This is a genomic window from Actinoplanes flavus (assembly GCF_017592555.1).
GTDB classification, from domain to species: Bacteria; Actinomycetota; Actinomycetes; order Mycobacteriales; family Micromonosporaceae; genus Actinoplanes; species Actinoplanes flavus.
Genome location: NZ_JAGFNS010000017.1, coordinates 44,529 through 101,511 on the forward strand (window position 1 = coordinate 44,529; position 56,983 = coordinate 101,511).

The following is a 56,983-nucleotide window of genomic DNA, read 5'->3' on the forward strand; positions in this document are numbered from 1 at the left end:
GGGGGCCCCGCGGCCCCCCCGCTTTTCTGGGGGGGGGCGGGGGGGGCGGGCCCCCCCGCCCCCCCCCCCCCGCCCAGCAGACTCACCGCCCCGTCGACGGCCCGGCGCCGCAGCACCCGGGCCATCGAGAAGTCGCCCTGGCAGAACCGGGTGAAAGCGCGCCAGCCCAGCGGACTGGCCAGCACCGCGTGGACCAACCCCGGATGGCGGCCGAACAGGCTCAACAGGCGGCGCCCGGCCGCCATCTCCGGGGCGAGATCCGTACCGATCAGGCGGTCGTACTCGCTCAGGTCACCGCCGCCGGCCGCGACCGTGCCGGCCCAGGTGCCCGAGCGCAGCGCGTAACTGATGCCCTCCCGGGTCCACGGTTCCAGCAGACCGGCCGCGTCCCCGGCGACCAGCACCCGGCCCCGGCGCACCGGGGAGGAGGCGCTACGGCAGCGGGTCAGGTGGCCGGAATCGCGCAACACCACACGGTCGGCCAGACCCAGCCGGGCGACGAACTCACGCAGGTAGCGCTTGGTCTCGGCGCCACGGCCCCTCGCCATGATCACACCCACGGTGAGCTGGTCATCCTTGGGGAAGAGCCAGCCGTACGAACCGGGCACCCGGCCCCAGTCGAGCAGCAGCCGGCCCCGCCAGCGGCGCCGGTCGGTCTCGCTCGCGGCCAGTTCCACCTCCAACCCGAGGTCCTGCTGGTCGAAGACGACCCCCACGTGCCGGGCGGTCACCCCGGCCGAACCGTCCGCGCCGATCACCACCCGCGCCGTCACGGTGCTGTCGTCGGCGAGGGTCACCGTGGCCGTACCGTCGTCCTGGGACACGGCCCGGACCAGGGCGTTCTCCCGTACGGTCGCTCCGGCACCCACCGCGGCCCGGCACCAGGCGTGATCGAAGTCATCGCGCTGGACCATGGTCACCACCGGCCCGTCCGCGGAGCGGCGGGTGAAACCCCGGCGCCCGTCATGGGTGAAGGTCACCGCGTGGATCCGATCCCGGGCCGGCACGTCGAGCCGGGGCGCGCTCAAGCGCATCGAGACGCCGAGCAGCCCACCGCCGCACGTCTTGTAGCGCGGGTGCTCGGCCCGCTCCAGCACGATCACCCGGGCCCCTGCGGACGCCGCCGCGTGCGCCGCGGACAACCCCGCCGGACCTGATCCCACCACCGCGACGTCCCATTCCGGCCCCTGCTGCACAGTCCGAAGTTTAGATAACGTGGCTCGTGAGAACGTTTTCACGATCACACGGGGTCATCGCTTGAGCACGATCGAGACGTCAGAACCACGGGTCAGCACCCGCTCCGTCTACATCACCTTCATCTTCCTCGGCGTCGCCATGGCGACCTTCGCCTCCCGGATCCCGCAGATCCGCGACCACCTGGGGCTCACCCCGTCGGAACTCGGGCTGGTCCTGCTCGCCATCGCGGCCGGCTCCATCACGTCGCTGCCGCTGGCCGGTCACCTGGTCCACCGGTTCGGGTCGCGGGCCATGGTCGGCACCATGGCGGTCATGCTGGGCGCGTCGCTGGCGGCCGCGGCGATCGGCTACCACTTCGGGGTCGTCCCGGTCGTCGTGGCGCTCTACCTCTACGGCTTCTCCACCGGCGCCTGGGACGTCGCCATGAACGTCCAGGCCGCCGTCGTGGAACGCAAGATCGGCCGCTCCGTCATGTCCCGGTTCCACGCCGGGTACAGCGTCGGCACGGTCGCCGGCGCGCTGGCCGGCGCCGCGGTCGTCAAGGCCGGCATCGGGGTCACCTGGCATGTGGTCCTCACCTGCGTGCTGGTGACCGGGGCGGTCGTCGTCTCGGTCCGCGGATTCGTGCCGGACGAGACCGAACCCGAACCCGGCGGCGGCTCGTTCCGCGCCCTGGCCGCCTGGCGAGAGCCGCGCACCCTGCTGATCGGCGTGTTCGTGCTGGCCTTCGCGCTCACCGAAGGCGCCGGCATCGACTGGATCACCATCGCCCTGATCGACGACTACGGCACCTCGGCGGCCACCGGCACGCTGGCCTTCGCGCTGTTCCTCGCCGCCATGACGGTCGGCCGCTGGTACGGCCCCAACCTGCTGGACCGCTACGGCCGGGTGCCGGTCCTGCGGGCGCTCGCCGTGATCGGCCTGGGCGGGCTGCTGATCTTCGTCTTCGGGCCGTCCACCCCGGTCGCCTTCGCCGGCGCCCTGCTCTGGGGCCTGGGCGCGTCCCTCGGCTTCCCGGTCGGGATGAGCGCCGCCGCCGACGAGCCGGCCCGCGCCCCGGCCCGGGTCGGGGTGGTCGCCTCGATCGGCTACTGCGCCTTCCTCGGCGGGCCACCTCTGATCGGCTTCCTCGGCGACCACTACACGGTCTCGCGAGGGCTGCTCGCGGTGGCGATGCTGCTGGTGCTTTCGATCGTGCTGACCCCGGCGCTGCGAGAACCCGATCGGGCGGCCGGCGCCGCACCGGTCTAGCGGCCGGACCTCGACCTGATCTCAGACCATCCTTCGGACCACCGAGAGCGGCAGCACGCGCATGGCCACGCCGATCGGCGCCCACGGCCACGCCGGGACGTACGCCCTGGCGCGGCGTTTCTCGATGGCGGCGACCATGGCCCGTACGCCGGTCTCGGTGTCCACCATGAAGCGGGTTCTCTGCTGGACGTGCGCGTTCATCTCCGACCGGATGTAGCCCGGGTAGACGACCGAGACGTCGAGCCCGGGAATCCGCTCCGAACGCAGGCCCTCGGCCAGGGCGGCGACACCGGCCTTCGTGGCGGCGTACGTGGTCATCGACTTCCGCATGCCGCGCAGCGCCGACATCGACGACACGATCACCAGATGGCCGCGCCGCTGGGCGCGGAAGATCTCGCAAGCCGCCTCCATCTGCGTCAGCGCCCCGAGGAAGTTGACCCGGGCGGTGTCCCGGTTCGCGTCCGGGCGGCCGGTGCCCAGCGGGGCACCCTTGCCCAGCCCGGCGTTCACGATCACCCGGTCGATGCCGCCGAACTCGGCGGCGAACTCCCGGAACACCGCGAAGACCGCCTCGTCGTCGGTCACGTCCAGCGCCTTCACGCCGACCCTGGTTCCGGACAGTTCGGCACGCAACGCCTCCAGGCGATCCACTCGCCGGGCACAGAGCGCCAGGTCATAATCGAGCGCGGCGAACTGCCGGGCCATCTCCTCGCCCAGGCCGGCGCTCGCACCGGTGATGAGCACGACACCACGACTCGACTCCATGCACACACCGTAGGGAACACATCGGTCACCGACTTGATCCAGGACGACACGACGCCGCCGGGGTGAGGGTGAGTGGGCAGCTCAGCCCGGCGGGCGCGGCACCGGGCGCGAGTGGGCAGCGGCTCGCGTGGAGCCGGCGGGGCGGGCAGGATTCGGTGGGGCGGTGTTCGCGCGTACCCCCTGATGTTTTTTCAGTTGATCCTGATGGGCGGCTCGATGCCGTGTGCGGTCAGCGGGGTGGCCGGACGCAGCCAAGGCGCGTGCGGCTCGCCATCGGGGTCGGCGACCCAGTCGTGACAGACCCTGTCGACGCCGATCGGGTGGATGGTGAGCGCGCCGTCGGGTGTGATGTGCATGCGCAGGAAGCTCTTGGCGTCCTCGATGCCCTGGCCGGCGAAGAGTTCGTTGAGGTTCACGTCGAAGTTGGCGGCGACCAGGAGGTACAGCGCCACCACCTGGCTGGAGACGATCGCGATCAGCGGGCCGTAGACGAAGGCGGCGACCGCCAGCGGGCCCGGCCACGGCCAGTCGCGGAACGGGAGCTGCAACCACACCCACGTGCCACCGATCGCCACGGCGATCTGGACCAGGCCGTGTGCCACCCCGAGGACCCAGTGCCGGGCATGCCCGTCCGGTTTCGCGAAGGCGATGGTTCCGGCCATGATCAGTACGAGCATGAGCACCAGCGGGATGCTGAACAGGCGCTGGATGTTGCCACCCTGACTGGCCGCGCCCGCCATGGCCAGCATGGTCAGCGTGTGGATGATGCCGAGCAGGTTGGCGAAATTGGCATTGCGCCGCGGGATCCGGTGGAAGACGCCCCAGCCCATCCGCCGTGAGGTCGGCGCGTCCGGGAAGGTGCCGCGCAGGTCGTACCGGAGGCTGCGACTCCGGCTGCGGGTCAGTGTCTCCTTCGGCGGCACCATGATGTGGTCCGGCAGGTTCTGGGTGCCCAGCGTGTACGCGCCACCGCCCCCGCACGTGATCAGCTCGCGGTCCTCCCCGGAGAACCGCGCGTAGTGGTGCAGATCCCCGGACACCAGCACCCGCACCTGGGCCTGCGTCGGCGCCAGAATGGTCCGGATGAAGTAGTCGACGGCGTCGTACGCGTGCGGGTTGTCCTGCGCCTTCACCCACGTCGGCGACGGCGTCATGATGATGACCCGGTCGTCCGGGCCGACCTGCTCGGCGGCCTTCTCGAAATACAGCAGCTGCGGGTCGTCGATGTAGGCCCCGAACTGCTCGTCCACCGCGAACAGCCACCAGTTGGCGGGCAGCTTCACCGCGAAATACGACCGGCGCTGCTCGGTCCGCCAGCCGCCGATGTGCCCGTCCTTACGCCGGGCGAACAGGCGCAGGAAGGCGGTGAGCCCGTCGTACCAGTCGTGGTTGCCGGGCAGCGCGAACAGGGTCGGCCGCGGCACACCGGCCGGCGCCTCCGGAAGAGCCGCACGGTACGGGCCCTTCATCCGGTTCTCGTAGCCGTCGCCGCTGGCCAGCGGATACACCTGATCGCCGCCCATCAGCAGCAGCCGGCCGCGGGGCAGCCGCTCGCCGTCGACCTCCAGCTCCTCCTGCGACAACAGGTACGCCACCGAGTATGTGGCGTCGAACCCGTCCCCCAGGTCGGCCACGTAGTCCAGCCACAACTCGCCGGTCGCCGTGGTGGAATGGTCGAAGACGTCGCCGTCCAGCGCGTTCTGCAGCTCACGCTTGTCCAGGTACGCACCGAAGAACAGATGCAGCACCGCCCGCAACCCGGTGCTGAGCAGGAGCAACGGCGCCAGCCAGCCGATCGGCCCTTTCCGGGTGAAGCCGAGTTCCTGTGGATCGAGGCTGCGTGGCCGGTTCGGCACATTCGTCTCGGGCCGGGCAGGATGCTGTCGAGGAACGATGGCCACCGAACGATCCTCCCCCGATGAGCGGGTGTCCGTCTATGCAGTAGGATGACTAACAGTTGCCGCCTTAGCTCAGTCGGCTAGAGCGACGCACTCGTAATGCGTAGGTCGTCGGTTCGATTCCGACAGGCGGCTCCACGAGAAACCCCAGGTCATCGACCTGGGGTTCTTCTTTTGAACATGTCGATCACGGTGACCGGAGAGCTCGCGGTCCGCAGATGGTCCGCATGCCCGGTAGCGCTCTGGTCGAGACCGTCCTCGAAGAGGACCGCGCTTCTGTACAAGCGCGGCGCGGCTGACGCACCTCGACCTGCCGGCGGCCTCCGGCGGGCACGACGGTGACTCCGGCGCGGATGCTCAGGCACCGGGATGGGCATCGGCCGTCCAGGGCGGCTCGTGGTGGCAGGATGCTCAGGGTGGTCGACATCTATGAGTTGCTGCCTCGCGAGCGCACGCCGGTCGACTACCGCAACCTCGTCAGTGATCCACGGATCGATCAAGACGGCTTGCGGCAGCTCGGGCAGAACCCGTTTCCCTTCGTCCGCAGCGCTGTCGCCCGATCCCCCATAGCCAACGCAGCGACTCTGGCCGCCGTCTCGCTCGACGGGCTGGATCGATGGACGCGCAACAGCATCTTGATCGCGATAGCACGGCATCCCAACGCGGATCGGTCCACGCTGTTGGGCGTGCTGATCGAGACCCGCGCGCTGCTCAACCAGCCGAACGAACGTCCTTTCGCAGCGGCATTGGCGCTGGCCCGACGAGCAGAGCTCAGCGAATCCGAGGTGCTCGGCCTCATCGAGCAGCCCAACGCCTCGCGGAGGATGGCTCGTGGTGTCCGTCGCGCGCTGGCTGAGCGAGAGCCCCGTTAGCTGGAGCAGTCGCTGCTTGACGCCTGCCGAGGGGGCGTCGGCGCGTGCGGGATCGGCGACTTCGCCGCGCGTATCGCACGTCGGCGTCGATGGCGTTGCCGCGCTCGGTGTTGGGCAGTGGATATCCAGAGCCACTAATCAGACACTCCGGGCTAATCATGACAGAGCTTAGCGAGCTTCCAAACTGAGTCCAGCCAGTCGCTTCGCGGAGGTCAGGAGTCGGGTGATGCGTCGGCTGCGAGTAGTGCGGCGCCGAAGCGGTCGGCGAGGTGTTCAAGCCATCCCGGTTCCTCGTAGACCAAGTCATCGCCCTGCGCTTCTCGGAGCCCTCGGAGAAGGTCTCGAACTCGGTTCTCCGGTGTGCGTTTGCCGGCCTTGATGCGTCGGTCCGAGGTTGTCCACCGGCGTACCGCGGTGTCGATGTAGCCCGACGGCTCGTGCGGCTGCCAATACTCCGCGACCTGGACCTTCCGGAGTATCGCGGTCAACGCGGCCGCCCGCTCCTCCCGCGATTGCCGAACGTTCATGAAGAGATCATGCCGCGAGCGGACTGCGCGGTGCACCCGAGTTGTCGCCGTCCCGGCGCGACGCCACGCTCAAGATCGAGTAGTCCACACGAGGTCCGCAGAGACAGCGAACGCTGTCAGATCTTGACGAGTGTCGGCCGGGACCGGTGTCCGGCGGACGGCTGCATGCCTCACGCTCTTCGACATGGAGGAAGAAGCGTGTCCGCAGTGTGGTGGGGAGCTTCGGCTCCTCGGGTTCTTTCTGTGTCTGCGGGCGGAAGATCAGCGCCGGGTGTGCCGGACCCCGTTTCGGTGCCTCGACTGCCGGCGGGTGTGGAGCCGGTGGGCGGACCGGGCCGACCCACTGGAACTGGATGAACTGCTGCCGCCCGGGCGGTGAGGCCGCTACTCGGCGTTGTAGTGGGCGTCGTGGGCCTGGCGGGGAGCGCAGACCGAGGCGCGGCTGCACGAGCAGCGGGAGCCGTCGGCGTCCATGCGGACCACGACCGCGTCCTTGGGGACGCTGTGGGCCACCACCCGGCCGTCGCCCTCGGGCGTGGTCACGCGGGAGCCGATGGCCGGGGCTGAGGCCTGGAACTGCTGGTAGAGAGGGTGTTCGTACTTCAGGCAGCACATCAGGCGGCCGCACGCGCCGGAGATCCGCAGCGGATTCAGGGGGAGGTCCTGGTCCTTCGCCATGCGGATGGTGACCGGCTCGAAATCGGTCAGGAAGGTGGCACAGCAGAGATCGCGGCCGCATGAGCCGATGCCGCCCTGGACCCGGGCCGAATCGCGGGCCGACAGCTGGCGCAGCTCCACCCGGCAGTGCAGGGTGGCGCCCAGGTCGCGGACCAGGGAACGGAAGTCGACCCGGTGCGGGGCGGTGAAGTAGATCGTCGTGCGGGCGCCGCCGTTGCCGGGCTGGTCGAGCACGTGGTCGACGGCCACGACCTTCATCGGCAGCTCGTGAGCCTTGATCAGCTTCTTGGCGGCGACCTTGGCCTCGGCTTTGCGTTTGCGGAGTTGCTCGTCGCGGCGCAGGTCACGGTCGTCCGCCAGGCCGGCCACCTTCGGAAAGCCCGAGGTGTCCTCGTCGACCCATTGCGGCGCCCAGACGCACTCCGCCACCTCGGGACCGTCGTCGGTCGGGACCAGGACGCGGTCACCGACGGCCGGGGTGAAGCCGGCTGGATCGAGGTAGTAGAGGCGGCCGTACCGGTTGAAACTGACCGCGCACAGCATGCCCATGCGATCAACCCTACGACGGTTCGCACGCCGTACCAAATGCCGGTTTTGAACTACCCGCGAGGGTTGTCGCATAGATGCTGCGCAACCTGCCCAATCGACCATCGTTGGCCAGTCCCGTAGACGCTGAACGCCTCGAGAGGACTCGCCATGAACCCCGCCAGGCCGGTGGCCGCAAGTGTCGTCATGTTCGGGTTCCTGACCGCCCCGACACCGGCGTTCGGTGCGCCGGTCACCTGCGCTCAGCCCGCACGGTACGCCGCGCAGTCGGCGGCGGAACTGCTGCGGATCGATCGGCTCGAGCTCGGCATCGCCGAGCGGGGCGGGCGTGCGGAAAACGACGGCTCGCACGGCCGGGCCGGCCGGCCGGGAACGGACGGGACCGGGTCGAAGCCGAACGACCGGGGCGCTTCGGGCACCGGCGGCTCGGGCGGTGCGGTCCCGCTGGGCAAGCTGAACAGAACGGTCCCGCTGGGCGGACCGGACGGCGCGGGCCCGTTGGCCGGGCCGGGCGATGCGGGCCCGAAAGCCGGGCCAGACGGAGCAGGCCCGCTGGGCGGGCCCGATGGTGCGGGTCCGCTGGGCGGGCCGGATGGTGCCGGTCCGCTGGGCGGGCCGGATGGTGCCGATCCGCTGGGCGGGCCGGATGGTGCCGATCCGCTGGGCGGGCCGGGTGTGGCTGGCGGTCCGGCCGATGGGCCGGGGAACGGGTCCGACCGGGCGGGTGGCGTGGGCCGGACTTCGCCTGGCAAGCCGTCGGGCGGCAGCCGGAATTCCGCCATCGGGGGTGTCGGATTCGGTGAGACGCGCAGCGTGCTCATCGCCGACGGGCCGGTCAAGTCGGCGGGCGCGGCGCGGATCCTCGACGGGCAGGTCGGCCGGGGCGGCGCCGGCGATTTCGTGGTGCAGCAGGCTCCGCCGGTCAAATCAAAGGCCGACGAACGGGGTACGGGGGCCGAGCAGCTCGGTCCGGTTCGAGTCGGGGCCGGGCGGCTCCGGGCACGGGCGGTGTGGGCGGCCGGGATGGAGTGCGGCGCCACCGAGGGTGACGTGTCCTCGTCGGCGGCCGAGATCAGCCGGATGACGGTCACCGGTGGGGGAAGTGCGGCGCTGGTGCGCGTACCGGAAATGGTCTCCAGCCGCACCGGGACCGCGCTGCGGCAGCACGCTGGAGGCGCGCAGACCGTCGCGTCGGCGACGATCACCGCTGGGCGGATCAGTCTGGTTGACGACGAGGTTCGAATTCGGGTGGTGCGGGCGCCGGAACTGCGGGCCAGCATGACCGCGGGCGGCGAAGGGCGGGTCGACTACCGGCCCGCCGTCGTCGAGGTCACCGCCCGAAACGGTGAGCGGACTCGGCTGGCTACCTCGGGTGATCACGTTGACATCACGTTGCGTCAGGAGCCGCGTTCGCTGGAGTCGCTTCCGGCCCGGCTGACTCCGACCGGTGGGCTGCCGCTGCCGAAGGTGCCGGGAATTCCCGGGCTCGGCGAGCCGGAGTCGAGCTCCGCACCGATCGGTGGGTCCGGTCTGACGCTGCGCGTCGCCCTCGGTGAGGTACGGCAGGCGAGCTCGAAGGACGCGATCGCCGCCCGCGCCACCGCGATCCGGGTGACCCTGGTCTGCGACGAAGACGATGAGCGGGGCGCGCCCGGTTACGGTTCGTCCGGTGTGGTCGCTGATCTGGGCATCGGCATGCTCGAAGCGGCCGCGGTGGCCCCGGAGAACGATCCCCGTCAGGGCGTTCCGGGCGGCTCCGCCGGAGGCGACGGCTCGAGCGGAGTGGGACTGCCGATCACGGGACCGAAGGTCGTCTTCCTGTTCATCGCGGGTGCAGCCATGGTGCTCGGCGGCCTCGCCGCGGTGTTCCTCACGTCACGTCGCCGCCGCAGCGACTCCTGACCTCTCCGCGCGGGCTCTCCGACACGGCGCGGAGGGCTCGCGCGGAGGGCCACGCTCGGAGAAAATACGCGGAGTGCCCGCCCGGAGGCTCCGAGGCGCGGTGGGTCCGCGGAGGCGCCAGGGGCGGTGGGCTCGCGCGGGGGCACACGTGGAGAGCCACGCGCGGGGGCACACGTGGAGAGCCACGCGCGGGGAAATACGGGAAAGCCCGCTCGGCGGCCCCAGGCCCGGGAGGACCCGCGCGGTGGGCTCTCGCGGAGGCCCACGTGAAGGGCCACGCGCAGGGGATACGGGGAAGCCCGCTCGGCGGCCCCCGGTGCGGAGGATCCGCGCGGGGGCACACGGGGAGAGCCACGCGCGGGGAAATACGAGGAAGCCCGCTCGGCGGCCCCAAGCGCGGAGGATCCGCGCGGACGGCTCACGCTTGGTGGGCACACGCGGATAGCCTCGCGCGGACGCCCCAGGCGCCAGAGAGCTCGCCCGAAGGGCGCACGTGAAGGGCCACGCGTGGAGAGCCCGCCCGGAGAGCGCCAGGCACGGAGGGCTTCCCCGGAGGGCTCCCGTGGAAAGGTCTGCGGAGAACGCTTGTGCGGAGTGGCCGCTTCGGGGGCCGCCCGGCGGAAGGCCTGGTCAGACCAGTAGGGGGGTCTGAAGGGCGGTGGAGTCGTCGAGCAGGTCCTCGGCTCGGTCGTAGGAGTCGGCGATGGTGCGCAGCAGGACGGCGCCGAGGGTGGCGGCGGCGGTGGCCTGGGTGTCGGGGGGATGGTCGCCGCCGGTGAGGGTGATCGCCTCGGTGGAGAGGGACGCCTCGGCCAGGGTGACGGCCAGGTCGTCGCGGGTGCGGATCATCCAGTCGGTGAGGGCGTCGGCCAGGTCGGCGGTCGCCTCCATGCGGCTGGCCAGACTGTCGGGGCCGCCGTTGAGGTGCTCGGCCGCGCGGCGGCGGGCCGCCTCGTACGCTTCCGCGGCCTCGCCCGACCAGCTCCCGGCCAGGGGTAGCGCGTCGGCCAGGTCGGCGTAGGCCCGGGCGTCGGCGCGCAGCTCGGGGACGGCGTCCAGGATGGACGCCGGGTGCAGGGCGGCGACAGCCCGCGCCGCGTCGCCGGGCAGGAGCCGGACGCGGCGCAGCTCGGCCCAGACGCCGTGGCCCTCCGGCGCGCCGATGGTGGCGAGCACCTCGTCGACCCGGCTGAGCAGCGGGGCCGCCGCGTCGAGCAGTCGGTCGAGCCGGTCCATCACTGCTGGCCTCGCAGGATGCGGCGCCGGACGGTCTCGTCGGTGTCGGCGTAGTGCCGGGCGCCGGAACGCACGGCACCCGCCATCGCGGAGAGGCGGTCGGCGGTGTCGGCGGCCTCGCGCGCCCGCGCGGCCAGCACGGCCGTCCAGCCGGCGTAGAGGGCACGCCCGATCCGCCCTGGGCGGCCGGCGTCGTCGGCGCCGAAGGCGGCCGCTGCCGGGGCCAGGTGGGGCATCCGGCGGTCGATGGTCGTCAGAGCGGCCGCCGCATGGTCGATCTGATCGGCGAGTCGATCCATGTCAGTGCCCCTCCAGCGTGCGGAACTGTCCGAAAACCTCGGCATGCAGCTTCTCCCGGGCCCAGCGGGCGGCCTCGGCCGCACTGGTCACGACGGCGCGCATCTCACGGGCGAACTCGGCCGGCTCGCGATGACGCAGCGCGCCGTGCATTCGAACGTCCACGATGTCGCCCGCGGCGGTCACGACCACCTCGATCGACTGGTCCGGCGAATGCACCGAGACGGTGTGAGCGGACACGGCCTTGTCGAAGTCGGCACGCAGCTCTTCGAAGCGCCGATATCGGTCGATCGCCTCGTCGATCCACGCCTCGTCGATCTCGCGGGCCATCCATGGCTCCTCACCGCGCGTCATGTCGCCGTCGCGTTCCGGGTTGAGACCGTACCCGCTCGGGCGACCGTCCCGCTACGTCGCCGCGTCCTTTGTGGATAACTTCGAGCAGCACAACGCAGCGTGACACGGCATGAACCGGAGGCGACGTCGCGTAATCGACTCGATCCGGTGGCGCTTTTCGTCGTACCGGCGAAATACCATCGTCGGGTGAGTCCGCATGATGTCTTCTCCGAGCTGGTGGGCCAGGACGAGCCGGTCGTGACGCTGCGCCGGGCCGCCGCCGCGGCCGCCCGGATCGTGGCGGGCGAGCCGGATTCCGGTGGCATGACGCACGCCTGGATCTTCACCGGCCCGCCCGGCGCGCGGCGCACGGTCGCGGCACGGGTGTTCGCGGCCGCGCTCCAGTGCGAGCGGGACGGCACCGGCTGCGGTGAGTGCCACGGTTGCCACACGGCGCTCGGCGGCACCCACGCGGACGTGCAGGTCGTGACGACCGAGGGTCTGACCATCAAGACCGAGGAGACCAGGGCCGTGGTGCTGCGGGCGGCGAGCGCGCCGACCGGCGGCCGCTGGCAGGTGGTGATCATCGAGGCGGCCGACCGGCTCCACGAGCGGGCCAGCAACGCGCTGCTCAAGGCGATCGAGGAGCCGTCTCCACGGACCGTCTTCCTGCTGTGTACGCCGTCGGTGCACCCGGACGACATCCTGGTGACGATCCGGTCCCGGTGCCGCCTGGTGTCGCTGCGCCAGCCACCGGCGGCCGCGGTGGCCGAGGTCCTCGTGCGGCGCCACGACATCGCACCGGATCAGGCGGCATGGGCCGCGGCGGCGTCACAGGGCGACGTGGAGCGGGCCCGGCAGCTGGCCGCCGATCCGGAGGCCCGGGGGCGGCGTGACGACGTGCTCTCCGTTCCGCGCAAGCTGACCAGCATCGGCGCCTGTTTCGACGCGGCGGCGCGGCTGGAGGCGGCCTCGAAGCAGGAGGCGGCGATCGCGGTGGCGGAGCTCGACGTGGCCGAGCGAGCGGCACTGGAGCGGGCGCTCGGCGCGGGTGGCACCGGCCGGGGGGCGACGACGGCGATGCGCGGCGCCGCCGGCCAGTTGAAGGAGCTGGAGCGCAACCAGAAGCTGCGGGCCACCCGGGCCCAGCGGGACGCCCTGGACCGGGCGCTCCAGGATCTGATCGGCTTCTACCGGGACGTGCTGGTCACCTCGATGCGCGCGCCCGTCCCGGTGGTGCACGGTGACCTGGCGGCGGTGTCGGCGGCGGCGGCCGGGAAGTGGACGCCGGAGAGCACACTGCGCCGCCTGGAGGCGGTGTTGACCTGCCGCGACGCGATCGACCGCAACGTGAAGCCACAGGTCGCGCTGGAGGCCATGATGGTCAGCCTCTGGCAGGGCTGAGGGTCCACCCGACGGCAGGACTGGGCGCCCGCTCGAAAGCAGGGCTGAGGGGCTCGGAAGCAGGCTGAAGGGCTCGGAAGCAGGCTGAAGGGCTCGGAAGCAGGCTGAAGGGCTCGGAAGCAGGCTGAAGGGCCCGAAAGCAGGGCTGAGCATCCAACCGCGAACAGGGCTGAGCGTTCATCGAGAAGATGGGGCCGAGCGCCCACCGGAAAGGCAGGGCTCAGTCGCCCGCCGAAGAACAAGGCCTAACGCCCGCCGAAAGAGCGCCTGCCGGAAGAAGCGGGGCTGACAGAGTTTCGGAACGGCCGTGTGGCCCGCGCCGGCAAGACCCCGGCACGGGCCACACGGTTCCCGGGGCCCGGATTCAGTGCAATGCGCTGGCTCCCCAAGCCGGACTCCCGAAACTTCCGAATCCTTGCCGAAACGTTAGGCCGATTTGCCGCCGCCGTCAACCTTGACGCATAGATATTGATCGCTTTACGTTACGAGCGTCCGACCGCCCGGTTTCCGAAAGTTTCGGAGTGCTCATGTCGACTCGACGCGAGGTACTGGCCCTGGCATCCGGCGCCGCGCTCACCGCCGCCGCCCTTCCCGGCCCGGCCACCGCGGCCGGCCGCGCCGACGGGTGGGTCGCCACCTGGGCGGCCGCGCCGACCACGGTGCCACCCGGCGACCCGCTGATCCTCAATGGCCAGACCGTCCGGCAGGTGGTGCACACCAGCGTGGGCGGCGAGCGGCTGCGGATCCGGCTGACCAACGAGTTCGGCGCCACCCCGCTGCGGATCGGCGAGGTGCGGGTCGCGATCCGGTCCGGCGACGGCGCGAGCACCGACGCGGTGCCCGGCACCGACCGGCGGGTGACCTTCGGCGGGCGGGAGGCGGTCACCGTGCCGGCTGGCGCCCCACTGGTCAGCGATCCGGTGCGCCTGGGCCTGCCGCCCGGCGCCGATCTGGTGATCAGCGTCTTCCTGCCGGAGCGCACGCCGGTGACCACGCTGGCCGCCTTCGCCTTCCAAGACAACGTGATCGCCACCGGCAACGTGACCGGCGCGGCACGAATCACCCCGACCAGCACGATCGGGCAGTACCTGTTCCTGTCCGGGGTCAGCGTGCAGGCCGGCGACGGCACCGGGATCGGCGTGCAGGGCGGCGGCGACGGCACCGGGGTCGCCGTGCGGGGCGGCGGCGGTGACGGGGCGGTGGTCACGCTCGGGGACTCGATCACCAACGGGGCGAACACCGTGACCAACGCCAACCACCGCTGGCCGGACCTGCTGGCCGCGCGGTTCCGGTCGGCCCGGATCCGGCTCGGGGTGGCGAACGTGGGCATCTCCGGCAACCGGCTGCTGCACGACCCGAACCCGCCGGCGGGCAGCGGGGCCGAGGCGTTCGCGGCGTTCTTCGGGCACAGCGGGCTGCGCCGGTTCGACCGGGACGTGGTGGCGCAGCCGGGCGTCACGCATCTCGTGGTGCTGCTCGGGGTGAACGATCTCGGTCATCCGGGCACGGTGGCGCCGCCCGGGGAGGTGGTCACGGCGGACGACCTGATCGCGGGGCACCGCCAGTTGATCGCACGGGCGCGGCTGGCCGGGCTGCGGGTGTACGGCGCGACGATCCTGCCGTTCAAGGACGACACGCTCGGCTTCTACACGGTGGAGAACGAACGTAAGCGGGCCGCGCTGAACGCCTGGATCCGGACCTCCGGCGAGTACGACGCGGTGATCGACTTCGACGCGGCGGTCCGCGACCCGGCCGATCCGCTGCGGCTCGCCGCCCGGTACGACAGCGGCGACCACCTGCACCCGAACGACGCCGGCATGGCGGCGATGGCGGCCGCCGTGCCTATCCGCCTGTTCCGGCCGGGACCGGGCTGAGCAGCGACGACAGCCGGGCCTCGACCGCCGCGGCGATCTCGTCGACCGGCCGGGCGGCGTCCAGCACCAGGTAGCGCTTGGGGTCGGCGGCCGCCAGGTCGAGGAACGCGTACCGGACCCGCTCGTGGAAGGCCCGGGACTCGCTCTCCAGCCGGTCGGCGGCCTCGCCCCGGGACTCGACCCGGGTCAGGCCGACGCCGGGGTCGACGTCCAGCAGGACCACCAGGTCGGGCTTGAGGCCGCCGGTGGCCCACGCCGACAGCCAGGAGATCTCCTGGACCGGCAGGGTCCGGCCGGCGCCCTGGTAGGCCAGGGACGAGTCCACGTACCGGTCGCTGATCACGACGGCCCCGCGGCTGAGCGCCGGCCGGACCACCGTGGCGACGTGGTGCGCCCGGTCGGCGGCGTAGAGGAGGGCCTCGGCCCGGGCGGACGGCGTCTCGGCCCGGTCCAGGACTAGCCCGCGGATCCGGGCGCCGATGTCGGTGGCGCCCGGCTCACGGGTGACCACCACGTCGCGCCCGTCCGCCTTGAGCGCCTCGGCGAGCCGGGTGACCTGGGTGGACTTGCCGGCGCCCTCGCCGCCTTCGAAGACCACGAAGACGCCGGCGCGGGGGAACGACTCGGGCGGTGACAGCGGCCGCCCGCGCAGTGACCCGATCAGGTCGGGCAGCACCGGGACGCCGGGCTTGTCGTCCATCTGCCGGAACGCGCCGATGCCGACCCAGATGCCGATCGCGCCGGCCACCACGAGCAGGACCCGGGTGGCCGAGATGTCGATGTGGAAGAGGCCGAGGTCGACGCGGCGGGAGCTACCGAGGCCGACCAGGATGCCGGAGAGCGTGATGGCCAGCAGCAGGACGGTGCGGACGCCGATCTGCACCACGGCGAAGGTGCGACCGCGGAGTTCGTCGGCGATCTCCCCGTACAGAAGGGTGGTGCCGGACAGGAACGCCATGCCGGCGCCGGCGCCGACCATGATGGCGCCGAAGAGCGCCATGGAGAGGTGGATGGAGATGCCGAGGAACATCACCGAGCCGCTGGCCAGCACGATGCTCATGCCGAACCAGCGTTTGCGGGACAGTTCCTTGACGATCATCGGGCCCAGGCCGATGCCGATCGCGAGGCCCATGAAGATGGTGCCGAAGAGCAGGTAGAAGGCGGCCTGGCCGGCGCCGAGCGACTTGGCGAACTTCTCCGCCGCGCCGATCACCACGCCGCCGGCCCCGAACGCGCCGAAGATGCCGAGGACCAGGCCGCGCACCAGCGGGGTGTGGCCGATGAACTTCCACCCGTCCAGGAACTGGCGGGTCATGCTCTGCTCGGCGGCCTTCTCCCGGGCGGCGCTCTTGCCGCCGATCTCCTTGATGCCGAAGAAGACGACGAGCGCGGTGGCGAGCCGGGCGAACGCGTTGATGTAGAGCGCCAGCTGGATGGGCTGGGCCCAGTCGGGCAGGGAGGCGCCGGACTGCTGGAGGCCGGCGGTGAGCGCGGCGAGCGACAGCGCGGCCAGGATCGGCGTGATCCCGTACGTCGTGATCAGGGTCAGCTGGTTGGAGACCTCGATCTGCGATTTCGGGATGAGGTTGGGGACCGCGGCCTCCTTGGCCGGGATCCAGATCAGGGTGATCGTCTCGCCGATGAAGGTGGCGATGGTGGCCCAGGCGACGGTCTGCGCCGGGGTCCCGCCGAGCAGCGGGACGAGCGGGATGGAGAAGTAGATGACGAACCGCAGCAGGTCGACGATCACCATGGTGTAGCGGCGGTCGAACCGGTCGGCGAAGACGCCGGCGATCGGGCCGAGCAGGAGAGCGGGGATCAGGCGTACGGCGATGGTGCCGCCGAACGCGGCGCCCTGGGCTGCCGGGTTCTCGAACTGGGCGGAGGCGAACAGTGCGGTGGCGAGCAGGCCGACCCAGTCACCGAAGGAGGCGGCGGCGAGCACCAGCCAGAGCCGCCGGAAGCCGCGACGCCGCAGCACCGAGCGCAGCGCCGCTATGCCCGATAGGTCGACGGGCCCCGGGTCCTGTTGCGTTTCCGTGTTGATGGCCCCTACCTCCCGTGGTCACTGCTCGGAGCACTGTAACCGCCCGGTCCATGGGTCGCGGGGCAACCACGATCGGGTGGAGCAGAGATGAATGTCTTTCGCGTTACCCATCTCACGGGATACCGTGCTGGCGTGCTGACCGACCGCGCCGCCCTTCACCAGCGACTCGACAGGGCCACGGGCCACCTGGAGACCCCGGTCGCGGTGGTGGATCTGGCCGCCTTCGACGACAACGCCGAGCGGCTGAGCGGGCGCTCCGGCGGCAAGCCGATCCGGGTGGCCAGCAAGTCGGTGCGCTGCCGGGCGCTGCTGGAACGGGTGCTGGCCCGGCCCGGCTGGCACGGGGTGATGGCCTACACCCTGCCCGAGGCGATCTGGCTGGTGCGCACCGGCGTGACCGATGACGTCCTGGTGGCCTATCCCACCGTGGACCGCACGGCGCTGGGCGAGCTGGCCGCCGACCCGGAACTGGCCGCCGCGATCACGATCATGGTCGACCACCCGTCCCAGCTCGACCTGATCGATGCCGTCGCCGCTCCGGGTGGGCGCTCACCCGTACGCCTATGTATCGATCTTGATGCTTCCTGGCGTCCCGCCGGGTCGTTGCACATCGGGGTGCGCAGGTCGCCGGTGCATTCGGCCGCGCAAGCGGGCGATCTGGCCGCGACCATCGCCGGGCGCGAGGGATTCCGCCTGGTCGGGCTGATGTGTTACGAGGCGCACATCGCCGGCGTCGGCGACAACCCGCCCGGTCAGGCGCTGCGGGCGCGGGCCATCCGGATGATGCAGAGCCGCGCGCTCCCGGAGTTGCGGGAGCGGCGCGCCGCGGCGGTGAAGGCGGTCCGCGAGCACGCCGATCTCGAGTTCGTGAACGGCGGCGGCACCGGCAGTGTCGCCGCGACCAGCGCCGATCCCGCGGTCACCGAGGTCACCGCGGGGTCCGGCCTGTACGGCCCCACGCTTTTCGACACCTACCGGAACTGGCAGCCCACTCCGGCGGCGTTCTTCGCCCTCTCCGTGGTCCGCCGGCCGGCGCCCCGGATCGCCACCGTGCTGGGCGGCGGCTGGATCGCCTCGGGCGCGCCCGAACCGTCCCGTCTGCCGGTCCCGTGGCTGCCCGAGGGCCTGCGGTTCAAGGCCGACGAGGGCGCCGGTGAGGTGCAGACGCCGTTGCTGGGCGCGGCCGCCGAGCGGCTGGTTCCCGGCGACCGGGTGTGGTTCCGCCACGCCAAGGCCGGCGAGCTGTGTGAACACGTCAACGAGCTACAGCTGATCGACGGCGAGACAGCGACGCCGGCCCCCACCTACCGAGGAGAAGGCCGTGCCTTCCTGGGCTGAAAATGGCTCAGGCCGACACGTGGCGGTGCAGGTATTCCCTTATCAACGCCTTGGCCTCGGTCAGCACCTCTTCGTCCCCGGACGCGTCCCGGCGGAAGGCCAGCTTGATCAGCGCGTCCGCCGCCTCGACCGAGATCTGCAGGGCGAACCGCAGACGGGACCGGTCGGCCAGGTCGAACTGCTCGATCAGCAGCTCGGCCAGGCGCTCGGCGATGACCGCGTTGTTGTCCCGGTCCGAGTCCAGCAGGTGCAGGTCGACCACGTCACCGAAGTGCAGCGTCCGGAAGCCCGGCACACTGCGGTGCATGTGGATGTAGGCGTCGATGGCGCCGTCGACCGCGTCCCACCAATGGGTGAAGGTCTCGCTGGCGAACCGGTCCGACAGACTCTGCAAATACGCGTCCATGTTGCGCAGCGCGAGGGCCTGGACGATGGCCCGTTTGTCCGGGAAGAACTGGTAGACCGAGCCGATGGCGACTTCGGCGCGCTCGGCGAGCAGCGTCGTGGTCAAGCCCTCATAGCCCACCTCGTCCACCAGCTCGGCGCAGGCGTCGAGCATGCGCTGTACCCGGGCAACGCTTCTGCCCTGCACCGGAACCCGCCGCAGCGGGCCGGTGCTGACGGTTGGTGTCGACACGCGTCGCCACTCCCTCTCAGCAGTGAGATCCATCCACAACCGTCTCTACTGTCATGAATAAATCTCATCGTTAAATCGAACGTTACTCGGATCAACGAGCGAGCCGCATCGACGGGACGCCGTATGCCGGTGTCCGCTCGGACGGAGGACAAAGCCCGGAATGACTAGCGTCAACTCCCGCCGCTGGAGCAACTGGGGGCGCAACCAGGAATCGATCGCTGAGGTGCTGCTCCCCGGCGGCGTCGATGAGGTCGCCAGTCAAGTGAAGCAGGCCGCGCAAAGCGGGCGGCGGATCAAGGTGGTCGGCAGCGGCCACTCGTTCACGCCCATCGCCGTCGCCGAGGACCAGCGGATGTTCGTGCACCGGCTCGACGGGCTGGTGGCGGTCGACGGGCCACTGGTGACGGTGCAGGCCGGAATGCCGCTGTCCGCACTCAACGAGGTGCTGGCCGGACACCGGCTGGCCATGCCGAACCTGGGCGACATCGACGCGCAGACGGTCGCCGGGGCCATCTCCACGGGCACGCACGGCACCGGGATCGCCTACTCCACCCTGGCGTCCTGCGTCGAAGCCGTGACCATGGTGACCGGCGACGGGACGGTGCGGCAGTTCGCGGACGGCGATCCCGAGTTCCCGGCGGCGCGGCTCGGGCTCGGCGCGCTCGGTGTGCTGGTCGACGTGACGCTGCGGTGCGTTCCGGCGTTCACGCTGCTCGCCGACGAGCGGCCGATGGCACTCGCCGACATCATGGCCGGGCTGGACGAGTGGATCGCGAGCGACGACCACGTCGAGTTCTTCTGGTATCCGTACACCGACCGGGCCCAGCTCAAACGCAACCGCCGGGTGGAGGCCGACGACCGGCCGCTGTCACGGTTCCGCGGCTGGCTCGACGACGACTTCCTGTCCAACACCGTCTGGCAGGGCGCCTGCGCCGTCGGCCGGCGCTTCCCGGCCACGGTGCCGGCGATCAGCGCGGTCTCCGCCCGCGCGCTCAGCCCGCGGACCTACACCGGCCGGTCCGACCGCGTCTTCTGCTCACCCCGGCGGGTCAGATTCACCGAGATGGAGTACGAGGTCCCGCGCGCCGCCCTGCCCGAGGTGATCTCCGCGCTCCCGAAACTGCTGGACGCGCTGCCGTTCCGGGTGCAGTTCCCGGTCGAGGTGCGGTTCACCGGGCCGGACGACGTGTGGCTGTCGCACGGGTACGGCCGGGAGTCCGCCTACATCGCCGTGCACCAGTTCATCGGCAGCCCGTACGAGCCGTACTTCCGGGCCTTCGAGGACCTGTGCACGCCGCTGGGCGGCCGGCCGCACTGGGGCAAGCTGCACTACCGGGACGCGGCGTCGCTGCGGACCGCGTACCCCCGCTTCGACGACTTCCTGGCCGTGCGCGACCGGCTGGACCCCCACCGGGTCTTCTCCAACGACTACCTGGTGAGGGTCCTCGGCGGCTAGCTCACTCGGCGGAGGTGGCCGCCTTGCGCGGGGCGGCCTTCTTGGCGGGGGCCGCCTTCTTGGCCGCCGTGGTCTTCTTGGCGGCCGTGGCCCGCTTCGCCGGCGCCTTCTTGGCCGGCGTCTCGCCCTCGGCCGCCGCCTTCTTGGCCGGGGCCTTCTTGGCGGCCGCCTTCTTCCGCGGCGCCGCCGGGCCCTTGGCGCGCTTCTCGGCGAGCATCTCGGACGCCTGCTCCGGGGTCAGCTCCTCCGGGGTCTGCCCGCGGCGCAGGGTGGCGTTGGTCTCGCCGTCGGTCACGTACGGCCCGAACCGGCCGTCCTTGACCACCATCGGCTTCTCGGTCACCGGGTCCGGGCCCAGCTCACGCAGCGGCGGCTTGGGCGCACCCCGCTGCCCACGGACCTTCGGCGCGGCCAGCAGGGCGAGCGCCTCGTCCAGCGTGACGGTGAAGAGCCGGTCCTCGCTCTCCAGCGAGCGGGAGTCCTTCAGCCGCGAGATGTACGGCCCGTACCGGCCGTTGCGCGCGACGATCTCGTTGCCCTCGGCGTCCTTGCCGACCACCCGGGGCAGGGTGAGCAGCTGGAGCGCCTGCTCCAGGGTGAGCGTCTGCGGCGAGTGCGAGGCGAACAGGGACGAGCTGCGCTCGCCGCTCTGCACATACGCCCCGTACCGGCCGGACTTGACCACCACCGGCTCGCCGGTCACCGGGTCGTCGCCCAGCGTACGGTCGCCGTTGCCGGCCAGGAACAGCTCGGCCACCTTCTCCGGGGTCAGCTCGTCGGGGGCGATGCCCTCCGGGAGCGAGGCCTTGTCCTCGGGCGCGTCCTCGCCGCCGTCCACCAGCCGGCGCTGCAGGTAGGGGCCGAACTTGCCGACCCGGACGACGACCCGCCGGTTCTCCTCGTCGACGAAGAGCGGGATCGAGTTGACCTCGCGGGCGTCGATCGCGCTGAGGTTCTCGGTGACCATCTTCTTCAGGCCGCCGGCCTTGGCGATCTCCTCGTCCGCCCCGGACTCCGAGCTGCCGAAGTAGAAGGAGGTGAGGAAGGCGAGCTGGGTTCCGTCGCCGGCCGCGATGTCGTCGAGCTGGCCCTCCATGGCGGCCGTGAAGTTGTAGTCCACCAGCCGCGGGTAGTGCCCCTCGAGCAGGCCGATCACCGCGAACGCCAGGAACGACGGGATCATCGCCTGGCCGCGCTTCTCCACGTAGCCGCGGTCCTGGATGGTCTGCATGATCGACGAGTACGTCGAGGGCCGGCCGATGCCCAGCTCCTCCAGCGCCTTGACCAGCGACGCCTCGGTGTAGCGGGCGGGCGGCGTGGTGTTGTGCCCGGTCGCGGCCAGCCGGTCGGCGGTGAGCGGCTGGTCCTTCACCAGGTTCGGCAGGCGCCGCTCCGCGTCCTCGGCCTCGGCGTTCTCGTCGTCCGAGGACTCCACATACGCCCGAAGGAAACCGGGGTCGGTGATGGTCTTGCCGGAGGCGGCGAAATCGGCCTCCTCGTTCGACGTCGAGACGGCGCGGATCCGGATGCTCACCGAGTTGCCGACGGCGTCGGTCATCTGGGAGGCGATGGTCCGGCGCCAGATCAGCTCGTAGAGCTTGAACTCGGCGCTGGTCAGCTCCTTGGCGACCTCACCGGGGGTGCGGAAGTTGTCGCCGGCCGGGCGGATCGCCTCGTGCGCCTCCTGCGCGCCCTTGGCCTTCGTCGTGTACTTGCGCGGCTGCGGCGGCACGTTGTTCGCCCCGTACAGCTCGGCGATCTGCCGGCGGGCGGCGGCCACGGCGGTCTCGGAGAGGTTCACCGAGTCCGTACGCATATAGGTGATATAGCCCTTTTCGTACAGGCTCTGTGCCGTGCGCATCGTCTCCTTCGAGGAGGACCGCAGCTTACGGGCGGCCTCCTGCTGGAGCGTCGACGTGATGAACGGCGCGTACGGCCGGCGGCGGTACGGCTTCTCCTCGACCCGGGTGACGGTGAACGGGCGGCCCTCCAGACGGGCGGCCAGCCCGCGGGCGCCGTCACCGTCCAGCTGCACCGCGGTGGAGCCGGCCTTGAGCTGCCCGGTGGTGGGCTCGAAGTCCTTGCCGGTGGCGATGCGGTCGCCGTCCAGCGCGATCAGGGTGGCCTGGAACGTGCGCGGGCCCTCGACCTGCCCCTGCACCGCCAGCTGGGCCAGGATGTCCCAGTACTCCGCGGTCCGGAAGGCCATCCGCTGCCGCTCGCGCTCGACGACGATGCGGGTGGCGACGGACTGCACACGGCCCGCCGAGAGACCGCGCATCACCTTCTTCCACAGGACCGGGCTGACCTCGTAGCCGTACAGCCGGTCCAGGATGCGGCGGGCCTCCTGAGCATCCACCAGGGAACGGTCGATGTCCCGCGGGTTCGCCACGGCGGCCTGGATGGCCGGCTTGGTGATCTCGTGGAAGACCATCCGCTTGATCGGCACCTTGGGCTGGATCGTCTCGACCAGGTGCCAGGCAATGGCCTCGCCCTCGCGGTCCTCATCGGTGGCGAGGAAGATCTCGTCGACCTCCCGGGCCAGGCGCTTGAGCTTGGCCACCTGCTGCTTGCGGCTCTCGGAGATCACATAGAGGGCCTGGAAGCCGTTGTCGACGTCGACGCCGAGCCGCGCCCAAGGCTGCCCCTTGAACGCCTCGGGCACCTCGTCGGCGTTCTTCGGCAGGTCGCGGATATGGCCGACGGAGGCCTCGACCAGATAGTCGGGGCCCAGGTAACCGGCGATCGTCTTGGCCTTCGACGGGGACTCGACGATGACCAGACGGGTCGTCCTGGTGTCACTCGGCACGGCACTCCTTATTGACCTTCAGCGCTCCCTGCTCCGTCCGGCGGAGCACAGACGTTCAACGTAACGCGCCGGACAAGACTGCATTCCCAGGGAACCCCGCAGTCGGATGGTAACGGTCCGGCCACCGCATGCGTCTGACCGCGACACCGTACACCGGGAAGACACTGTTATGTCGGACACAATCCCGGAAGATCATGCGACCACACCGCCCGGCCAGAACTCGTCCGGAGCGGATGAAGGACGCTCCCCGACCAGCTCACGGAGCCGGCGCAGACGCCTGCGACCGGTGATCACCCAGTGTCCTCCATCATCCGCCACGCGACCGGACAGACCGGCCCGGACCAGCGCCGCCGCCACCCCGTGCGGGTCCTTCGCCGGGTCCAGACCCAGGGCGAACCCACCCGGGCGCGGCTCACCGGCCGCCGCCACCCAGAGCCGCATCCGCGGCCCGGAGAGAAAGAGCTGCGCGGATGCCTCCGGCCAGGCGCGGGCAAGACCATTCAACCTCCGGGAGTACGCGGTACGCACCTCGAAGATCGGGCGGGGCGGATCCTCCGGCTCGGGTGTGTCGATCGCCTCTTCCGTGGATTCGGGGCGCTCACCTCGTACCCCATCGTCGGGAACGGGAGCCCAGGTGGCACTCAGGCCGCGCGCGGCCAGCTCGGTGACCAGGACGTGGACCCGCCAGGCGGCGTCGACCCGGACCGAGACGCGGGCCGTGCCCCCCATCCGGCCGAGTCGGCCGGGCCCGGCCAGCAGGCCGGCCAGATCGGCGGGTGACGGCTCGGTGGTCTCGGCGCTGAACATCGACAGCTGGCGCCCACCCGGCTCGCCGGGTGCGCCACGCCGCATGGGCCTCCGCTCCACCGGAATCGGTGGGGGCAGCTCCTCGCGCGGGATCAGCGGCCAGCCGGTCTCGGACATCCGGTCACTGGCATTCGGGCAGGGAGTCGAAGGCCTGTCTCAGCTCCACCGACTCCAGACTCGTGGTGTCCAGGCTGCTCCGCTCGTAGTCCGAGGTGAGCTTCTCGACGACCCGGGCGACCTCGGTGTAGAAGGTCTTGGCCGGGCTGGTGGCCAGCGCCTCGATGCCGGTGCGGGCGGTGCCGTAGGCGTCCCGGATGCCGGCGAGCGAGCCCAGGAAGCCGTCGGCGATCTCCTCGCCGTTCGTCACGTCGGGGACGCCGGCCCGCTGCACGCCGGCCCGCGCCTCCTCGCTGGCGCTCTCCGCGCCGTCGAAGAGACGGGCCAGGTTCTCCTTCGCCTGGGCCGGCGTGGTCTCGGCCGTCATCTGCTGTCGAGTCCGGCTGGTGAGGGTGTCGATCTCGCTGCGCCACGGGCCCAGAGCGGTGCACACCAGCGCCGCCCAGGCCTGCGGCCCGGGCCGGCTGGAGCACCCGGCCAGAGGTGCGGCGAGCACGAGGACGAGGGCCAGGGTGATCGGTCGGACCGCGCGCATGGAAGCAGGGTACGACTAGGGCCGGACACTCCACACACCTCGATCGAGTCAAGGACGAAAGGCACCCGGGCGAGCCGGGTGCCTTTCGTCCTGTCGGACCTGGTTCAGGAGACGTTGTCCTTGACCCGGGACGACTCCGTGGCGCGGGCCTCCTGGACGGCCTTGGCCGTGTCGGCGGCACCGACAGCGGCGGCAGCCGTGGCCGCGGAGGGCTCGTCGCCCATCGTGACCGGCTTGCGCTTGCTCCAGAACACCGCGGTCGCCACGATCACGACCGCCACGACCGCGACGCCGACCCGCAGGGCGGTGTTCGCGTCCGCCCCGTAGCTCCAGGTCACCACGGCCGGAGCGATCAGCAGCGAGACCAGGTTCATCACCTTGATCAGCGGGTTGATCGCCGGGCCGGCGGTGTCCTTGAACGGGTCGCCGACGGTGTCGCCGATGACCGTGGCGGCGTGCGCCTCGGAACCCTTGCCACCGAAGGCGCCGTCCTCCACCAGCTTCTTCGCGTTGTCCCACGCGCCGCCGGAGTTGGACAGGAAGACCGCCATCAGGGTGCCGGTGCCGATCGCGCCGGCCAGGTACGCCGCGAGCGCGCCCGGGCCGAGGCCGAAGCCCACCGCGATCGGCGCGGTGATCGCCAGCAGACCGGGAGTGAGCAGCTCACGCTGCGCGTCCCGGGTGCAGATGTCGACGACCCGGCCGTACTCCGGACGCTGTGTGCCGTCCATGATGCCCGGGAAGTCGCGGAACTGGCGGCGGACCTCCATCACGACCGCGCCGGCCGAGCGGGAGACCGCGTTGATGGCCAGACCGGAGAAGAGGAACACCACCGCCGCACCGACCAGCAGGCCGACCAGCGCCCGCGGGTTGGAGATGTTCAGCTGGGCCAGGATCTCGGCGCCGACGTTCGTCACCCCGGCCTCGGTCAGCGCGCTGGCCAGGCTGTTGGTGTACGACCCGAACAGCGCCGTGGCCGCGAGCACCGCGGTCGCGATCGCGATGCCCTTGGTGATCGCCTTCGTGGTGTTGCCGACCGCGTCCAGCTCGGTGAGGATCTGGGCGCCCCGCTCGTCGATGTCACCGGACATCTCGGCGATGCCCTGCGCGTTGTCCGAGATCGGGCCGAAGGTGTCCATCGCCACGATGACGCCGACCGTGGTGAGCAGGCCGGTGCCGGCCAGCGCCACGGCGAACAGCGACAGCGTCAGCGACGAGCCGCCCAGCAGGTAGGCGCCGAAGACGCCCGCGCCGAGCAGCAGCGCCGAGTAGACCGCCGACTCCAGGCCGACGCTGATGCCGGCCAGGACCACGGTGGCCGGGCCGGTCTGCGACGACTTGCCGATGTCCTGCACCGGGCGCCGGTCCGTCTCGGTGAAGTAGCCGGTCAGCGCCTGGATGGCGGCGGCCAGCACGATGCCGATCACGACCGCGCCGACCGCGACCAGCTGCGGGTTGCGGCCGCTGTTCAGGATGTCCTCGGCGATGCCCGCGTCACCGAACCCGGCGAAGGAGTCCGGCAGGTAGACGAAGCTCACCACGGCCACCGCGATCGCGGAGATCGCGGCCGAGATGTAGAACGCCCGGTTGATCGCGGTGAGACCGTTGCGGTCGCTGGCCCGCAGCCGGGTGATGAAGACACCGACGATCGCGATCAGCACACCGATCGTGGAGACGATCAGCGGGAAGATCAGGCCGTCCTGACCGAACGCGGCCGAACCCAGGATCAGGGCGGCCACCAGGGTCACGGCGTACGACTCGAACAGGTCGGCGGCCATGCCGGCGCAGTCGCCGACGTTGTCGCCCACGTTGTCGGCGATGGTCGCGGCGTTGCGCGGGTCGTCCTCCGGAATACCCTGCTCGACCTTGCCGACCAGGTCGGCGCCGACGTCCGCGGCCTTGGTGAAGATGCCGCCGCCGACCCGCATGAACATGGCCAGCAGCGCGGCACCGAAGCCGAAGCCCTCCAGCACGGTGGGCGCGTCGCCGCGGAAGATCAGCACGACCAGCGCGCCGCCGAACAGGCCGAGACCGACGGTGAGGAAGCCCACCACACCACCGGTACGGAAGGCGATGCCCATCGCCTTCTCCCGGCCGCCCTGCTCCCCGGCCGCCGCGGCGACCCGCAGGTTGGCCCGGGTGGCCAGCGCCATGCCGGCGCCGCCGATGAACGAGCTGAACACCGCGCCGACGATGAAGAACAGCGAGCGGCCGATCTTGACCCAGGTCTCGTTGTCCGTCTCGTGCACCGGCAGGAGGAACAGCAGGACGACCGCGATGACGACGAAGATGCCGAGGGTCTTGAACTGCCGGAACAGGTACGCCGAGGCGCCCTCCTGCACGGCGCCCGCGATCTCCTGCATCTTCGGGGTGCCGCGTTCGGTCTTCAGCACCGATTGGACGAACGCGGCGGCGAAGCCCAGGGCCACCAGGGCGAACACCAGGGCGACGATGACGAATGTGACGTTTGATCCGCTCAGGGACACTCCACCGCCATCAGCGGCGAGGTCTATCGAGGTCCCGGACATCCTTGTCCTCCTACACCGATGGCGCCCGGACGGCGGACGAAGCCTTCCGAGCGCATTCCCCGGGGAGCCCGGGGAACGACCGACCAGACCCGCGGACGCGGGCCAGCAGTAGCTGATAACTCGCGTACTGTATAGGGCTTACGTGTTGGTCGTCACATGTGGCACCAGGCGTGTTCCGGCGATGATCACCGTTGTGTTAGGCCGGTGTCGATCTCGAGTTTAACCCCGCCCGACTTTAACCGCTATTTGCTGAAATTTCGCCCATAGGCGGACATAGCGGCCAAGCGTGTCGCGTCAGCGGCGGGTGACCGGCCAGACCATGCGGACCTCGGTGCCCGGGCCGTCGTCCACCGGGCGCACCTGCAGGTCGTCGACGAAACCGGCGAGCAGCGCGAAACCCACACCGGTGGTGAGCGCGTCGTCGGTGAGATTCTCCGCGGCCAGCTCGTCCGGCGGCAGCTTGGTCAGGCCCACGCTCGCCTCGATCGGGGCGTGGTCGATCACCCGGACCGTGTAGGAGTCCGAGTCGGACATCTCCATCGTGACGAGATCGGTGAGGCCGTACTGGCGGTGCAGGGTGACCGCCCGGGTGCAGGCCTCACCGATGGCGAGCCGGACCTCGTCGAGCAGCTCCTCCGCCACGCCGGCACGCCGGGCCACGGCGACGCCGACGAGCCGGGCGGTGCGCACGTGCACCGGGGCCGGAGAGAAGGAGAGCCGAACGGTTGCCATCACGAAGTAGGACCGCTGCCGTCGCGCTCGGTGGCCGCATCGACCGTTGGGAAGATCGGGAAGACCTGGTCCAGAGCGGTGATCCGGAAAATCTTGAGAAGCGGCTCCTTGGCGCAGACCAGACCGAAGGTCCCGTGCGCGGTACGCAGCCGCTTCAGCGCACCGACCAGGACACCCAGGCCGGTCGAGTCGAGGAAGTCGACCCGCTCCAGATCGACGACCACGTCACGGGCGCCCGCGTCCACCAGCTCGATGAGCCGCTCGCGCAGTCGGGGGGCGGTGTAAACATCCACCTCACCGCCGACCTCGAGCACGGTGTGCTCGGCGACGGTCCGGGTCGTGAGTGACAGCTCCATCGGTCCTCCTCCCTGATCTCTCCCCCCGCGAAATCTAACCACCGACCGATCGGGGCTGACGCTTGGCACCCACCGTCCTACCCGTTTGAGGTTCGGGCCATACCGGTGTCACAGTGCAATGCGTGACCTCCACCGCCTTCGGTCCTGCTGAACTGCTGCACCGGCTGCGGGCCCGCACCACCGGCACAGCGGTTTCGCCGGTCACCCACATCGAGCGGGTCCCCGCTCGCGAGGGCCGTCCGGCACCGTGGCCCTCCTGGACCGACCCCGCGGTGCGCGACGCCCTCGTCGCGCAGGGGATCGCCGCCCCGTGGGAGCACCAGGTGGCCGCGGCCACCCTCGCCCGGGAGGGCACGCATGTCGTTCTGGCCACCGGCACGGCATCGGGCAAATCGCTCGCCTACCAACTGCCGGCACTCAGCACGCTCGCCACGGACCCTAAGGCGACGGTGCTCTATCTGTCACCCACCAAGGCGCTCGCCGCCGATCAGCTGCGCGGTCTGGTGCGGCTCGGGCTGGACGGGGTGCGTCCGGCCACCTACGACGGCGACACCCCACGCGAGGAACGGGAGTGGATCCGGCAGCACTCGCGCTTCCTGCTCACCAACCCCGACATGCTGCATCACAGCCTGCTGCCGGGCCACAGCCGGTGGGGGGTCTTCCTCCGACGGCTTCGGTACGTGGTGATCGACGAATGTCACACCTACCGCGGAGTGTTCGGCTCGCACGTGGCGCACGTGCTGCGACGGCTGCGCCGGGCGGCGGCCCGGTACGGCGCCTCGCCGACATTCGTGCTGGCCTCCGCCACCTCCGGGGATCCGGCCGGGTCGGCGTCGAGACTGACCGGGCTGCCGGTGACCGCGGTGACCGACGACGCCTCCCCGCGCGGCGCCGTGACGTTCGCCCTGTGGGAGCCGCCGCTGCTCCCCACCTTCGAGGACTCGGCCGAGGAGGCGCCCCCCATCCGGCGGTCCGCCCTGCGGGAGACGGCCGACCTGCTCACCGACGCGGTCGTGGCCGGCACCCGCACGCTGGCCTTCGTCCGGTCCCGTCGCGGAGCCGAGGTCGTCGCCGCACTGACCCGGCAGTCGCTGGACGAGGCGGTGCCCGGACTCGGTGACCGGGTCGCCGCCTACCGGGCCGGCTATCTGCGGGAGGACCGGCGGGCCATCGAACGGGCGCTGCTCTCCGGGGAACTGCTCGGGCTGGCCTCCACCAACGCACTGGAGCTCGGGGTCGACCTGGCCGGGCTGGACGCCGTACTGATCTGCGGTTATCCCGGCACCCGGGCGTCGCTGTGGCAGCAGGCGGGCCGGGCCGGGCGGGCCGGCGGGGAGGCGCTCGCCGTGCTGGTGGCCCGGGACGATCCGCTCGACACCTACCTGGTGCACCATCCGGAGGCGGTGTTCGGGCGGCCGGTCGAGGCGACCGTGCTCGACCCGGCGAACCCGTACGTGCTCGGTCCGCAACTGTGCTGTGCCGCGTCCGAGGCGCCCCTCACCGACGCCGACCTGGCACTCTTCGGCGACGCGGCGGCCGGGATCGTGCAGCGGCTGGTCGCCGAGGGGGTGCTACGGCGGCGGCCGTCCGGGTGGTACTGGATCCATCGCGGCCGGCCGGAGGTCGACCTGCGCGGCACCGGCGGGGCTCCGGTGGCGGTCGTCGAGTCGTCGACCGGGCGGCTGCTCGGCACGGTCGACCCCGGTTCGTCGCACGTCATGCTCCACCCGGGTGCGGTCTACCTGCATCAGGGCGTGTCCTTTGTGGTGGACGACCTGGATCTGGAGGACGCGATCGCGCTGGTCCACCAGGAGGAACCGGACTGGACCACGCACGCCCGGGACGTCACCGACCTCTCGGTGGTGAACGTCCGGTCGTACGTGGACGCCGGCCCGGTCGGCCTGTTCCTCGGCGAGGTGGACGTGACCAACCAGGTGGTGTCCTACCAGCGGCGACGGATCGGCAGCGGCCAGGTCATCGACACCCGCCCGCTCGACCTGCCGGCCCGCGAACTGCGAACGGTGGCCGTCTGGTTCACCGTCTCGCCGCAGGCGCTGGTCGCCGCCGGGGTGGAGCCGAGCGAGTTCCCGGGCGCGCTGCACGCCGCCGAGCACGCCGGGATCGGCCTGCTGCCGCTGATCGCCACCTGCGACCGGTGGGACATCGGCGGGTTGTCCACCGCCGGCCACGCCGACACCGAGGCGCCGACCGTCTTCGTCTACGACGGGCATCCCGGGGGTGCCGGGTTCGCCGAGCGGGCCTACGGAACGGCGGCGGAGTGGCTGCGGGCCACCCGGGAAGCGATCGCGTCGTGCGTGTGCGAGGCCGGATGCCCGTCCTGCGTGCAGTCGCCGAAGTGCGGGAACGGCAACAACCCGCTGAACAAGGAGGACGCCGTGAAGGTGCTCGACGTCGTCCTCGGCGCGCTTCCGGAGACCTGCTGACCGGTCATGTGGGAATAGTCACATCGGAGACGGGGCCGGCCCGGGAGGCGGCTTCCGCGCCGGCCGGAGCGAACCGGAACCGGACCTCGGCCCGCACCACGATCTCCAGCCCCGAGACGGCGCAGCCGGACATGCTCGCTCCGTTGGCCTCGACGTAGCGCCGTGCCACCGCGCAGGCCGCCGACTCACCCTCGATGGCGTGCGCTCCCCCGGCCAGCGCCCCGAAGTCGGCCGCCACCTTGGCCTGGTGCCGGGCCACCCGTGCGGCGCCGACGGTGGCCAGGCCGGCGGCCAGCACGACCAGCACCGATCCGGCGGCCGCCACCAGAATCGACGCCGAGCCCCGGTCCCGGGCTCGCTGCCAGCGCTCGACACCGGGCCCCGCGTCCCGCACCGGACAACCACCCTCTCCCACTCGCGGGCCGCGATCGGCACTCGGTCCCGCGGCCCTCACGGGGCGGCCGGCCCGTCCGGCTCGCGGGCCGCGGACGCGCTGGCCTGGACGGTCATCCCCGGCAGATCCGACCCGAGGATCCGGACCGGCGCCGACACCTCCGCCGTGACCGTCTCCCCACCCTCCGACACCCGGATGGCGGCGCCCTCCGGAGCCATCCGGACCGCCGCCGTGGACGGCTCGCCCCGGGCGGCGGACAGCGCGGCCTCCCGGGCCGCGTCCAGGCACTGCATCCGGGTCGCCACCGCTGTGACGGCCGTGATGCCGGCGCTGAGCAGCACCATGAGCGCCGGCAGCCCGGCCGCGAACTCCGCGGTGAACGAACCCCGGTCCCGGCCGGGCCACCGGCGCCGTCTCACTTCAGCGCCCGGGCGATGAGCGCGCTCAACGCCGACTGCACGGTCCCGCTCGTGATGACCTTGAGCAGGACGCCGGCGAAGGCGACCGCGGCGATCGTGCCCACGGCGTATTCGGCGGTGCTCATCCCGGCGTCCCCGGCTTCCGCCTGGAGCCGCCGGTAGTGGGCGATGAGTTTGTGCACTGGACCTCCTCGGTCGGTCGGGTACGGCGCCGGACACGCCGTACCGGGTTTCACAGCACGTCGCGGAGGATCGCGACCATCGCCGGCACCAGGCCGGCGAGTACGAAGGCCGGCAGGAAGCACAGCCCGAGTGGAAGGACGATGAGGACACTCGCCCGTTGGGCGGCGGCCTCGTTCTCGACGGCACGCTCGGCCCGCAGGTCACCGGCGAACCGTTCCAGCGCACCGGCCAGCGCACCGCCGCTCGCGCTGGACCGGACGGCCGCGGCGACCAGCCGCTCGCTCTGCGGCACCCCGGCCAGATGCGCCCACGCCTCGGCCGGGCTCGCGCCGAGCCGCAGCGACCGGGCGACCCGCTGGAGCCGGTCACCGAGCGGGCCGCCCAGGGCGTCGGCCACCGCGGCGATCGACCGGTCCACCGAGGTGCCGCCCTGCAACGCGGCCGCCAGCAGGTCCGCGCCGAGCGGCAGGTCGGCCAGGGTCTCGCCGCGTTCCCGGCGGATCTCGGCAGGCTCCCGGCCGCGCAGGAAGCGCTCGGTCCCGAGGCCGGCCGCCAGCCCGAGCGGGATGCCCCACCGCCCGCCGATGAGGCCGGCGACGGCGAGCCCGGCCAGCACCGCCAGCAGCACCCGGGTCCGCCGCCCGCCCGGTCGCCCGGTGCGGGGGCGTGGCAGCCGCCGCCGGCCCGCCGGGAGCAACAGCAGCCCGGCGGCCAGCGCCGCGCAGCCCGCCACCACGATCACGGTCATCGCGCCACCTCGGCCGGCTGCCCGCGGTCACCCTCCGACCCGGTCACCCGCCGAACAGGCGGCCCGGCAACGGCGTCCGCGCCCGCCGGGAATGCCGACCGCGCGGCGGCACCCTCCGGGCCGGGCGAGCGCGGGGAACCGGCCGCCCGCGCCGCATCGCGTTTCGATCCGGCCGGTCGTGCCGCGGCGCACGCCGAGCTCTCGCCGCCCGCTCCGACCAGTGCCGCCGCGCAGCACTCCCGCAACGGCACCCGGACCGGTCCACCCGGGCGCAGCAACTCGGCCACGCCGCACACCGGCGTCATCGCAGCACCCGCTCGCCGATGCGCTGCGCCCACTTCAGCCCGCAGCACTGGAGGATCAGCGCCCCGACCGCGCACCCGGCACCGCCCGGCGTACGCAGCAGCACGTCCATTGGGTCACCGCCCAGCACGTACCCGGCGCCGATCCCGGCGAACGGCAGCACCGCCAGCAGCCCGGCCGTCACCTGAGCACCGGCCGCCTGCGCGCCCGCCTTCCGGGCGAGACGCCCGCTCTCCCGCGCGTCCGACTCGATCCGTTCGAGCAGGTCGGCGGCGGGTGCCCCGGTGTGCTCGGCGAGCCGCCACACCGCACCGGTCAGCCGCTGGATCCGCTCGTCCCCGGCCAGCCGGGCCCCGCTCGCCGAGGCAGCCGCCACCACGGCCGCCGGAATGCCCGCCCGCAGGTCCGCCACCAGGGAGGTCAGCTCGTCGAGGGCCGCCATCCGCCGGGCCGTGCCACGTTTCCGACGGTCCAGGCGGCGCCACTCGTGGACCGCCAGACCCGCGTACCCGCTCGCCACGACCGCCGCGACCGGGCCGCCGGCCGATCCGGCGGCCACCCCGGCGACGGCCGCGGCGCCGAGGGCGAGCCGCCAGACCGGCCCACCGAGCAGGGCGGCGAGCACCCGCCGCACCCGGGTGAGGTCCAGCCGGGCCCGCCGGACGGCCAGCCGGTCCCGTGCGCCACGCTCCGGCCCGGCGACCAGGAGCACCCCGGCCACCAGCAACGTCACGAGCACCCAGGTCACGACCGCAGCACCTCGGGGACCGTGATCCCCCGCTCGGCGAGCAGCCGGGCCAGCACCGTGGCGCCCGGGCCGGATCCGCGGTCGCGCTGCCAGGCCGGCACCACGGTCGCCAGCCGCTCCTCCCCCGCCGGCAGCAGCACGCTGATCGACTCCAGGACCCGGCCCGCACCGGTCCGCCGAACCTGCAACACCACCTGGAGCGCCGCCACCACCTGGGCGTGCAGCGCGGCCCGGGGCAGGCCGCCGAGCAGACCGAGCGCCTCGAGCCGGGCCGGTACGTCCCCGGGCGCGTTGGCGTGCAGCGTCCCGGCGCCCCCGTCGTGGCCGGTGTTGAGCGCGCCGAGCAGGTCGACGATCTCGGCGCCCCGGCATTCCCCGATGACGAGCCGGTCGGGCCGCATCCGCAGCGCCTGCCGGACCAGGTCGGTCAACCCGACGGCGCCGGCGCCCTCCACATTGGCGGTACGCGCTTGGAGCGCCACCACGTGCGGATGCACCGGGCGAAGCTCGGCGGCGTCCTCGACGAGCACGATGCGCTCGGTCGCCGGCACCAGCCCGAGCAGCGTGGCGAGCAGCGTGGTCTTGCCGCTGCCGGTGCCTCCGGTCACCAGGTACGCCAGCCGCCCCGCCACCACGGCCGCCAGCACCTCGGCGGCGGCCGCCGGCACGGTGCCGTGCCGGACCAGGTCGTCGAGGCTGAACGGCCGCTGCCGGAAGGTCCGCAACGACAGGTACGGCCCGTCCGTGGCGACCGGCGGCAGCACCGCGTGCAGCCGGGTGCCGTCCGGGAGGCGGGCGTCCGCGAACGGCTGCCCGTCGTCGAGCCGTCGCCCGCAGGCCGCGACCAGCCGCTGGGCCAGCCGCCGCACCTCGTCGCCGTCACCGAACCGGATCGCCGCCCGCTCCAGCCCGGCGCCCCGGTCCACCCACACGTTCAGCCGGTTGACCAGCACGTCGGTGACGGCGGGGTCGGCCAGCAGGGGCGCCAGCGGGCCGGCCCCGATCAGCTCGTCACGCACCCGCCCGGCCAACCGCAGCACGGCCGTGTCACCGAGCACCGCGGTCTCCTGCCGGACGGCGCTCACCACGGCGGCCGGTGTCGCCTCCACCCCCTCGTACGCGAACCGTTGCCGCACCCGATCCGTGACCCGGTCGCTCATTGCGCCGCCTCCGCCGCGCCCCGGTGTCGCCACGAGTTCATGGCCGAGCTGAATGACTCGCTCATGCGGCCGCCTTGGTGGCCGTGCCCATCAGTTCACCGATCAGCCGCTTGCAGAGGTCGGCGAGCGGCCCCTTCCCGTCGGCCGTCGGCGCCGTACCGCGTTCGATGCCCTGGCAGACACCGGGTTCCGGCCGCAGGGTCCCGGCCAGCGGCAGCCCGAGTGCCCGTGCGATGTCCCGCGCCTTGAGCCGGCCGGGCGCCGGGCCGCGCACCACCACCGCCACGTCTTCACAGTGGACGGACACGGTGGCCGCGATCCGGGCCGCCGACGCGGTGGCCCGCAACTCGGCCGGCACCACGAGCAGCGCACGCTCGGCCGCCTGGAGCGCGAGCACGGCCGCGTCGTCGAGTTGCCGGGGCAGGTCGGCGACGATCACGTCGCGGCCGCGGCGGGCCGCGTCGAGGGCCGCCGCCATCGCCTCGACCGGCACTCCGGGCAGCTCGTCCCGGTCGAAGGAGAGCAGCACCAGGTCGCCGCGGTGCGGTAGGGCGCCGAGCAGGGTGGGCGGGTCGACCCGGCCGTCCGCTCCGGCGAGGGCCGGCCAGCGCATTCCGTCCACCTGCTCCCAGCCGAGCACCAGGTCGAGGCCACCGCCGAGCGGGTCGGCGTCGACCAGCAGGGTGCGATGGCCGGCGCGGACCGCGGTGGTGGCCAGCCCGGTGGCGAGGATGCTCGCCCCGGCGCCGCCGCGGCCGCCGATCACCGCGAGGGTCCGCGAGGTGGCGGGCGGGTCGCTACGCCCGGCGAACTGGTCGACCACCCAGGGGTCGGCCTCCGGCAGGACCGCCACGTTGTCGGCGCCGATGAGGTCGGCCACCTGGAAGGCCGGCCGCATCGTCTCCGGGTGGCCGACCAGGATGATCCGGGACCGCCGGGGCAGCCGGGCCCGTAGGCAGGCGCCCGCCTGGTCGGCGCCGACCAGCACCATGGGCGCGCCGGTCCAGCGGGCCCGGGCGGTGGCCGGGTCGGGCGCCACCTCGACCTCGCATCCGCCGGCCGCGGCGAGGCGCAGCAGGTCGTCGAGCAGGTCCTGGTCGGCGGTCATGATGAGGGGACGACGCGGAGCGGGCATCGGGTCTCCAGCGGGGGTCGGCGGGGTTGGGCGCCCACCGTCGCCGAGCCCGTCCGGCCGCGACAACCACCACCCGCCCCGGCTGTGGACAACCACGGGACTGTGGACAACCGCTACGCACGGCGATGATCTGATATGCCGCCCGGCATGCGCGTGACCGAGTTGGGTATCTTCGAGAACCACACGGACCGATGGAGTTGGCATGGAGTACTCGATCCGGACCACGCCCGCCGATGACGGGTCGGTCACGGTCACGGTGCTGGGGGAGATCGACTTCGCCAACTGCGACATGGTCGCCAAGGGCATCCACGACGCGATCACCGACTGGTCGCCCACGGCCGTCCGGGTGGATCTGCGCGACGCCACCTTCATCGACTCGACCGGGCTCGGCGCGCTGATCGAGGGCTACCGCACCGCCGAGGCCAAGGGCGTCACCTTCGAGGTGATCAATCCGAGCGACACGTTCCGGCGGGTGCTGTCGGTGACCGGTCTCTCCGACTTCTTCGGTCTCATCGACGACCATCGCGACGAGGAGCCGAGCCGGGCCTCCGGCGCCTAACGGGAACGACCCCCGTCGGGGGAGACGGGGGCCGCCCTGGGATTCGGCTCCGGGGGGGTCGAGCCGAATCAACTCGGCGATCGCGGGGGGCGCAATCACCGAGCGCCGACATCACCGGGGGCAACGACAGCAACACACAACCCGGTAACAAACACAAGTCTGCCTCAGAATCGGGTTCCCCGTCGAGTACCGAATGTGGCCCCTGCAACGCCTCCTGCCTGTCTGACCGTTCTCACAGCGCGTCACGGACAGGTGCGTCCCGCGTACGGGGCAGTCGTTTCGAGCATGTTGCGGCTACACTTTCGGCCCGTGGGCCTCAGCGCCGCGTTTTTCGACCTCGACAAGACCGTCATCGCGAAGTCCAGTGCGCTGGCTTTCGGACGGCCGTTCTATCGTGATGGGCTGATCAGCCGCCGTGACGTGGTGAAGACCGCCTATGCGCAGCTGATGTTCCGGCTCGGCGGCGGCACCGACGAGCAATCGATGGCCCGCACCCGCGACTACATGGCGGCCCTCTGCAAGGGCTGGCGGGTCGAGCAGGTGCAGCAGATCGTCGCCGAGACGCTGAACGATCTGATCAACCCCTATGTCTACGCCGAGGCGGCCGCGCTGATCGCCGAGCACCAGGCGGCCGGCCGCGATGTCGTGCTGGTCTCCGCGTCCGGCGACGAGATGGTCCGCCCGATCGGCGCGCTGCTCGGCATCACCGACGTGATCGCCACCCGCATGGCCATCGTCGACGGGCGGTACAGCGGGGCCGTCGAGTTCTATTCGGCCGGGTCGGCCAAGGTCGTCGGCGTCAAGCGGCTGGCCGAGGAGCGGGGCTACGACCTGACCCGGTGTTACGCCTATTCGGATTCGAGCAGTGACCTTCCCCTGCTCGAGGCGGTCGGCCATCCCAGCGCGGTCAACCCCGATCGCGCTCTGCGCCGGGTGGCCGCGCTCCGGTCCTGGCCGATCATGGAGTTCCGCCACCCCGTACCCCTCGGAAAACGCCTGCGGGACCGCCCGGCCGTGCCGGTCGCCGCGGCCTTGGGCGTCGGCGTCGGCGTCGCCATCGGCTTCGCCCTCTACGGGCGCCATCGCCGCACTCGCGCCTCCGCCGTCGCCTGACAATCAAGACCCCTATTTCGTACGGGCTACCCGAACCCGCCGTACCAGACCCGCGACCTCCTGCGACTCCGGACCATGCCGCGCCCGCCGGGCGTGAGTGGGTGGTCCGGACATCGGTCTGAGCATTCGCCTTACGGGCCTCTTTTTGGGCGAAATCTGGTGATCAAGCGGTGGGCGGCGTAGAAATGACTCGCGGGCCCGGAAACATCGGGCACCGTGCACGGCCACCGGGAACCCACGCGCGATCAGCCACGGCAGGCACGTTGCGGCGGGACCTCAGCTCGAAAGAGCGCCAGGACCGTCGACAACGACTCAGGTGCACGCTTGATAACCCGGTCCGGACGCGCGAAGCCGGCGCCCCCGCGAGGGACGCCGGCTCTCCTGTTTCCGGGGTCAGTTCTCCGCCGCGGCCCGGTGCCGGTTGCGGATCTCCTGGTAGACGGCGCGGAACAGTTTCGGCCGGGAGTGGAAGTCGACGCCCCGCGCCCACAGTTCGGTGTTCACCGTGGCGCCGTCGTGCCGTTCGATCAGCACGGTGGTGTCGTTCTGGAGTTCCCAGCGCCCGAGCTTGTGGATGGACTGGTGCAGGTGCACGCCGGCGATGTCGTGCCACCGCATGCTCCGTGAGCGCAGCAGGCCACGGATGAGCACGCCGTCGCTGCTCACGTAGACGCCGTGCCGCAGGATCCGCCAGGCGCCGATCACCCAGACCGCGGCCAGGGTGCAGGCGACCGCCCGCACCCCGTGCCCGATCAGGTCGAACTGGCGGATCGAGGCCCAGGTGAGCAGCGCGAGAGCGACGGCCTCCCAGAGGATGACGAGCCAACGGCCGTTGCCCGGCGTGTACGGGCGGACCCAGTGCGAACCCACGCAAGAAAGTATGCCGCCGGTCAGACCGCGGCCAGGACACCGTCTCCGATGACGGAGATCTCCTCGGCCCCGGCCGTGATCGCCGCGGCGTAGTGGCGCAGCCAGGACCGCACCCCGTCGGTGGTGCCGGTGGCGTAGGCGCCGGCCGATCCCACGTACTCCGGCTCTCGGGAAAGGTGACCCACCTCGGCCGTGACCAGGCCGCGGGGGTCGAAGCCCCGGCCGATCAGGGTGAGGCGGGCGGCGGCCCGGGCCACGACGCCGGCCGGCCCGGCGAACGGGCGCAGGGTGACCAGCTCGGCGTGCACCACGGCGGCGAGCAGCATGGGTGGGGTGGTCTCGTTTCCGGCGACCAGCCCGGCGAGGGCGTCGATCCGCTCGGCGCCGGAGGTGAGCCGGCCGAGGTCGTGGTCGTGGACGACGCCCCGGGCGGCGAGCACGTGCAGCTTGGCCAGCACCTGGCGGGGCGCGCGGGGCCACAGGTCGACCATGCCGGGGAGCGCCTCGGCGACCCGGAGCGCGCCCTGCACGACCGGATCGGTGACGGTGCCACCACGGACCTCTTCGAGGTCGAACCGGCTGCCGTCGAGCGCCGCGCTGGCGACCGCGGCGCGCAGGCTGGCCTCCGCGGCGACCTGGCCGCCGTGTTTGCGCAGGGCTCGATGGCGGTGGGCGGCGTCGACGGCGTCCCGCGCGCTCGCGAAGGCGGGCGCCACGTCGGCGAGGTCGAGCAGGGGTGCTAATGGATCCACCAGAACACGGTAACCGGTAAAACGATCGCCACACGGGGTGCACAAACGAGCTTGGAACTGGCAAGATTCGCGCAGTACCGAGCATCAATACGCCAGTCAGCGCGCGCACGACACCATCGGGCGCGGGCTGGGGCGCAAAACTTCGCGGGATCCCCCGGCACAACTAGTGTGCAACGAGAGAGACCCCGGTCACGGCAGAGGAGCCGCCCTCATGAGCGAGACATTGGAGAACCTGTACTCGGAGACGCGGCAGTTCCCGCCGCCCGCCGACCTCGCGGCGAACGCGAACGTCAAGGCCGACGCGTACGAGATGGCCGCCGCCGACCGGCTGGCCTTCTGGGCCGAGCAGGCCGGACGGCTCGCCTGGACGAAGCCGTGGGACCAGATCCTGGACTGGTCGAACCCGCCGTTCGCCAAGTGGTTCGTCGGCGGCGAGCTGAACATCGCCTACAACTGCGTGGACCGGCACGTCGAGGCCGGCAACGGCGACAAGGTCGCGATCCACTGGGAGGGCGAGCCCGGCGACACCCGCACGGTCACCTACGCCGACCTCCAGAAGCTGGTCAGCCAGGCGGCCAACACGCTCACCGGCCTCGGTGTGACCGCCGGCGACCGGGTGATGATCTACCTGCCGATGATCCCGGAGGCCGCGGTCGCGATGCTGGCCTGCGCCCGGATCGGCGCCACCCACAGCGTGGTGTTCGGCGGCTTCTCGGTGGACGCGCTGGCCACCCGGATCGAGGACGCCGACGCCAAGGTCGTGATCACCGCCGACGGTGGTTACCGCCGTGGCAAGCCGTCCGCGCTCAAGCCGACCGTGGACGAGGCGGTGGCCCGGACCGACCGCATCGAGCACGTGCTGGTGGTCCGCCGGACCGGCGAGGAGGTCGCCTGGACGGACAAGGACAAGTGGTGGCACGAGACGGTCGAGCAGGCCAGCCCGGAGCACGAGGCGCAGCCGTTCGACTCGGAGCACCCGCTCTTCATCCTCTACACCTCGGGCACCACCGGTAAGCCGAAGGGCATCCTGCACACCACCGGCGGTTACCTGACCCAGACGTCGTACACGCATCACGCGGTCTTCGACCTGAAGCCGGAGACCGACGTCTACTGGTGCACCGCCGACATCGGCTGGGTGACCGGGCACTCGTACATCGTCTACGGCCCGCTCTCCAACGGCGCGACCCAGGTGATGTACGAGGGCACGCCGGACACCCCGGACCGCGGCCGGTTCTGGCAGATCGTCGACAAGTACAAGGTGTCGATCCTCTACACCGCCCCCACGCTGATCCGCACCATGATGAAGTGGGGCGACGACATCCCCGCCAAGTACGACCTGTCGTCCCTGCGGGTCCTCGGCAGCGTCGGCGAGCCGATCAACCCGGAGGCGTGGATCTGGTACCGGCAGCACGTGGGCCGGGAGCGCACCCCGATCGTGGACACCTGGTGGCAGACCGAGACCGGCGCCATCATGATCTCCCCGCTGCCCGGGGTGACCGCCGCGAAGCCGGGTTCGGCGATGACCGCGCTGCCGGGCATCAGCGCCGACGTGGTCGACGACGAGGCACGGTCGGTGCCGGACGGTGGCGGCGGCTTCCTGGTGCTGCGTGAGCCGTGGCCGTCGATGCTGCGCACGATCTGGGGCGACGACCAGCGGTTCCTGGACACGTACTGGTCCCGTTTCGGCGCCGGCTCGGGTTCGGGCTCCTCGGACGAGTGGATCTACTTCGCCGGTGACGGCGCGAAGAAGGACGAGGACGGCGCGCTCTGGCTGCTCGGCCGGGTCGACGACGTCATGCTGGTCTCCGGGCACAACATCTCCACCACCGAGGTGGAGTCGGCGCTGGTGTCGCACCCGGCGGTGGCCGAGGCCGCGGTGGTCGGCGCGACCGACGCGACGACCGGCCAGGCGATCGTGGCGTTCACCATCCCGCGCGGCAACGTCGACACCACCGGCGACGCCGGCGAAGCCCTGATCAAGGATCTGCGGGACCACGTGGCCAAGACGCTCGGCCCGATCGCCAAGCCTCGTCAGATCATGCTGGTCGCGGAGCTTCCGAAGACCCGCTCCGGCAAGATCATGCGGCGGCTGCTGCGTGACGTCGCGGAGAACCGCTCGCTCGGTGACGTGACCACGCTCCAGGACTCGACCGTCATGGACCTCATCTCGTCGGGTCTCCAGACGGCCAAGCCGGAGGACTGACGACAGTCCATAAAGGCTGGTAGCGCGCATGCGCTGCCAGCCTTTCTGTCTTTTATGCCGGTATTGACAGTATGGCAGGGCCATACTGGATAACCGTTGGTCATCAATATGCCTACGGTTCCCCGAACATCGGCTCGTTTGCATACGTTCACCTGAGTCCCGAACCCCGGGACCGTTTCACGCCGGACCCCGCACCCGGAGCCCGGCACCGAAAACGGAGGTAAACGTAGTGCGCAAGGTGGTCGCAGGGCTGCTTGGCGCCGCGGTCGTGACCAGTGTCGGGGCGATGGCACCGACGATGGTCGCAGCGGCACCCCCCTCGGATCCAGTTCCGTCATCAGCGGCCGGCGAGGCGGCCCATGTCGATGACCATGACCTGCCCAACCCCCTTGAGGAGAAGCGCCGCGCGTTGCGTGAGCAGGCCGTCTCCGAGGTGATCAGCGGTGAGGCCAAGGTCGAGACCCGGAACGGTAGCAAGGTCGTCAATCTCGGCCGGACCTACGGCAACGGGGGCTTCGGTCACCCCGGCAAGAACCAGTACGTGGAGCTGGGCCGGGAGCAGACCGACAAGATTTTCGTGATCCTGACCGAGTTCGGTAACACGCGGCATCCGTCGTTCCCGGACCAGGACACCACGACGCAGTTCGCCGGCCCGTCGACCTTCGAGGGCCCGCTGCACAACGCCATCCCGGCGCCGGACCGGACGGTGGACAACTCGACGGTCTGGCAGGCGAACTACTCGCCGGACTACTTCCGGAAGCTGTACTTCGGCACCGGCAAGGACGTCGAGTCGGTCAAGACCTACTTCGAGACCCAGTCGTCCGGTCGCTACAGCGTCGACGGCCAGGTCTCCGACTGGGTCAAGGTGCCCTACAACGAGGCCCGGTACGGCCGGTCGAACGACAACCCGGCCGACGCCAACGGTGACGACCCGGCGGTCTGCGCCAGCAGCAACTGCACCAACGTGTGGGCGCTGGTCCAGGACGGCGTGAACCAGTGGTACGCGGACCAGAAGGCGGCCGGCAAGACCGAGGCCCAGATCAACGCCGCGCTCAAGGAATACGACGTCTACGACCGGTACGACTTCGACGGCGACGGCAACTTCAACGAGTCCGACGGCTACCTGGACCACTTCCAGATCGTCCACTCCGGTGGCGACCAGGCCGACGGCGACCCGTACCAGGGTGAGGACGCGGTCTGGAGCCACCGCTGGTACGCCTACTCCAGCAGCGCCGGCGTGACCGGCCCGGACTTCAACAAGCTGGGCGGCGCACAGGTCGGCACGAGTGGCCTGTGGGTCGGTGACTACACCATCCAGCCGGAGAACGGTGGCCTGAGCGTCTTCGTCCACGAGTACGCGCACGACCTCGGCCTGCCGGACGACTACGACACCAGCGGTGGCGGCGACAACAACAGCGAGCACTGGACGCTGATGGCGCAGAGCCGTCTCAGCGCCAAGAACGACGAGGGCATCGGCACCCGCCCCGGCGACCTCGGCGCGTGGAACAAGCTCCAGCTGAACTGGCTCAACTACGAGACCGTCAAGGCAGGCGCCAAGAAGGTCGTCAACCTGGGCCCGGAGGAGTACAACACCAAGAAGAAGCAGGCCGTCGTGGTGAACCTGCCGGACAAGCCCGTCACCACCGACCTCGGGGCTCCGTACGCCGGGTCCAAGCAGTTCTTCTCCGGCAACGCCGACGACCTGAACGTCTCGCTGTCCACGCCGATCGACCTGACCGGCAAGACGACCGCCAGCTTCAACGCCAAGGGCCGCTACGCGATCGAGCTGGACTACGACTACCTCTACGCCGAGGCCTCCACCGACGGTGGCGCGAACTGGACGAAGCTCGACGGTACGGCCGCGGGCGCGCCCTTCGTCAAGGACGGCGCCGGTGCTCCGGCGATCAGCGGCACGTCCGCGGGCGCCTGGGTCGACATCACCGTCCCGCTGAACGCGTACGCCGGTAAGAAGTTCGACTTCCGGCTGCGCTACGTGACCGACGGTGGCGTCTCGGAGGGTGGCTTCTTCGGCGACGAGCTGACCGTCACCGCCGACGGCGCCGTGCTCGGCACCGAGGGCGCCGAGGGCACCCCGACCTGGACGCTCGGCGGGTTCACGATCGTGGGCGCCACCGTCACCCAGAACTTCGCGAACTACTACATCGCCGGTTACCGCAGCTACACGTCCTACGACAAGTACCTGGCGACCGGGCCGTACAACTTCGGCTTCCTGAACACCAAGCCGGACTGGGTGGAGCACTACAACTACCAGCAGGGCCTGCTCATCTCGTACTGGGACACCTCGCAGGTGGACAACAACACCAACGAGCACCCGGGTGTGGGCCGCAACCTCTACGTCGACGCCCACCCGAAGCCGTTCCTGAACCCGAACGGGGTTCCGTGGCGGTCGCGGGTCCAGGTGTACGACGCGCCGTTCAGCTTCTACCCGACCGACGGGATGAAGCTGCACCTCAACGGTGTCGAGTCGGTGGTCAAGCCGCTGCCCGGCAACCCGATCTTCAACGACAAGGACAAGTACTTCTACGAGGAGCTGCCGAACCACGGCGTCAAGCTCCCCGCGGTCGGCGTCAAGATCGCGGTGCTGAGCCAGGTCGGCACGTCCATGACGGTCGCCATCCTCTGATCCACACGGCAACACGCGGCGCCCGGGTCGAGACGGCCCGGGCGCCGTTCCACGTTCGGGAACCGATCCTCCCGGCGATTCGTCCTACCTTCGACGCCTCACCCGGGAAGGATTCAGTCATGCGCGCTCGTCCTCCGTACCGGATCGCTCTGGCTTTGACGGCCGTGGCGATCGTCGCCGGTTGCGCCTCCTCCCCGTCCTCCGGCACTCTGCCGGCGTCCTCCGCGCCCTCGACGGCGCCGTCGCCGGACACGCCTTCGCCGGAACCGTCGGCGGAAGCGTCGTCGGCGGAGGCGCCGTCGGCGGCGACGCCGCTGCCGACGATCACGTTGACGAAGAAGCCGCCGAAGGAGCCCACCGACCCGCAGCCGAGCACCGGCTGGGTGACCGGAATGGTCACCCGTGGGGGTAAAGGTCCGTGCTACGGCATGATCACCGACGACGGCCAGCGGTACGCGCTCTACTCCACCGAGGGCGTCGAACTCGCCAAAGGCGACCGGATCAAGGCCCATCTGGAGACCACCATGCTGCGCATCTACTGCGGGCCGGGCACCCTGATGGCGATGACCGAGGTGGAACAGATCAAATGATCACGGTGTGGCTTGATTTCGGCACTGCCCGGCATCATGCGTGACAGCTGCGCTTAGGCTGACGGGATGGGCGGTCGGGTGGACGAGTCGTGCGTGCTGACGGAAGGGCCGTGGAAGCACCGGTTCGTCGGCGCGAACGGCAGCCGGTTCCATGTCGCTGAGGTCGGCGCCGGCCCGCTCGTGCTGTTCCTGCACGGCTTCCCCGAGTTCTGGTGGGCCTGGCACGACATCATGGTCCGCGTCGCGGACGCCGGCTTCCGGGCCGCCGCCATCGATCTGCGTGGTTACGGTGCGAGCGACAAACCACCCCGGGGGTACGACGGTTACACCATGGCCGCCGACGTCACCGGCCTGATCCGGGCTCTCGGCGAACGGTCGGCCACCGTGGTCGGCGCGGGCGCCGGCGGCATGATCGGCTGGGCGGCCGCCTCGTTCCACCCGAAACTCGTCAACCGGCTCGTGGTGCTCGGCGCGGCGCATCCGCTGCGGTTGCGGGCCGCCCTCTTCGCCGACCCGCGGGGCCAGCTCTCCGCGTCGGCGACCGTCCTGCGCTTCCAGGTGCCGCGCTTCGAGCACGTGCTCACCCGCGACGACGCCGCCCTGGTCGGCGAGCTGATGACCCAGTGGTCCAGCCCGCGGTTCGCGGCCTCACCGGAGTTCGCGGAGTATTCGGCCCGCTGCCGGGAGGCCATGCAGATCCCGCAGGCGTCGTTCTGCGCGCTGGAGGCGTACCGGTGGGTGGCGCGCAGCGCTCTGCGACTCCAGGGCTACCGGTTCGTGAAGCTCATGCAGCGGCCGTCCAGTGTGCCGACCCTGCAACTGCACGGCGAGCTGGACACCGCGGTGCTGCCCCGCACCGCACAGGGTTCGGGACGCTACGTGACCGCCCCGTACGAGTGGCGGCTGATTCCGGAAGCCGGGCACTTCCTCCATCAGGAGGCGCCGGACATGGTCACCGGCGAGATCCTGCGCTGGCTCAAGACCCCATCCTGAGCAGCCCCTTAGGCTCGCCTTAAGTGATCTTTAGAGGACCGGTCAAAGCCGCTTCACCTCGCTTAGTGTCACGGGCGTGGCAGTGGTGGCATCGCTCCCAGACACGCCACTCAGCGTAGCCGCCGGAAGGGTCCATGAATTCGAGGCACCTGCCTCCGCTGACCAACACCCGTCCCCACCGATCTGCCGGCGACCCCCGAACGACCCCGTCGGCTCAGATCTCCGGGTGCCGCTGCACCCCACCCGTCCGGACCGATGCCCGGTGACCATTCCCCTTTCTCTCCTCGCCGGTCACCGGGCGCCGGAACGGACAAGGGCTCCCCGCCTCATGGGCGGGGAGCCCTTCCTGACTTCCGTGTCCCGGCGCGCCGGATCAGACCCGGTGCTCGTAGCGGTCGCGAACCTCGCCGGCCGGAGCCCAGCCCTGGTAGACGCCGTAGTCGAACTCCTCGAGCCCGAGCTGGCGGGCCACCGGGGCGCGGCCGCCGGTGTACTCCAGGCGCAGCCAGTTGTCGGCCTCGGCCAGGACGATGAACGGCTCACCCCGCCAAGTGCAGAGGGTACGGACGTAGGACATCTCGTCGTACTCGTCCGGCTCCAGGACCCGCACGAACCGGCCCGGCCGGATCTCCTCGAAACCGTCGAGCGGGGTGCTGCTGTAGATCCGGACCCGGTCGCCGTCGGGCGCCGCGTCGAACTCCTGCCCCTGCCACGAGACCACGTAGCCGTCGCGCATCACTGCTCACCCACCCGGCGCCACAGCGGGCCGTCCGCGTCGAAGATCGCCATCATCCGCTCGTTGCCGTCCGCGTCGATGCGCCACAGCTGCGCGCCGTGCGGCAGCCGGACACTGTCCACCTTGAACTCCGCGACGACGTCACGGCCCTCACCGGGCGCGAACCCGTTGCCACGGAACGGGGGACGCTCGATCACCCAGCCGTCCATGGCACGCAGCGCCTGCTCGTTCTGCCCGCCGTACGGGATCCGGTACAGGCTCGGCCGGTACGCCGGCCAGCGCAGCACGAACGCCTCCTTGGCGTCCGGCTGGAACGGGGACCCCTCGTAGTACAGCCCCAGCGCGCCGAACAACTCCCCCGGAGTGCCCAGGTGCTCGACCTCGGAGGACCGGTGCACGAAACCGGCCACCCGGTCGTAACCCCGGTCCAGGTAGTAGTCGACCTGCTCGGCGGAGATCGTCTTCTGCATGACGGTGGCCTGCTGCGCCTCGTCGCTGGCGGGTTCCGGAGCCGGCACCGGAGCGGCCGGCGTCTCGGCGACCGCGCTCTCGACGGGCTCGGCGCCGAGACCAGCCTCGGTGGCCCAGTTGGCCAGCGCGATGATCTGGGCGCCCGGGTACTTCGCCCCCACCGGCGTGCCCGGGTTCACGGCGAACGACCAGGCCGGGTCGGGCCAGTTCCGGATCAGCTCGTAGAAGCGGACCCCGACCGTACGGGTCGGCTCGCCGAAGTGCTCGGAGAGACGGTCCTTGCTGGTGAAGACGATGAGGTAACGCTCGCCCTCCACCTCCTCCGGCAGGAAGGCGAAGCCGGACTCGCCGGGCGCGCTGCCCGGACGGGAGTGGCTGGCGACCGGCACCAGGACATTGGCGAGCAGCAGCGTCGACAGGAAGACGTCGGTGTTGCCGGCGTCCGCGGCATCCTGCAACTCGCGCTCGACATCGTTGGCCGGGACGAACTCGTCGGCAGCCGGCCCGCGTGCCCCGGTCGAGGAACCGGCGACACCCAGGTTGGAGGCCCCGGGCGGGGTGTAACCGGTGGTCGAGACGGGCAGCGCCTGCGTCGCGAAGGCCTGCGTCGCATAGGCCGACGCCGGGCTGCCCTGCGGCGGCAGACCGTAGGCGATCGGGCTGGGCGCCGTCGCCGGGTAACCGACGGCCGCGGCCGGAACGGCGGAACCCTGGCCGGGCCGGTCGAACCCGGCCCCGGCCGGGGCCGGGTAGGCCCGGTCGGCACCCGCGGCGCCCGGGATCACCGGCGGAATCAGATTCGTCTTCGTCGTGGCCGCGGGATGGTCCTCGGGGATCGGCGCGACGGGCGCGGGCGCGATCGAGGGCGGCGGCCCGGAGGGGCCGAAACGGTCCGCGGACGACGGCGGGGCCGCGCGCTCCCAGGCCGGATCGGTCGCCGGGGCGCGGTTCGCATCCAGCGCCTGAGCGGCGGCGGCCATCGAGGCGGGACGCTCGGACGGCGGGGTGACCTGGCGGCGCGGCAGGGCGTTACCGAGCCCCGCGCTGTCCGCTCCCGGACCAGCGAGATCGTGACCACCGAGCGCCGGCCCGGACGGGCTGACCGGCTGCGGGCCCGCGGCCGGGGCGGAGCCGCCACCGGCCGAACCCGGACCGAACCCGGATCCGGCGGCCCCGGGACCGAACCCGGCCCCCGAACCGCCCGGACCGAACCCGGACGCGGGCGAACCCGGACCGAAACTGGGCGCGGGCGAACCCGGAACAGGCCCGGCACCCGGCGAACCCGGACCAAAACCGGACGCGGGCGAACCCGGAACAGGCCCGGCACTCGACGAACCCGGACCAAAACCGGACGCGGGCGAACCCGGACCGAAACCGGGCGCGGGCGAACCCGGACCGAAACCGGGCGCGAGCGAACCCGGACCGAAACCGGGCGCGGGCGAACCCGGAACAGGCCCGGCACTGGACGCACCGACCCCGAAATCGGGGGCGGCGGGTGACCCCGGAGCAGACCCCGCGTAGGCGCCGGGACCGGAACCGGGTGCCGGCAAGGCGGCAGCGGGACCACTCGCGGGAGAGGCGGGACGAATCGCGGGCGCCGACCGACCGGCGTTGCTCACATTCGTCGAGGACGGGACGAACCCGGCCATGCTCGACATGGAACCGCCGCCGGAAGACTGCCCGGGCTGGCGCCGCGGCAGAGCGGGGCCCCCGATCGGCGAACCCGACGACGGCGCGCCGCCGAATCCGGCACCTGCGGGCGGGCCACCGCTGAACGGAGCACCCGCGGGCGGGGCGCTGGCGGGCGGCGCACTGGCCGGGAGGGTGCCGCTGGGCGGACCGCTCGCCGGGCGGGCGCCGGTGTTCCCCGTCCAGCCCGGGTTCATCTGCGCCTCGGCCGGGTCATACGGCGCGACGTGCTCGGGCACCGGCGGCGTGTTGGCCATCGGGGTGCGCACCGGCAGCGGCGCACGCAGGTCCTGGAGTGGCCCGCGCGGGTCCTCCTCGGGGCTGAACGGCATACCGGGCCGATCCCACCCGGGCGTGGCCATGCCCGCCCCGGACGTGCTCCGGCCGGACGGGATCCCGGACGACGGAACCGCCGACGCCGGCGCGAGACCGGGCGGAACGGACCCCGGGGCAGGCGGCACCGGATAGGCCGCGGGCGCGGGCGGAGCCTCGTAGCCGGCCGGCGGTGGGTAGCCCGCGGGCGAGGGAGGAGCCGGCGGCTGATAGCCGGCGGGAGCGGGCGGCGCCTGATAACCCGCGGGAGCAGGGGGAGCCGGCGGCTGGTAGGCCGGGGACGGCGGCGGAGCCGGCGGTTGGTAGGCCGGGGAGGGCGGCGGAGCCGGCGGTTGGTAGGCCGCGGGAGCCGCTGTCTCGGCCGGCGCGCGCACCGGCAGGCCGCTGGACGCGGTCCCGCTGGGCGTCCGCACCGGCAGACCACCCGGCCCGACCGGAGGCTGAGCCAGCGGAGGCTGAGCCAGCGGAGGTTGAGCCGCGGGAGGCGAAGCGACCGGTGCGGCGGCCGGGCCCGCTACAGCGGCCGGCGCCTGGTCGTACGTGGGCCCACCGGCCACGTTCTCTCCGGTCCGGTTCGCTGCCAGCGCCGCCGCGCCGAGCTCCTGGATCTTGGAGGTGGTGTGCGCCTCACGCCCGGGCCCCCGGGTGGGCAGCCGCAGGTCGCCACGGGCGAGCTGCGCCACGAACCAGGCCGGCAGGTAGCCCTCGATCGGCAGGCCGGGGTTGACCGCCAGCCACCACTCGAGGTTGGGCCAGGTGTTGGCCAGCTCCGCATACGGCACCCGCCGCGCCGAACCGGTGTAGTCGGCGAGGCAGGCCCGTAACGCCGCATTCGACGTGAACGCCAGCACATGGGTACGCCCGCTGGTGCTCCACGTGCCCCAGCCCAGCGGCGCGAGGCCGGCCAGAACGTCGGCGGAGACCGGTAACAACAGGTCGACCCCGGCGAGAATGCGGAAGTAGGACTCCTGATCGTCGGTGCGCAAGGCATCGCGCATCGCGACCTCGGCGTCCGTAGCCGGTTCCCACTCGGACACGTCCACCCTCTCCCCACGCGTGCCAACGAGCCAACTCAACGCGTATAACCTACAAGGTCAGGCCACAATCACAATGGGCGGCGGTGTGCTGACAGGTAGGTCGCGACATCGGCACGCCGGGGACGAGATCACCCACGCCTCACAGGCGCTCATTGATCGCCTGACGCGATCATTCAACAACCGATGGTAACCGCGAGAGCGGGGCAGACCATTACGCGAATGGGCGACCCCGACAACTCACTGGAACCGCTGGGTCGCCGACCGCTCGGTGTCGAGGTAGTCGTTGCACGAGTGGTCGACGGCACCCTTGATCCGCTGCAGGATGTGCGACAGATCCTCGGAGGCCTGCCGCCACTTGGCCTGGCGCTCCGCGTACGCCTCCTGGGCCGAGCCCTCCCAGGTCTGGACCAGCGGGCCCGCGTCGCGCTCGAGCTGGTCGAGGTTCGACCGCAGCGTGTTCAGCGCCTTCTCGATGTCGGCGCCGGCCTGCTGGAGCGCGCCGAAGTTGACGAGCAGAAGACCGTCATTCATGGGATTCCTCCGATCGATCAGAGCGGCAGAGTGAACGTGCCGCCGGTCTGGCTGACCCGGGAAGCGGCGTCGCTGTCGGCCGCGTCGTAACTGGTACCGGACGAGCGGATCGCCTCGGCGGTCTCGGCGAGCGCGTTGTTGAGGCTCTTCAGATCCGCCGCGTACTGCTGCTTGACATGCTCGAACGCGTTCGCGCCCAGGCCCTTCCAGGAGCTGCTGAGAACCGACAACTCGGACATCAGCGTGCTCAGCATGCTCTGTAGCGCGGCGTTCGTGTCGTCGAACTTGGTGGCGGTACTCGCCATCACCGCGGCTTCGGCTTGCGTCTGCGCCATCGGACGTCACCCCTCCCGTTCAGAAATCCGATTCGGACCAACGCTTCATCGACGTGGGCCACTAGGCTAGCCGGTCGCGGCCTGGACCGGGGCCCGCCGCGAACGACATCGGCGACGACGTTAGCGGCCCGGGGCGAGAGACGGCAGTCCTGGTGACGAACCTGTGGATAACTCCGTGATCGTTTCCGGCCCTGTGGACAGCCCCGGGTCCGGCCGCGCGCTGCCCTACGATATGGGCCGCGCATGACGGTGGAGGAACGACCAACGACGGAGAGGGGCGGGTCGTGAGCATCGATGTCGCGGTCCCGATGACCGAGTCCCTGGTCCGCCCCCGGCGGCGCGGGCTCGGCGCGAGCACCGAGCAGATCGTGATGACCCAGGTGGCGGCGGTTCTGCTGCTGTCCGGGTTCGCCGTCGGCGGGATCGCGATGGTGCCCGCCGTGGCCGCCGCCGTCGCCCTGCTGGCGCTGACCTGGGTGCGCCTGCGCGGCAGGTGGGCATTTCAGTGGCTGGGCGTCCTGATCCGGTTCGCCGGGCGCCGCCGGAGCGCCCCGATCGACGGCACCACCGCACTGCTGGGCTACGCGGCTCCGCGGGTCCGGCCGACGACGCTGGACCTGCCGGGTGAGGCGGCGGCCGCGCTCGCCGACGACGCCGGCCTCACCGTCATGATCGAGCTCGGTGACCCGGCCGACGAGGCGTCATCCGTCCCGTCGTTCGCGACGGTGCTCGAGGCCACCGGGCGCGACGGCGCCACCGGCAAGGACCAGCCGGCCGTCCGGGTTCAGCTGGTGCTGAGCGCCGTCTCGGCGCCGACCGCGGGGTCCGGCACCGGCCCACCGCAGAGCTCGTATCGGACTCTCGCCGAGGGCAGCTCGCTCGGCCATCTCCGCGCGGTGCTCGCGCTGCGTGTCTCGCGGGCCGGTGGCTGGTCGGAGGAGGAGCTGCGCCGCAGTCTGGCCGGCATCACCCGGCGGGTGACCCGACGGCTCGGCGCGGCCCGCCCGCTGGGCGAGGTGGCGGCCCTCCGGGCGATCGCCGACCTGGCGAACACCGACGCCTCCGGCGGCCCCGGGCCCGCCCAGGAGAGCTGGGCCGGGCTGCGGCTCGGCGGGCTGCTCCAGGCGACGTTCCACTGCCGGCCGGCGGCCGGCCGCGATCTGCCCGGCGCGCTGATCACCCGCATCCTGCATCTGCCGGCCGCGGCCACCACGGTGGCGCTGACGGCGACCGCCCTGTTCGTTCGGCTCGCCGCTCCGGACGCCCCGAGTCTGGAGGCCGCGAGCCGGGCGCTGCGCACCCTGCTCGCCGCCGAGCGGATCCGGATCCGCCGGTGGGACGGCGCGCATCTGCCCGGCCTGGCCGCGACGCTGCCGCTCGGCGGTCCGGCGCCGGACGGGGCGGCCTTCGGCGTCCCGGAGGTGCCGATCAGCCCGGCGGGCCTGATGGTGGGGCGAAACCGGCACGGCGGCCCGGTGCTGGTGCGGCTGTTCCGGCCGGAGCCGACCCGGGCCCTGCTGGTGGGCGGGCTGGGCGGCGCGCAGATGATCGCGTTCCGGGCCATGGCGACCGGGGCCCGGGTGCAGGTCCGGACGACCCGGCCGCACGACTGGGAGCCGTTCGCCCGGGGCGCGGCCGTGCCCGGCGAGTCGATCACGATCCTTCCTCCCGGCGGCCCGTTCGAGGCTCCGGCCGGGTCGGTGCGGCATCCGGTGCTCACCATCCTCGACACCGGCGCGACGACGACCGGCCGGGAGCCGTCCCGGGAGGGTGGCTGGCAGACCACGCTGGTGTTCCGGGACGAATTTGGGACGGCGGACGTGCCACACGCCACCGAGGCCGACGTGGTGGTGCTCCAGCCGCTGTTCCCGGCGGAGGCGACGCTGCTCGGTGGGGCACTCGGGCTCGGTGACACCACGCCGTACCTCACCCGGATGCGGGCCGACATGATCGCCGTGGTGAACCGGCGGGCGGTCCGGTGGGCCGCCCTGTCGCAGACGCCGATCGAGCAGTCCCTGATCGGGCAGCCGGCGCGACATCAGCCCGTGGGGTGACACCCGGCGGGCATGGATCTCGAAAAGATCCCGGCTGGTCGTTTCCACGAGTGGATCACACATGGCACCATCGCACGCCATGGGCATCCTCATTCGGCTGGTGATCACCGCCGTTTCGCTGTGGATCGCGACCCTGGTGATCGACGGCATCCAACTGACGGCCGACACGGCCACGAGCAAGGCGGGCACGCTGCTCGCCGTCGCCGTGATCTTCGGTCTGGTCAACGCGATCCTGCGGCCGATCATCAAGACCATCGGCTGTGGGTTCTACGTTCTCACGCTCGGCCTGGTCGCGATTCTCGTCAACGGTCTGCTGCTCCTGCTCACCAGCTGGATCGCCGGCCGCCTGGACCTGGGCTTCCACGTCGACGGGGTGATCGCCGCGATCCTCGGCGCGCTGCTGGTCGGCGTCGTGAGCTGGGTCCTCAACATGCTGGTTCCGGACGGCGACGACTGACCGGCGAAGGACCAGGCCGCGAGTGCCGGATTGGCCTCGTGACCTGGTTCATACGCAAGGACCGCTGAATCCCCCTGCCCTTACCGTGGGGGGATGAGCGACGAGCGGCGTGGATATCTGTACGGCCTCACGGCGTACACGATGTGGGGTTTCTTCCCGATCTACTTCAAGCTGCTCCGCCCGGCCGCGCCGATGGAGATCCTCGCCCACCGGGTGCTGTGGTCGGTCGTCTTCGTGGCGCTGCTGCTCTCCGCGATGCGCAACTGGCGCTTCCTGTCCCGCCTGCTGCGCACGCCCCGCCTGCTCGGCGGGATCGCCCTGGCCGCGATGCTGATCGGGGTCAACTGGGGCACCTACATCTACGGCGTGAACTCGTCCCGGGTGGTGGAGACGGCGCTCGGCTACTTCATCACCCCGCTGCTGGTCGTGCTGCTCGGCGTCACCGTGCTGCGGGAGCGGCTCCGGGCCCTGCAATGGGTGGCCGTCGGGATCGGTGTGCTGGCGGTGGCCATCCTGACCGTGGACTACGGGCGGCTGCCGTACATCGCGCTCACCCTGGCCGCCTCGTTCGGCTGCTACGGCCTGATCAAGAAGCGCATGTCGCTGCCGCCCGCGGAGGGCATGTTCGTCGAGTCGGCCGTTCTGGCGCTGCCCGCTCTGGCCTACCTGACCTGGCTCAACCTGGCCGGAAACGCGACGGTCGGGCACGTGTCGGTCAGCCACACGGTGCTGATGCTGTTCGCCGGGGTGGCCACCGCGGTTCCGCTGCTGCTGTTCGCCTCGGCGGCGAACCGGGTGCCGCTGGTCGGGCTCGGCATCCTCCAGTACGTGGCGCCGATCCTGCAACTCGCCGTCGGCCTGCTGATCTACCACGAGCCGATGCCGCCGGCCCGGCTCGCCGGGTTCGGGCTGGTCTGGCTCGCGCTGATCGTCTTCACCGTGGACGGCATCCGCGGCGCCCGGACCGCGGCCCGCAACCGTGCGGCCATGGCGGCCGAGAGGACTCCCGAGTCCCTGCCCGCCCGCTGAGAGCGGGAGCGCGGGCGGGAGCGCGGGCGGGAGCGCGGGCGGGAGCGCGGGCGGGAATCACCGCGGCGGCTCGTACGCCAGCATCACCTTGCCGTCGTACCGGACCAGCTCCAACCGCGACAGGCTCCCTTGCGCGAAGTGCGTGGCCGCCGGCATCGAGAACTCCGCTCCCGGCTGCGCCAGCCACGACCCGAGCTGCTCGGTCTGCTCGTCCGGCCCGTACGCGATGAGCCGGAACGTGTAGGGCTTGGCCGTCTTGCTGTAGGAGCACTCCATCTCCACCCGGCTCCCGCTGGGCGTACTGGTGATCCGGACCGTGGCGGTGATCGGCGTGACGTCGTCGACGGGTGTCATGGCGATGGCCGGCCCCGGCGGCGGCGCGCCACCGGCTGAGGAGTCGCGAAGCCCCCAGAAGGCGAGCCCGCCTCCGATCATCAGCACGAGGATCAGCGCGACGGCGGTGCTGAGGAGCCGGCGCGGGAGCGCCCGCACCCGGGGTTCCGGCCGTGACGGACGGGACGGCACCGGCAGGCCCGGGTCGAGGAGGCGCGCGAAGTCCTCCGCGTCGAGCCGGTCGAGCATGTCCGGCACCTGGGCAAGATCGGCCACCGCTTCCCGGCAGAACGAGCATGTCGCCAGGTGGCGCTCATACGCGGCCCGCTCAATCGGAGACAGCGCACCGAGGACATAGGCGGCGTCGTCGTGCCCGTCCTCGCATCGCATCCGTACCGCCTCCCACCGGGTCGCTGTTCCCGGTTTGTGGTACGCGGTTTCGGGCGCGAAGGTTCAACGCAGCCTTAAACCCCCACCTCAAGCCGTGGCGGCCCGAATTCGGAGAGCTATCGCCCGTTCAGGCGGTTGCGGATTCCCCTCCGGACAGCGCTTCGGCCACGTTACGGGCGGCGGCGGTGAGCTTGGCCCGCACCACGCGCGCCGAGGTCAGCATCTCGGCGGCGGGCATGGAGCAGGCGAGGACGAGACGGCGTTCCATGTCGCGGTCGGCCACCACGACGACGGCGGCGGACGCCAGGCCCTGCCGGAACTGACCCATCTCGATCTGCATGCCCCGCCGCTCACCGGCGGCCAGGTCGGCCTCCAGCGCCTCGGGTGTGGTGAGGGTCGCCGGGGTGAAGGCCCGCATCCCGTAGTCGCGCAGATATCGCGACCGCTGGTCGGGGGTGAGCGTGGCGAGGAGGGCCTTGCCGAGCGCGGTGGCGTGACCGCCCTCGTCGAAGCCGGGGGCCACGTCGTCCATGAACGGGGACCGGGCGCCCTCGGCCGACGCCGTGACGGCTATCCGCCCGCCGACGAACCGCCCGAGATAGTGGCTGTATCCACTGTCGACGGCCGCACGGCGTAACGCCTCACCGACCGCGGGCGGCCCACGGAAGGCCGAGACCAGCTCCCGATATCGATCAGCGATCTCGAGGCCGACGATGTAGGTGCCGTCCTCGCGGCGGATCACGTAGCCCTCGTAGGCCAGTGTCCGCACGAGGTGGTACGTCGTCGCGACGGTCAGTTCGCACCTGCGGGCTATCTGTTTCACGGTCAGCCCTCGTGGAGCTCGTCCCACCGACTCCAGCACGCGCAGGGCACGCGAAACGCTCCGGATGAGATCTGACGGCTCCGCTAGGGGGTCACGCACAGCTACCTCCGAAACCAGGGACTTACACCATATGAAGAATCGTGCTTCTACGGAATGCCAAAAGCATGTGGATCACGATCGATCTTCACAGTGGGTGTGATCAATGGGACTGTCCGCATCCGGACGCCCGGCCCCGTCGAACCGCTTCCACCAGCAAAAAACCGGCGCCGCTACGAAGCGGCGCCGGCTTGACGGCGTAAACAGCGAAATATGGAGATCAGCCGGTACGGTCGGCGATGAAGTCGCAGAGCGACTCCATGGCCCGCTTCGGCGGGCCGTCCGGCAGCGGAGCGAGCTGAGCCCGAGCCTCCTCGGCGTAACTGCGGACCGTCTCCCGCGCCCGCTTCAGCGCCGCCGACTCCCGCAGCAGGGCCAGCGCCTCGGCGTGCAGCGTGTCGTCGGTGATCGGGCCGGCCGCCAGCAGCTCGCGCAGCCGGACCGCCGACGCGTCGGTGTCGTCACCGGCCAGGGCGTACAGCACCGGGAGGGTCGGGATGCCCTCGCGCAGGTCGGTGCCGGGCGTCTTACCGGACTGGACGGACTCGCTGGCGATGTCCAGCAGGTCGTCGGAGAGCTGGAACGCGATCCCGATGGCGTGCCCGTACCCGGCGAGGGCCTCCACGTGCTCCGGCCGGGCACCGGAGAACAGCCCGCCGAAACGGGTCGCGGTGGCGATCAGGGACGCCGTCTTCTCGGTGATGACGAACAGATGGTGCTCGATCGGGTCGGTGCCGCGCGGCCCCACCGTCTCGGCGATCTGGCCGTGCACCAGGCGGGCGAACGTCTGCGCCTGGAGGTGCACCGCCTCGGTGCCGAGGCTGGCCGCCAGATCCGCGGCCTGGGCGAAGAGGTAGTCGCCGACGAGGATCGCCACCGAGTTGCCCCAGCGCGCGTTCGCACTGGACGCACCCCGGCGCACGGCCGCCTCGTCCATGACGTCGTCGTGGTACAGCGTCGCGAGGTGGGTCAGCTCCACCACGTTGGCCGCGGCCACGACCTCGGGCGACGAAGGGTCGCCGAACTGCGCCCCCAACGCGACCAGCAACGGCCGGAACCGCTTGCCGCCGGCATCGGCCAGATGCCGGGCCGCCTCGGCCACCAACGGATCGGCGCTGGACACGTGGTCCCGTAGCGCCTCCTCCACAGCGGCCAAAGTCGCCGACACCGACTCGTCCATCACGGGATCGACGTCGAGGCCCAGCGATGACAGCGCCATCTCGCGCGGGGTCGGATCACCGGTGCTCACCACGCTTTCACGATGCCATA

General features: G+C 71.5%; 50 protein-coding genes and 1 tRNA gene. 18 read left to right on the plus strand and 33 right to left on the minus strand.

Annotation, left to right across the window (positions count from 1 at the left end):
* On the minus strand, positions 1–1,196 hold a 1,196-nt coding region (locus J5X75_RS25005), incomplete at its 3' end, for a geranylgeranyl reductase family protein (RefSeq protein WP_307798248.1).
* A 61-nt stretch (positions 1,197–1,257) separates the two neighbouring features.
* Here J5X75_RS25005 and J5X75_RS25010 point away from each other — a divergent pair.
* Positions 1,258–2,448, plus strand: coding sequence for an MFS transporter (locus J5X75_RS25010; RefSeq protein ID WP_208469942.1), 1,191 nt, complete (start codon positions 1,258–1,260; stop codon positions 2,446–2,448).
* Between the two features lie 21 nt (positions 2,449–2,469).
* Here the strand turns inward: J5X75_RS25010 and J5X75_RS25015 are convergent, their stop codons facing one another.
* Positions 2,470–3,213 (minus strand): SDR family oxidoreductase, encoded by a 744-nt coding sequence (locus tag J5X75_RS25015; RefSeq protein WP_208469943.1) that lies wholly within the window; start codon positions 3,211–3,213, stop codon positions 2,470–2,472.
* A 191-nt stretch (positions 3,214–3,404) separates the two neighbouring features.
* Complete coding sequence (locus J5X75_RS25020) at positions 3,405–5,114, minus strand: metallophosphoesterase (RefSeq protein ID WP_208469944.1); 1,710 nt, start codon at positions 5,112–5,114, stop codon at positions 3,405–3,407.
* 58 nt (positions 5,115–5,172) lie between these two features.
* Between J5X75_RS25020 and J5X75_RS25025 the strand changes: the two genes are divergently transcribed.
* Together J5X75_RS25025 and J5X75_RS25030 are read left to right on the plus strand one after the other, a co-directional pair.
* Positions 5,173–5,249: transfer RNA gene (locus J5X75_RS25025), tRNA-Thr, on the plus strand.
* Positions 5,250–5,518: 269 nt separating this feature from the next.
* Positions 5,519–5,983, plus strand: coding sequence for a hypothetical protein (locus tag J5X75_RS25030; protein ID WP_372450951.1), 465 nt, complete (start codon positions 5,519–5,521; stop codon positions 5,981–5,983).
* 212 nt (positions 5,984–6,195) lie between these two features.
* Here the strand turns inward: J5X75_RS25030 and J5X75_RS25035 are convergent, their stop codons facing one another.
* Positions 6,196–6,510, minus strand: a complete 315-nt coding sequence (locus J5X75_RS25035; protein ID WP_208469946.1) for a hypothetical protein — start codon at positions 6,508–6,510, stop codon at positions 6,196–6,198.
* 384 nt (positions 6,511–6,894) lie between these two features.
* The gene (locus J5X75_RS25040; protein ID WP_208469947.1) at positions 6,895–7,737 is read right to left on the minus strand and encodes a PSP1 domain-containing protein; all 843 of its coding nucleotides are present in this window, start codon (positions 7,735–7,737) and stop codon (positions 6,895–6,897) included.
* A gap of 810 nt (positions 7,738–8,547) precedes the next feature.
* Between J5X75_RS25040 and J5X75_RS25045 the strand changes: the two genes are divergently transcribed.
* Positions 8,548–9,636, plus strand: coding sequence for a hypothetical protein (locus tag J5X75_RS25045; protein WP_208469948.1), 1,089 nt, complete (start codon positions 8,548–8,550; stop codon positions 9,634–9,636).
* A 630-nt stretch (positions 9,637–10,266) separates the two neighbouring features.
* Here the strand turns inward: J5X75_RS25045 and J5X75_RS25050 are convergent.
* From J5X75_RS25050 to J5X75_RS25060, 3 genes are read right to left on the minus strand one after another with little or no spacing between them, the layout of a single operon-like run.
* Positions 10,267–10,872, minus strand: coding sequence for a hypothetical protein (locus tag J5X75_RS25050; protein ID WP_208469949.1), 606 nt, complete (start codon positions 10,870–10,872; stop codon positions 10,267–10,269).
* Positions 10,872–11,171, minus strand: a complete 300-nt coding sequence (locus J5X75_RS25055) for a hypothetical protein (protein WP_208469950.1) — start codon at positions 11,169–11,171, stop codon at positions 10,872–10,874. The genes J5X75_RS25050 and J5X75_RS25055 overlap by 1 nt, the downstream gene beginning before the upstream one ends.
* Position 11,172: 1 nt before the next feature.
* Positions 11,173–11,499, minus strand: a complete 327-nt coding sequence (locus J5X75_RS25060) for a YbaB/EbfC family DNA-binding protein (protein WP_208469951.1) — start codon at positions 11,497–11,499, stop codon at positions 11,173–11,175.
* A gap of 210 nt (positions 11,500–11,709) precedes the next feature.
* Between J5X75_RS25060 and J5X75_RS25065 the strand changes: the two genes are divergently transcribed.
* Positions 11,710–12,906, plus strand: a complete 1,197-nt coding sequence (locus J5X75_RS25065) for a DNA polymerase III subunit delta' (protein ID WP_208469952.1) — start codon at positions 11,710–11,712, stop codon at positions 12,904–12,906.
* A 527-nt stretch (positions 12,907–13,433) separates the two neighbouring features.
* Positions 13,434–14,780 (plus strand): SGNH/GDSL hydrolase family protein, encoded by a 1,347-nt coding sequence (locus J5X75_RS25070; RefSeq protein ID WP_208469953.1) that lies wholly within the window; start codon positions 13,434–13,436, stop codon positions 14,778–14,780.
* Here J5X75_RS25070 and tmk read toward each other — a convergent pair.
* A complete protein-coding gene (gene tmk, locus J5X75_RS25075; RefSeq protein ID WP_307798249.1) occupies positions 14,749–16,761 on the minus strand; it encodes a dTMP kinase in 2,013 nt (670 codons plus the stop codon). The two genes, J5X75_RS25070 and tmk, sit on opposite strands and share 32 nt — an antisense overlap.
* A gap of 153 nt (positions 16,762–16,914) precedes the next feature.
* Here tmk and J5X75_RS25080 point away from each other — a divergent pair, with 153 nt between their 5' ends.
* Positions 16,915–18,165: an amino acid deaminase/aldolase gene (locus J5X75_RS25080; RefSeq protein WP_208469954.1), complete on the plus strand. Its 1,251-nt coding sequence runs from the start codon at positions 16,915–16,917 to the stop codon at positions 18,163–18,165.
* A 7-nt stretch (positions 18,166–18,172) separates the two neighbouring features.
* On the opposite strand, the gene J5X75_RS25085 is transcribed toward J5X75_RS25080, so the two are convergent.
* Positions 18,173–18,802 (minus strand): TetR/AcrR family transcriptional regulator, encoded by a 630-nt coding sequence (locus tag J5X75_RS25085; RefSeq protein ID WP_208469955.1) that lies wholly within the window; start codon positions 18,800–18,802, stop codon positions 18,173–18,175.
* 160 nt (positions 18,803–18,962) lie between these two features.
* Here J5X75_RS25085 and J5X75_RS25090 point away from each other — a divergent pair, with 160 nt between their 5' ends.
* Complete coding sequence (locus J5X75_RS25090) at positions 18,963–20,258, plus strand: D-arabinono-1,4-lactone oxidase (RefSeq protein ID WP_208469956.1); 1,296 nt, start codon at positions 18,963–18,965, stop codon at positions 20,256–20,258.
* Between the two features lies 1 nt (position 20,259).
* Here the strand turns inward: J5X75_RS25090 and topA are convergent, their stop codons facing one another.
* The 6 genes from topA to J5X75_RS25120 form a co-directional block, all read right to left on the minus strand.
* Entirely contained in the window at positions 20,260–23,067 is a 2,808-nt protein-coding gene (topA, locus tag J5X75_RS25095; protein ID WP_208469957.1) for a type I DNA topoisomerase, read from the minus strand.
* A gap of 192 nt (positions 23,068–23,259) precedes the next feature.
* On the minus strand, positions 23,260–23,991 hold the full coding sequence (locus tag J5X75_RS25100; RefSeq protein ID WP_208469958.1) for a hypothetical protein: 732 nt from the start codon (positions 23,989–23,991) through the stop codon (positions 23,260–23,262).
* Between the two features lie 4 nt (positions 23,992–23,995).
* A complete protein-coding gene (locus J5X75_RS25105; RefSeq protein WP_208469959.1) occupies positions 23,996–24,526 on the minus strand; it encodes a hypothetical protein in 531 nt (176 codons plus the stop codon).
* Between the two features lie 104 nt (positions 24,527–24,630).
* The gene (locus tag J5X75_RS25110; protein ID WP_208469960.1) at positions 24,631–27,054 is read right to left on the minus strand and encodes a sodium-translocating pyrophosphatase; all 2,424 of its coding nucleotides are present in this window, start codon (positions 27,052–27,054) and stop codon (positions 24,631–24,633) included.
* Between the two features lie 294 nt (positions 27,055–27,348).
* Entirely contained in the window at positions 27,349–27,789 is a 441-nt protein-coding gene (locus J5X75_RS25115) for an ATP-binding protein (RefSeq protein WP_208469961.1), read from the minus strand.
* The gene (locus J5X75_RS25120; RefSeq protein ID WP_183225878.1) at positions 27,786–28,142 is read right to left on the minus strand and encodes an STAS domain-containing protein; all 357 of its coding nucleotides are present in this window, start codon (positions 28,140–28,142) and stop codon (positions 27,786–27,788) included. The genes J5X75_RS25115 and J5X75_RS25120 overlap by 4 nt, the downstream gene beginning before the upstream one ends.
* A gap of 113 nt (positions 28,143–28,255) precedes the next feature.
* Between J5X75_RS25120 and sftH the strand changes: the two genes are divergently transcribed.
* Positions 28,256–30,586 (plus strand): DEAD/DEAH box helicase, encoded by a 2,331-nt coding sequence (gene sftH / locus J5X75_RS25125; protein ID WP_208469962.1) that lies wholly within the window; start codon positions 28,256–28,258, stop codon positions 30,584–30,586.
* 4 nt (positions 30,587–30,590) lie between these two features.
* Here the strand turns inward: sftH and J5X75_RS25130 are convergent, their stop codons facing one another.
* From J5X75_RS25130 to ssd, 8 genes are all read right to left on the minus strand, one after another.
* Positions 30,591–30,980, minus strand: a complete 390-nt coding sequence (locus J5X75_RS25130) for an Rv3654c family TadE-like protein (RefSeq protein ID WP_208469963.1) — start codon at positions 30,978–30,980, stop codon at positions 30,591–30,593.
* Between the two features lie 56 nt (positions 30,981–31,036).
* Positions 31,037–31,399: a TadE family type IV pilus minor pilin gene (locus J5X75_RS25135; protein ID WP_208469964.1), complete on the minus strand. Its 363-nt coding sequence runs from the start codon at positions 31,397–31,399 to the stop codon at positions 31,037–31,039.
* Entirely contained in the window at positions 31,396–31,524 is a 129-nt protein-coding gene (locus J5X75_RS25140) for a DUF4244 domain-containing protein (protein WP_221246146.1), read from the minus strand. The genes J5X75_RS25135 and J5X75_RS25140 overlap by 4 nt, the downstream gene beginning before the upstream one ends.
* Positions 31,525–31,631: 107 nt before the next feature.
* Positions 31,632–32,330, minus strand: a complete 699-nt coding sequence (locus tag J5X75_RS25145; RefSeq protein WP_208469965.1) for a type II secretion system F family protein — start codon at positions 32,328–32,330, stop codon at positions 31,632–31,634.
* Positions 32,327–32,635: a hypothetical protein gene (locus J5X75_RS25150; protein WP_208469966.1), complete on the minus strand. Its 309-nt coding sequence runs from the start codon at positions 32,633–32,635 to the stop codon at positions 32,327–32,329. Before J5X75_RS25150 ends, J5X75_RS25145 begins: the two co-directional genes overlap by 4 nt.
* On the minus strand, positions 32,632–33,381 hold the full coding sequence (locus tag J5X75_RS25155; RefSeq protein ID WP_208469967.1) for a type II secretion system F family protein: 750 nt from the start codon (positions 33,379–33,381) through the stop codon (positions 32,632–32,634). The genes J5X75_RS25150 and J5X75_RS25155 overlap by 4 nt, the downstream gene beginning before the upstream one ends.
* A complete protein-coding gene (locus tag J5X75_RS25160; RefSeq protein ID WP_208469968.1) occupies positions 33,378–34,541 on the minus strand; it encodes a TadA family conjugal transfer-associated ATPase in 1,164 nt (387 codons plus the stop codon). The genes J5X75_RS25155 and J5X75_RS25160 overlap by 4 nt, the downstream gene beginning before the upstream one ends.
* 61 nt (positions 34,542–34,602) lie before the next feature.
* Positions 34,603–35,649 carry a septum site-determining protein Ssd gene (gene ssd / locus J5X75_RS25165; RefSeq protein ID WP_208470085.1) on the minus strand — a complete coding sequence of 349 codons (1,047 nt, stop codon included), beginning with the start codon at positions 35,647–35,649 and terminating at the stop codon, positions 34,603–34,605.
* A 229-nt stretch (positions 35,650–35,878) separates the two neighbouring features.
* On the opposite strand from ssd, the gene J5X75_RS25170 reads away from it, so the two are divergent.
* Entirely contained in the window at positions 35,879–36,235 is a 357-nt protein-coding gene (locus J5X75_RS25170) for an STAS domain-containing protein (protein WP_208469969.1), read from the plus strand.
* Between the two features lie 309 nt (positions 36,236–36,544).
* Positions 36,545–37,348: an HAD family hydrolase gene (locus J5X75_RS25175; protein WP_208469970.1), complete on the plus strand. Its 804-nt coding sequence runs from the start codon at positions 36,545–36,547 to the stop codon at positions 37,346–37,348.
* 393 nt (positions 37,349–37,741) lie between these two features.
* Here J5X75_RS25175 and J5X75_RS25180 read toward each other — a convergent pair whose 3' ends face one another.
* Together J5X75_RS25180 and J5X75_RS25185 are read right to left on the minus strand one after the other, a co-directional pair.
* On the minus strand, positions 37,742–38,218 hold the full coding sequence (locus tag J5X75_RS25180; RefSeq protein WP_208469971.1) for a PH domain-containing protein: 477 nt from the start codon (positions 38,216–38,218) through the stop codon (positions 37,742–37,744).
* A gap of 20 nt (positions 38,219–38,238) precedes the next feature.
* Positions 38,239–38,970, minus strand: coding sequence for a Fic family protein (locus J5X75_RS25185; RefSeq protein ID WP_307798251.1), 732 nt, complete (start codon positions 38,968–38,970; stop codon positions 38,239–38,241).
* Between the two features lie 211 nt (positions 38,971–39,181).
* Here J5X75_RS25185 and acs point away from each other — a divergent pair, with 211 nt between their 5' ends.
* From acs to J5X75_RS25205, 4 genes are all read left to right on the plus strand, one after another.
* The gene (acs, locus tag J5X75_RS25190; protein WP_208469973.1) at positions 39,182–41,173 is read left to right on the plus strand and encodes an acetate--CoA ligase; all 1,992 of its coding nucleotides are present in this window, start codon (positions 39,182–39,184) and stop codon (positions 41,171–41,173) included.
* Between the two features lie 286 nt (positions 41,174–41,459).
* Positions 41,460–43,817: an immune inhibitor A domain-containing protein gene (locus tag J5X75_RS25195; protein ID WP_208469974.1), complete on the plus strand. Its 2,358-nt coding sequence runs from the start codon at positions 41,460–41,462 to the stop codon at positions 43,815–43,817.
* 119 nt (positions 43,818–43,936) lie between these two features.
* On the plus strand, positions 43,937–44,407 hold the full coding sequence (locus tag J5X75_RS25200) for a hypothetical protein (RefSeq protein ID WP_208469975.1): 471 nt from the start codon (positions 43,937–43,939) through the stop codon (positions 44,405–44,407).
* Positions 44,408–44,473: 66 nt separating this feature from the next.
* Positions 44,474–45,400 carry an alpha/beta fold hydrolase gene (locus tag J5X75_RS25205; RefSeq protein WP_208469976.1) on the plus strand — a complete coding sequence of 309 codons (927 nt, stop codon included), beginning with the start codon at positions 44,474–44,476 and terminating at the stop codon, positions 45,398–45,400.
* Positions 45,401–45,773: 373 nt separating this feature from the next.
* Here the strand turns inward: J5X75_RS25205 and J5X75_RS25210 are convergent, their stop codons facing one another.
* From J5X75_RS25210 to J5X75_RS25230, 4 genes are all read right to left on the minus strand, one after another.
* Complete coding sequence (locus tag J5X75_RS25210) at positions 45,774–46,139, minus strand: UCP033725 family protein (protein ID WP_208469977.1); 366 nt, start codon at positions 46,137–46,139, stop codon at positions 45,774–45,776.
* Positions 46,136–49,705: an SseB family protein gene (locus J5X75_RS44590; RefSeq protein WP_372450953.1), complete on the minus strand. Its 3,570-nt coding sequence runs from the start codon at positions 49,703–49,705 to the stop codon at positions 46,136–46,138. The genes J5X75_RS25210 and J5X75_RS44590 overlap by 4 nt, the downstream gene beginning before the upstream one ends.
* 198 nt (positions 49,706–49,903) lie before the next feature.
* Positions 49,904–50,197, minus strand: a complete 294-nt coding sequence (locus J5X75_RS25225) for a WXG100 family type VII secretion target (RefSeq protein WP_208469978.1) — start codon at positions 50,195–50,197, stop codon at positions 49,904–49,906.
* Between the two features lie 17 nt (positions 50,198–50,214).
* Positions 50,215–50,532 carry a WXG100 family type VII secretion target gene (locus tag J5X75_RS25230; RefSeq protein WP_208469979.1) on the minus strand — a complete coding sequence of 106 codons (318 nt, stop codon included), beginning with the start codon at positions 50,530–50,532 and terminating at the stop codon, positions 50,215–50,217.
* Between the two features lie 284 nt (positions 50,533–50,816).
* Here J5X75_RS25230 and J5X75_RS25235 point away from each other — a divergent pair, with 284 nt between their 5' ends.
* The 3 genes from J5X75_RS25235 to rarD all read left to right on the plus strand — a co-directional run bounded on the left by J5X75_RS25235 (position 50,817) and on the right by rarD (position 54,072).
* The gene (locus J5X75_RS25235) at positions 50,817–52,586 is read left to right on the plus strand and encodes a type VII secretion protein EccE (RefSeq protein ID WP_208469980.1); all 1,770 of its coding nucleotides are present in this window, start codon (positions 50,817–50,819) and stop codon (positions 52,584–52,586) included.
* Between the two features lie 79 nt (positions 52,587–52,665).
* Positions 52,666–53,043 carry a phage holin family protein gene (locus J5X75_RS25240; protein WP_208469981.1) on the plus strand — a complete coding sequence of 126 codons (378 nt, stop codon included), beginning with the start codon at positions 52,666–52,668 and terminating at the stop codon, positions 53,041–53,043.
* A 93-nt stretch (positions 53,044–53,136) separates the two neighbouring features.
* Positions 53,137–54,072: an EamA family transporter RarD gene (gene rarD, locus J5X75_RS25245; protein ID WP_208469982.1), complete on the plus strand. Its 936-nt coding sequence runs from the start codon at positions 53,137–53,139 to the stop codon at positions 54,070–54,072.
* Between the two features lie 57 nt (positions 54,073–54,129).
* Here the strand turns inward: rarD and J5X75_RS25250 are convergent, their stop codons facing one another.
* The 3 genes from J5X75_RS25250 to J5X75_RS25260 all read right to left on the minus strand — a co-directional run bounded on the left by J5X75_RS25250 (position 54,130) and on the right by J5X75_RS25260 (position 56,894).
* Positions 54,130–54,795, minus strand: coding sequence for an anti-sigma factor family protein (locus tag J5X75_RS25250; RefSeq protein ID WP_208469983.1), 666 nt, complete (start codon positions 54,793–54,795; stop codon positions 54,130–54,132).
* A 127-nt stretch (positions 54,796–54,922) separates the two neighbouring features.
* Positions 54,923–55,717 carry an IclR family transcriptional regulator gene (locus J5X75_RS25255; protein ID WP_043522768.1) on the minus strand — a complete coding sequence of 265 codons (795 nt, stop codon included), beginning with the start codon at positions 55,715–55,717 and terminating at the stop codon, positions 54,923–54,925.
* A 217-nt stretch (positions 55,718–55,934) separates the two neighbouring features.
* Complete coding sequence (locus J5X75_RS25260; protein WP_372450958.1) at positions 55,935–56,894, minus strand: polyprenyl synthetase family protein; 960 nt, start codon at positions 56,892–56,894, stop codon at positions 55,935–55,937.
* Positions 56,895–56,983 lie beyond the last annotated feature (89 nt).

What these genes read in the sequence shown, in the direction of transcription:
- J5X75_RS25060 (WP_208469951.1), bottom strand. Translation starts at nt 11,499, where the DNA reads ATGGCCCGCGAGATCGACGAGGCGTGGATCGACGAGGCGATCGACCGA.
- J5X75_RS25100 (WP_208469958.1), bottom strand. Translation starts at nt 23,991, where the DNA reads ATGTCCGAGACCGGCTGGCCGCTGATCCCGCGCGAGGAGCTGCCCCCA.
- J5X75_RS25195 (WP_208469974.1), top strand. Translation starts at nt 41,460, where the DNA reads ATGGCACCGACGATGGTCGCAGCGGCACCCCCCTCGGATCCAGTTCCG.
- J5X75_RS25050 (WP_208469949.1), bottom strand. Translation starts at nt 10,872, where the DNA reads ATGGACCGGCTCGACCGACTGCTCGACGCGGCGGCCCCGCTGCTCAGC.
- J5X75_RS25080 (WP_208469954.1), top strand. Translation starts at nt 16,915, where the DNA reads ATGAATGTCTTTCGCGTTACCCATCTCACGGGATACCGTGCTGGCGTG.
- J5X75_RS25150 (WP_208469966.1), bottom strand. Translation starts at nt 32,635, where the DNA reads ATGACGCCGGTGTGCGGCGTGGCCGAGTTGCTGCGCCCGGGTGGACCG.
- acs (WP_208469973.1), top strand. Translation starts at nt 39,182, where the DNA reads ATGAGCGAGACATTGGAGAACCTGTACTCGGAGACGCGGCAGTTCCCG.
- J5X75_RS25055 (WP_208469950.1), bottom strand. Translation starts at nt 11,171, where the DNA reads ATGGATCGACTCGCCGATCAGATCGACCATGCGGCGGCCGCTCTGACG.
- J5X75_RS25140 (WP_221246146.1), bottom strand. Translation starts at nt 31,524, where the DNA reads ATGAGCACCGCCGAATACGCCGTGGGCACGATCGCCGCGGTCGCCTTC.
- J5X75_RS25035 (WP_208469946.1), bottom strand. Translation starts at nt 6,510, where the DNA reads ATGAACGTTCGGCAATCGCGGGAGGAGCGGGCGGCCGCGTTGACCGCG.
- rarD (WP_208469982.1), top strand. Translation starts at nt 53,137, where the DNA reads ATGAGCGACGAGCGGCGTGGATATCTGTACGGCCTCACGGCGTACACG.
- J5X75_RS25200 (WP_208469975.1), top strand. Translation starts at nt 43,937, where the DNA reads ATGCGCGCTCGTCCTCCGTACCGGATCGCTCTGGCTTTGACGGCCGTG.
- J5X75_RS25090 (WP_208469956.1), top strand. Translation starts at nt 18,963, where the DNA reads ATGACTAGCGTCAACTCCCGCCGCTGGAGCAACTGGGGGCGCAACCAG.
- J5X75_RS25015 (WP_208469943.1), bottom strand. Translation starts at nt 3,213, where the DNA reads ATGGAGTCGAGTCGTGGTGTCGTGCTCATCACCGGTGCGAGCGCCGGC.
- J5X75_RS25110 (WP_208469960.1), bottom strand. Translation starts at nt 27,054, where the DNA reads ATGTCCGGGACCTCGATAGACCTCGCCGCTGATGGCGGTGGAGTGTCC.
- J5X75_RS25040 (WP_208469947.1), bottom strand. Translation starts at nt 7,737, where the DNA reads ATGGGCATGCTGTGCGCGGTCAGTTTCAACCGGTACGGCCGCCTCTAC.
- J5X75_RS25240 (WP_208469981.1), top strand. Translation starts at nt 52,666, where the DNA reads ATGGGCATCCTCATTCGGCTGGTGATCACCGCCGTTTCGCTGTGGATC.
- J5X75_RS25205 (WP_208469976.1), top strand. Translation starts at nt 44,474, where the DNA reads ATGGGCGGTCGGGTGGACGAGTCGTGCGTGCTGACGGAAGGGCCGTGG.
- J5X75_RS25105 (WP_208469959.1), bottom strand. Translation starts at nt 24,526, where the DNA reads ATGCGCGCGGTCCGACCGATCACCCTGGCCCTCGTCCTCGTGCTCGCC.
- J5X75_RS25160 (WP_208469968.1), bottom strand. Translation starts at nt 34,541, where the DNA reads ATGAGCGACCGGGTCACGGATCGGGTGCGGCAACGGTTCGCGTACGAG.
- J5X75_RS25250 (WP_208469983.1), bottom strand. Translation starts at nt 54,795, where the DNA reads ATGCGATGCGAGGACGGGCACGACGACGCCGCCTATGTCCTCGGTGCG.
- J5X75_RS25120 (WP_183225878.1), bottom strand. Translation starts at nt 28,142, where the DNA reads ATGGAGCTGTCACTCACGACCCGGACCGTCGCCGAGCACACCGTGCTC.
- J5X75_RS25225 (WP_208469978.1), bottom strand. Translation starts at nt 50,197, where the DNA reads ATGAATGACGGTCTTCTGCTCGTCAACTTCGGCGCGCTCCAGCAGGCC.
- J5X75_RS25070 (WP_208469953.1), top strand. Translation starts at nt 13,434, where the DNA reads ATGTCGACTCGACGCGAGGTACTGGCCCTGGCATCCGGCGCCGCGCTC.
- J5X75_RS25260 (WP_372450958.1), bottom strand. Translation starts at nt 56,894, where the DNA reads ATGGACGAGTCGGTGTCGGCGACTTTGGCCGCTGTGGAGGAGGCGCTA.
- J5X75_RS25170 (WP_208469969.1), top strand. Translation starts at nt 35,879, where the DNA reads ATGGAGTACTCGATCCGGACCACGCCCGCCGATGACGGGTCGGTCACG.
- J5X75_RS25030 (WP_372450951.1), top strand. Translation starts at nt 5,519, where the DNA reads ATGCTCAGGGTGGTCGACATCTATGAGTTGCTGCCTCGCGAGCGCACG.
- J5X75_RS25230 (WP_208469979.1), bottom strand. Translation starts at nt 50,532, where the DNA reads ATGGCGCAGACGCAAGCCGAAGCCGCGGTGATGGCGAGTACCGCCACC.
- J5X75_RS25145 (WP_208469965.1), bottom strand. Translation starts at nt 32,330, where the DNA reads ATGACCGTGATCGTGGTGGCGGGCTGCGCGGCGCTGGCCGCCGGGCTG.
- ssd (WP_208470085.1), bottom strand. Translation starts at nt 35,649, where the DNA reads ATGACCGCCGACCAGGACCTGCTCGACGACCTGCTGCGCCTCGCCGCG.